The sequence below is a fragment of the Plantibacter sp. MCCC 1A11337 genome (assembly GCF_013349365.1).
Classification (GTDB): Bacteria; Actinomycetota; Actinomycetes; order Actinomycetales; family Microbacteriaceae; genus Plantibacter; species Plantibacter flavus_A.
In genome coordinates, this window is sequence record NZ_JABJWX010000004.1 from 343,275 (window position 1) to 399,691 (window position 56,417).

56 protein-coding genes (2 of these 56 cut by a window edge) are annotated in these 56,417 nt (G+C 69.4%); 46 read left to right on the top strand and 10 right to left on the bottom strand.

Annotation, left to right across the window (positions count from 1 at the left end):
- The 15 genes from HOW07_RS16265 to dapF all read left to right on the top strand — a co-directional run.
- Nucleotides 1-1,019, top strand: partial view of a ribonuclease J gene (locus HOW07_RS16265; RefSeq protein ID WP_121291751.1) — the 3' portion only. It extends 658 nt beyond the left edge of the window; 1,019 of the gene's 1,677 nt are visible here — the last part of the coding sequence; its start codon lies off the left edge, out of view; the stop codon is at nt 1,017-1,019.
- A gap of 147 nt (nt 1,020-1,166) precedes the next feature.
- Complete coding sequence (locus HOW07_RS16270) at nt 1,167-2,159, top strand: hypothetical protein (protein WP_175117827.1); 993 nt, start codon at nt 1,167-1,169, stop codon at nt 2,157-2,159.
- On the top strand, nt 2,156-2,860 hold the full coding sequence (locus HOW07_RS16275; protein WP_064294447.1) for an ABC transporter ATP-binding protein: 705 nt from the start codon (nt 2,156-2,158) through the stop codon (nt 2,858-2,860). Before HOW07_RS16270 ends, HOW07_RS16275 begins: the two co-directional genes overlap by 4 nt.
- Nucleotides 2,853-4,091: an ABC transporter permease gene (locus HOW07_RS16280; RefSeq protein WP_175117828.1), complete on the top strand. Its 1,239-nt coding sequence runs from the start codon at nt 2,853-2,855 to the stop codon at nt 4,089-4,091. Before HOW07_RS16275 ends, HOW07_RS16280 begins: the two co-directional genes overlap by 8 nt.
- A 58-nt stretch (nt 4,092-4,149) precedes the next feature.
- Nucleotides 4,150-4,641 carry a GNAT family N-acetyltransferase gene (locus tag HOW07_RS16285; RefSeq protein ID WP_175117829.1) on the top strand — a complete coding sequence of 164 codons (492 nt, stop codon included), beginning with the start codon at nt 4,150-4,152 and terminating at the stop codon, nt 4,639-4,641.
- A 77-nt stretch (nt 4,642-4,718) separates the two neighbouring features.
- The gene (locus tag HOW07_RS16290; RefSeq protein WP_175117830.1) at nt 4,719-7,613 is read left to right on the top strand and encodes a DNA translocase FtsK; all 2,895 of its coding nucleotides are present in this window, start codon (nt 4,719-4,721) and stop codon (nt 7,611-7,613) included.
- Between the two features lie 2 nt (nt 7,614-7,615).
- Complete coding sequence (pgsA, locus tag HOW07_RS16295) at nt 7,616-8,224, top strand: CDP-diacylglycerol--glycerol-3-phosphate 3-phosphatidyltransferase (RefSeq protein ID WP_064294444.1); 609 nt, start codon at nt 7,616-7,618, stop codon at nt 8,222-8,224.
- Nucleotides 8,221-8,736: a CinA family protein gene (locus HOW07_RS16300; protein WP_121291748.1), complete on the top strand. Its 516-nt coding sequence runs from the start codon at nt 8,221-8,223 to the stop codon at nt 8,734-8,736. The genes pgsA and HOW07_RS16300 overlap by 4 nt, the downstream gene beginning before the upstream one ends.
- 219 nt (nt 8,737-8,955) lie before the next feature.
- Complete coding sequence (locus HOW07_RS16305) at nt 8,956-9,264, top strand: helix-turn-helix domain-containing protein (protein WP_056012120.1); 309 nt, start codon at nt 8,956-8,958, stop codon at nt 9,262-9,264.
- Nucleotides 9,265-9,356: 92 nt separating this feature from the next.
- Nucleotides 9,357-9,581 (top strand): DUF3046 domain-containing protein, encoded by a 225-nt coding sequence (locus tag HOW07_RS16310; RefSeq protein WP_064294442.1) that lies wholly within the window; start codon nt 9,357-9,359, stop codon nt 9,579-9,581.
- A 281-nt stretch (nt 9,582-9,862) separates the two neighbouring features.
- Nucleotides 9,863-11,005 (top strand): recombinase RecA, encoded by a 1,143-nt coding sequence (recA, locus tag HOW07_RS16315; RefSeq protein WP_079002686.1) that lies wholly within the window; start codon nt 9,863-9,865, stop codon nt 11,003-11,005.
- A gap of 26 nt (nt 11,006-11,031) precedes the next feature.
- A complete protein-coding gene (locus HOW07_RS16320; RefSeq protein ID WP_175117831.1) occupies nt 11,032-11,907 on the top strand; it encodes a regulatory protein RecX in 876 nt (291 codons plus the stop codon).
- A 35-nt stretch (nt 11,908-11,942) separates the two neighbouring features.
- Nucleotides 11,943-13,544 (top strand): tRNA (N6-isopentenyl adenosine(37)-C2)-methylthiotransferase MiaB, encoded by a 1,602-nt coding sequence (gene miaB / locus HOW07_RS16325; RefSeq protein WP_175117832.1) that lies wholly within the window; start codon nt 11,943-11,945, stop codon nt 13,542-13,544.
- Nucleotides 13,541-14,455 (top strand): tRNA (adenosine(37)-N6)-dimethylallyltransferase MiaA, encoded by a 915-nt coding sequence (gene miaA / locus HOW07_RS16330; RefSeq protein ID WP_175117833.1) that lies wholly within the window; start codon nt 13,541-13,543, stop codon nt 14,453-14,455. Before miaB ends, miaA begins: the two co-directional genes overlap by 4 nt.
- 9 nt (nt 14,456-14,464) lie before the next feature.
- Nucleotides 14,465-15,346 (top strand): diaminopimelate epimerase, encoded by an 882-nt coding sequence (dapF, locus tag HOW07_RS16335; RefSeq protein WP_121291744.1) that lies wholly within the window; start codon nt 14,465-14,467, stop codon nt 15,344-15,346.
- Nucleotides 15,347-15,351: 5 nt separating this feature from the next.
- Here the strand turns inward: dapF and HOW07_RS16340 are convergent, their stop codons facing one another.
- Entirely contained in the window at nt 15,352-15,975 is a 624-nt protein-coding gene (locus HOW07_RS16340) for a class I SAM-dependent methyltransferase (protein WP_175117834.1), read from the bottom strand.
- Between the two features lie 41 nt (nt 15,976-16,016).
- Between HOW07_RS16340 and hflX the strand changes: the two genes are divergently transcribed.
- The gene (gene hflX / locus HOW07_RS16345) at nt 16,017-17,621 is read left to right on the top strand and encodes a GTPase HflX (RefSeq protein ID WP_254628426.1); all 1,605 of its coding nucleotides are present in this window, start codon (nt 16,017-16,019) and stop codon (nt 17,619-17,621) included.
- 9 nt (nt 17,622-17,630) lie between these two features.
- On the opposite strand, the gene HOW07_RS16350 is transcribed toward hflX, so the two are convergent.
- Nucleotides 17,631-18,545, bottom strand: a complete 915-nt coding sequence (locus HOW07_RS16350) for a hypothetical protein (RefSeq protein ID WP_175117835.1) — start codon at nt 18,543-18,545, stop codon at nt 17,631-17,633.
- Nucleotides 18,546-18,781: 236 nt separating this feature from the next.
- On the opposite strand from HOW07_RS16350, the gene HOW07_RS16355 reads away from it, so the two are divergent.
- A complete protein-coding gene (locus HOW07_RS16355) occupies nt 18,782-19,780 on the top strand; it encodes a methylenetetrahydrofolate reductase (RefSeq protein ID WP_254628427.1) in 999 nt (332 codons plus the stop codon).
- On the top strand, nt 19,777-22,104 hold the full coding sequence (gene metE / locus HOW07_RS16360; protein WP_175117836.1) for a 5-methyltetrahydropteroyltriglutamate--homocysteine S-methyltransferase: 2,328 nt from the start codon (nt 19,777-19,779) through the stop codon (nt 22,102-22,104). Before HOW07_RS16355 ends, metE begins: the two co-directional genes overlap by 4 nt.
- Before the next feature lie 46 nt (nt 22,105-22,150).
- Here metE and lexA read toward each other — a convergent pair whose 3' ends face one another.
- Nucleotides 22,151-22,849, bottom strand: a complete 699-nt coding sequence (gene lexA, locus HOW07_RS16365) for a transcriptional repressor LexA (RefSeq protein WP_071262299.1) — start codon at nt 22,847-22,849, stop codon at nt 22,151-22,153.
- Nucleotides 22,850-23,120: 271 nt separating this feature from the next.
- Here lexA and HOW07_RS16370 point away from each other — a divergent pair, with 271 nt between their 5' ends.
- From HOW07_RS16370 to HOW07_RS16380, 3 genes are all read left to right on the top strand, one after another.
- Nucleotides 23,121-23,513: a LysM peptidoglycan-binding domain-containing protein gene (locus HOW07_RS16370; RefSeq protein ID WP_079002676.1), complete on the top strand. Its 393-nt coding sequence runs from the start codon at nt 23,121-23,123 to the stop codon at nt 23,511-23,513.
- An 89-nt stretch (nt 23,514-23,602) separates the two neighbouring features.
- Entirely contained in the window at nt 23,603-25,063 is a 1,461-nt protein-coding gene (locus HOW07_RS16375; RefSeq protein WP_175117837.1) for an amino acid permease, read from the top strand.
- 31 nt (nt 25,064-25,094) lie between these two features.
- Nucleotides 25,095-26,174 carry a histidinol-phosphate transaminase gene (locus HOW07_RS16380; protein ID WP_121291738.1) on the top strand — a complete coding sequence of 360 codons (1,080 nt, stop codon included), beginning with the start codon at nt 25,095-25,097 and terminating at the stop codon, nt 26,172-26,174.
- A gap of 33 nt (nt 26,175-26,207) precedes the next feature.
- Here the strand turns inward: HOW07_RS16380 and sufU are convergent, their stop codons facing one another.
- The gene (sufU, locus tag HOW07_RS16385) at nt 26,208-26,645 is read right to left on the bottom strand and encodes a Fe-S cluster assembly sulfur transfer protein SufU (RefSeq protein WP_064294429.1); all 438 of its coding nucleotides are present in this window, start codon (nt 26,643-26,645) and stop codon (nt 26,208-26,210) included.
- On the bottom strand, nt 26,642-27,949 hold the full coding sequence (locus tag HOW07_RS16390; RefSeq protein WP_175117838.1) for a SufS family cysteine desulfurase: 1,308 nt from the start codon (nt 27,947-27,949) through the stop codon (nt 26,642-26,644). The genes sufU and HOW07_RS16390 overlap by 4 nt, the downstream gene beginning before the upstream one ends.
- 110 nt (nt 27,950-28,059) lie before the next feature.
- On the opposite strand from HOW07_RS16390, the gene hisB reads away from it, so the two are divergent.
- From hisB to HOW07_RS16410, 4 genes are all read left to right on the top strand, one after another.
- Complete coding sequence (gene hisB, locus HOW07_RS16395) at nt 28,060-28,668, top strand: imidazoleglycerol-phosphate dehydratase HisB (protein ID WP_175117839.1); 609 nt, start codon at nt 28,060-28,062, stop codon at nt 28,666-28,668.
- Entirely contained in the window at nt 28,665-29,300 is a 636-nt protein-coding gene (hisH, locus tag HOW07_RS16400) for an imidazole glycerol phosphate synthase subunit HisH (RefSeq protein ID WP_071262295.1), read from the top strand. The genes hisB and hisH overlap by 4 nt, the downstream gene beginning before the upstream one ends.
- 85 nt (nt 29,301-29,385) lie before the next feature.
- Nucleotides 29,386-30,132, top strand: a complete 747-nt coding sequence (priA, locus tag HOW07_RS16405) for a bifunctional 1-(5-phosphoribosyl)-5-((5-phosphoribosylamino)methylideneamino)imidazole-4-carboxamide isomerase/phosphoribosylanthranilate isomerase PriA (protein WP_064294425.1) — start codon at nt 29,386-29,388, stop codon at nt 30,130-30,132.
- A complete protein-coding gene (locus tag HOW07_RS16410; protein WP_175117840.1) occupies nt 30,116-30,943 on the top strand; it encodes an SseB family protein in 828 nt (275 codons plus the stop codon). Before priA ends, HOW07_RS16410 begins: the two co-directional genes overlap by 17 nt.
- A gap of 27 nt (nt 30,944-30,970) precedes the next feature.
- Here the strand turns inward: HOW07_RS16410 and HOW07_RS16415 are convergent, their stop codons facing one another.
- Nucleotides 30,971-31,342: a DUF1844 domain-containing protein gene (locus HOW07_RS16415; protein WP_175117841.1), complete on the bottom strand. Its 372-nt coding sequence runs from the start codon at nt 31,340-31,342 to the stop codon at nt 30,971-30,973.
- A 296-nt stretch (nt 31,343-31,638) separates the two neighbouring features.
- On the opposite strand from HOW07_RS16415, the gene infC reads away from it, so the two are divergent.
- The 10 genes from infC (at nt 31,639) to pheT (ending at nt 40,993) form a co-directional block, all read left to right on the top strand.
- Nucleotides 31,639-32,238 carry a translation initiation factor IF-3 gene (gene infC, locus HOW07_RS16420; protein ID WP_231884288.1) on the top strand — a complete coding sequence of 200 codons (600 nt, stop codon included), beginning with the start codon at nt 31,639-31,641 and terminating at the stop codon, nt 32,236-32,238.
- Nucleotides 32,239-32,253: 15 nt separating this feature from the next.
- A complete protein-coding gene (gene rpmI, locus HOW07_RS16425) occupies nt 32,254-32,448 on the top strand; it encodes a 50S ribosomal protein L35 (protein ID WP_056012069.1) in 195 nt (64 codons plus the stop codon).
- 27 nt (nt 32,449-32,475) lie between these two features.
- Nucleotides 32,476-32,862 (top strand): 50S ribosomal protein L20, encoded by a 387-nt coding sequence (gene rplT / locus HOW07_RS16430; RefSeq protein WP_175117842.1) that lies wholly within the window; start codon nt 32,476-32,478, stop codon nt 32,860-32,862.
- Between the two features lie 102 nt (nt 32,863-32,964).
- Nucleotides 32,965-33,765: an RNA methyltransferase gene (locus HOW07_RS16435; RefSeq protein ID WP_175117843.1), complete on the top strand. Its 801-nt coding sequence runs from the start codon at nt 32,965-32,967 to the stop codon at nt 33,763-33,765.
- A 221-nt stretch (nt 33,766-33,986) separates the two neighbouring features.
- Nucleotides 33,987-34,706 carry an amino acid ABC transporter ATP-binding protein gene (locus HOW07_RS16440; RefSeq protein WP_064294513.1) on the top strand — a complete coding sequence of 240 codons (720 nt, stop codon included), beginning with the start codon at nt 33,987-33,989 and terminating at the stop codon, nt 34,704-34,706.
- Between the two features lie 91 nt (nt 34,707-34,797).
- Nucleotides 34,798-35,694 (top strand): glutamate ABC transporter substrate-binding protein, encoded by an 897-nt coding sequence (locus HOW07_RS16445; RefSeq protein WP_064294420.1) that lies wholly within the window; start codon nt 34,798-34,800, stop codon nt 35,692-35,694.
- 107 nt (nt 35,695-35,801) lie between these two features.
- Nucleotides 35,802-36,449: an amino acid ABC transporter permease gene (locus HOW07_RS16450; protein ID WP_056013357.1), complete on the top strand. Its 648-nt coding sequence runs from the start codon at nt 35,802-35,804 to the stop codon at nt 36,447-36,449.
- A complete protein-coding gene (locus HOW07_RS16455) occupies nt 36,446-37,345 on the top strand; it encodes an amino acid ABC transporter permease (RefSeq protein WP_064294512.1) in 900 nt (299 codons plus the stop codon). Before HOW07_RS16450 ends, HOW07_RS16455 begins: the two co-directional genes overlap by 4 nt.
- Before the next feature lie 91 nt (nt 37,346-37,436).
- Entirely contained in the window at nt 37,437-38,477 is a 1,041-nt protein-coding gene (pheS, locus tag HOW07_RS16460) for a phenylalanine--tRNA ligase subunit alpha (protein WP_175117844.1), read from the top strand.
- Nucleotides 38,478-38,479: 2 nt separating this feature from the next.
- The gene (pheT, locus tag HOW07_RS16465; protein WP_175117845.1) at nt 38,480-40,993 is read left to right on the top strand and encodes a phenylalanine--tRNA ligase subunit beta; all 2,514 of its coding nucleotides are present in this window, start codon (nt 38,480-38,482) and stop codon (nt 40,991-40,993) included.
- Between the two features lie 73 nt (nt 40,994-41,066).
- Here the strand turns inward: pheT and HOW07_RS16470 are convergent, their stop codons facing one another.
- Both HOW07_RS16470 and HOW07_RS16475 read right to left on the bottom strand, forming a co-directional pair.
- Nucleotides 41,067-42,626 carry a UDP-N-acetylglucosamine 1-carboxyvinyltransferase gene (locus HOW07_RS16470; RefSeq protein ID WP_064294418.1) on the bottom strand — a complete coding sequence of 520 codons (1,560 nt, stop codon included), beginning with the start codon at nt 42,624-42,626 and terminating at the stop codon, nt 41,067-41,069.
- Between the two features lie 36 nt (nt 42,627-42,662).
- On the bottom strand, nt 42,663-43,310 hold the full coding sequence (locus tag HOW07_RS16475) for a hypothetical protein (protein ID WP_175117846.1): 648 nt from the start codon (nt 43,308-43,310) through the stop codon (nt 42,663-42,665).
- Between the two features lie 140 nt (nt 43,311-43,450).
- Here HOW07_RS16475 and HOW07_RS16480 point away from each other — a divergent pair, with 140 nt between their 5' ends.
- The 9 genes from HOW07_RS16480 to HOW07_RS16520 all read left to right on the top strand — a co-directional run bounded on the left by HOW07_RS16480 (nt 43,451) and on the right by HOW07_RS16520 (nt 53,030).
- Complete coding sequence (locus HOW07_RS16480; protein ID WP_175117847.1) at nt 43,451-44,734, top strand: sensor histidine kinase; 1,284 nt, start codon at nt 43,451-43,453, stop codon at nt 44,732-44,734.
- A complete protein-coding gene (locus HOW07_RS16485) occupies nt 44,731-45,420 on the top strand; it encodes a response regulator transcription factor (protein WP_175117848.1) in 690 nt (229 codons plus the stop codon). The genes HOW07_RS16480 and HOW07_RS16485 overlap by 4 nt, the downstream gene beginning before the upstream one ends.
- Before the next feature lie 201 nt (nt 45,421-45,621).
- Nucleotides 45,622-46,665, top strand: a complete 1,044-nt coding sequence (gene argC, locus HOW07_RS16490; protein ID WP_175117849.1) for an N-acetyl-gamma-glutamyl-phosphate reductase — start codon at nt 45,622-45,624, stop codon at nt 46,663-46,665.
- Nucleotides 46,662-47,831, top strand: coding sequence for a bifunctional glutamate N-acetyltransferase/amino-acid acetyltransferase ArgJ (gene argJ / locus HOW07_RS16495; protein ID WP_175117850.1), 1,170 nt, complete (start codon nt 46,662-46,664; stop codon nt 47,829-47,831). Before argC ends, argJ begins: the two co-directional genes overlap by 4 nt.
- Before the next feature lie 2 nt (nt 47,832-47,833).
- Nucleotides 47,834-48,739, top strand: a complete 906-nt coding sequence (argB, locus tag HOW07_RS16500) for an acetylglutamate kinase (protein WP_175117851.1) — start codon at nt 47,834-47,836, stop codon at nt 48,737-48,739.
- Nucleotides 48,736-49,920 carry an acetylornithine transaminase gene (locus tag HOW07_RS16505; RefSeq protein WP_175117852.1) on the top strand — a complete coding sequence of 395 codons (1,185 nt, stop codon included), beginning with the start codon at nt 48,736-48,738 and terminating at the stop codon, nt 49,918-49,920. The genes argB and HOW07_RS16505 overlap by 4 nt, the downstream gene beginning before the upstream one ends.
- Nucleotides 49,921-49,955: 35 nt before the next feature.
- Nucleotides 49,956-50,897 (top strand): ornithine carbamoyltransferase, encoded by a 942-nt coding sequence (gene argF, locus HOW07_RS16510; protein ID WP_121291728.1) that lies wholly within the window; start codon nt 49,956-49,958, stop codon nt 50,895-50,897.
- A 69-nt stretch (nt 50,898-50,966) separates the two neighbouring features.
- Complete coding sequence (gene argH, locus HOW07_RS16515) at nt 50,967-52,397, top strand: argininosuccinate lyase (RefSeq protein ID WP_175117853.1); 1,431 nt, start codon at nt 50,967-50,969, stop codon at nt 52,395-52,397.
- Between the two features lie 15 nt (nt 52,398-52,412).
- A complete protein-coding gene (locus tag HOW07_RS16520; RefSeq protein ID WP_175117854.1) occupies nt 52,413-53,030 on the top strand; it encodes a DNA-3-methyladenine glycosylase in 618 nt (205 codons plus the stop codon).
- A 9-nt stretch (nt 53,031-53,039) separates the two neighbouring features.
- Here HOW07_RS16520 and HOW07_RS16525 read toward each other — a convergent pair whose 3' ends face one another.
- Both HOW07_RS16525 and HOW07_RS16530 read right to left on the bottom strand, forming a co-directional pair.
- Nucleotides 53,040-53,639 carry a hypothetical protein gene (locus tag HOW07_RS16525; protein WP_071262286.1) on the bottom strand — a complete coding sequence of 200 codons (600 nt, stop codon included), beginning with the start codon at nt 53,637-53,639 and terminating at the stop codon, nt 53,040-53,042.
- On the bottom strand, nt 53,636-54,268 hold the full coding sequence (locus HOW07_RS16530; protein ID WP_175117855.1) for a DNA-binding protein: 633 nt from the start codon (nt 54,266-54,268) through the stop codon (nt 53,636-53,638). Before HOW07_RS16530 ends, HOW07_RS16525 begins: the two co-directional genes overlap by 4 nt.
- A gap of 168 nt (nt 54,269-54,436) precedes the next feature.
- On the opposite strand from HOW07_RS16530, the gene tyrS reads away from it, so the two are divergent.
- Entirely contained in the window at nt 54,437-55,747 is a 1,311-nt protein-coding gene (tyrS, locus tag HOW07_RS16535) for a tyrosine--tRNA ligase (protein WP_175117856.1), read from the top strand.
- A 43-nt stretch (nt 55,748-55,790) separates the two neighbouring features.
- Nucleotides 55,791-56,417, top strand: the 5' portion of a protein-coding gene (locus HOW07_RS16540; protein WP_175117857.1) for a PQQ-binding-like beta-propeller repeat protein. Its footprint extends 1,269 nt past the window's final position; only the first 627 of its 1,896 coding nucleotides appear in the window; the start codon lies at nt 55,791-55,793; the stop codon falls past the right edge of the window.

A 56,417-nucleotide genomic window follows, 5' to 3' on the forward strand; every position in this document is an offset into this window, starting at 1 on the left:
CGGTCCTCGACCAGGTCATCGCGAAGTCCGAGCGCCGCGTCATCGTCGCGAGCTTCTCGAGTCACGTGCACCGCGTCCAGCAGGTCCTCGACGCGGCTCACACCCACGGACGGCGGGTGGCGTTCCTCGGTCGTTCCATGGTGCGCAACATGGGTATCGCAGCAGACCTCGGGTACCTGAACGTCCCCGAGGGCCTGCTCATCGACTACAAGAAGGCGAAAGACCTCCCCGAGGACAAGATCGTCTACATGTCGACCGGGTCGCAGGGCGAGCCGATGGCCGTCCTCAGCCGGATGGCGAACCTCGACCACGCGATCGAACCGGGCCCGGGCGACACCGTCATCCTCGCCTCGAGCCTGATCCCTGGCAATGAGAACGCGGTCTACCGGGTCATCGACGGCCTGACGAAGCTCGGCGCCACCGTCGTCCACAAGGGCAACGCGAAGGTCCACGTCTCCGGTCACGCGGCCGCCGGTGAGCTGCTGTACTGCTACAACATCCTCCAGCCGAAGAACGTGCTCCCGGTCCACGGTGAGTACCGTCACCTCGTCGCGAACCAGAAGCTCGCGATCGACAGCGGTGTCCCGGCGCAGAACACCTTCATCGGCGAGGACGGCATCGTCATCGACTTGAAGGACGGCGTCGCGAAGGTCGTCGGGCAGCTCGACGTCGGGCTCGTCTACGTCGACGGCTCGACCGTCGGCGAGATCACCGACGCCGACCTCAAGGACCGTCGCATCCTGGCGGAGGAGGGCTTCATCTCGGTCATCGTCGTCGTCGACTCGAAGACCGGGCACATCATCTCCGGTCCCGAGGTGCACGCGAAGGGCTTCGCCGAGGACGACAAGGTCTTCGCCGACATCAAGCCGAAGGTCGCGAAGGCACTCGCCGAGGCGGCGGAGAACGGCGTCCGCGACACGCACGCGCTGTCGCAGGTGATCCGTCGGACCGTCGGCCGCTGGGTCAACACGTCCTTCCGTCGCCGCCCGATGATCGTCCCGCTCGTCATCGAGGCCTGATCACCGGACGGGTCCGCTCGGTCCCACCCGCCAGGAGGCGGTCGGACATCATCCGCGAGGGTGATGTCCGGCCGCCTTCCGCGTTGCTACCTTGGAACCTCCTATGGCCGCTCGTCACTCCGACTGCGGTGGATTCCGGAGGTCGGCGTGGGCATTGTCCGCACCTGGGTGTTCCCCATTCTGAAACTGCTCGTCTTCAGCGCGATCGCGGTGGCGCTCGTGAAGGTCGCGTTCTTCCCGGACGCACCGCAGGAGGAGGGGCCGACGCAGCCGACCGGGAGCCTCGTGGAACCACAGGTCCAGGCGGCGCTCGGCACCGTGGTCAACACCGTCTCGGTGGAGGGCCAGGTCGTCGCCGACCCGGCCAGCACGGCGAAGTCGACCGTCGCCGGCACCGTCGACGAGGTGTTCGCCGCCAAGGGGGCCGTCCTCGCGGAGGGTGATCCCATCCTCGACGTCAAGACCATCGACGAGGAGGGCAAGGAGCGGTACGTGCAGGTGACCGCGCCGGTCGCGGGCACTCTCGGCAACGTCAAGCTCATCCACGGGCAGTCGGTCCAGATCGGCGACGCGGTTGCGCAGGTGTCGCCGGCCACGTTCTCCATCACCGGGGCGTTGAGCGCCGACAAGCAGTACCGTCTGCTCACCATCCCCGGCGAGGCGACGGTCACCATCAACGGCGGCCCGGCCCCGTTCGTCTGTCCGGCCGTCCGCGTCACGACGCCGTCGAGCGGCGGCGACGAGGAGGAGCCGACGACGGGCGGTGGATCCGGGCAGACACCCGGTGGCAGCGGAACCTCCGTCACCTGCGCGGTGCCCGGTGATGTCCGGGTGTTCGCCGGACTCGCCGCGACGATCGAACTCGCGGGCGGTGTCGCCGAGAACGTCCTCGTGCTCCCGACGACCGCGGTCAAGGGTTCGGCAGGAACCGGGACCGTCTGGGTCGTCGGCGCCGACGGTGCCCAGGAGGAACGGTCGGTCACGCTGGGACTGAACGACGGGCAGCAGGTGCAGATCGTCGACGGCGTCGCCGAAGGTGACTCGGTGCTCCAGTTCGTCCCCGGAGCCGTCGCGCCCGCGCCCGAGGGATGCACGACGCTTCCGGACGGCAGCATGGCTTGCGACGGGTCGGTCGGGTGACGCTCCTCGAACTCCGCGGCGTCACCAGGGTCGTCCAGATCCCCGATGCGCCGCCGCTGACGATCCTCGACGGCGTCGACCTCGAGGTGCACGAGGGCGATCGCGTCTCCATCGTCGGCCGATCGGGTTCGGGCAAGTCGACGCTCCTGAACCTCCTCGGCCTGCTCGACAAGCCGACCTCCGGGTCGCTCGTCTTCGACGGTCGACCTGCGGAACGCCTCGGCTCCGGTGCGCGCGACCGACTGCGCGGCGCCCAGATCGGATTCGTCTTCCAACAGTTCAACCTCCTGCCCGGCCGGACCGCGCTCGAGAACGTGACGACGCCGCTCCTGTATGCCGGCGGACGCTCGTTCTGGCGCCGTCGGGAGATCGCCGCCGCGATGCTCGAACGCGTCGGACTCGGCGACCGCCTCGACGCGATGCCCACGAAACTGTCCGGCGGCGAACAGCAGCGCGTCGCCATCGCACGGTCACTGGTCCGTGGGCCACGGCTCATCCTCGCGGACGAGCCGACCGGCGCACTCGACGTCGAGACCGGCACCTCCGTCATGTCCCTGCTCGATGAGGTGGCGTCCTCCACGGGGGCCGCCCTCGTGACGATCACCCACGACCGGGCCATCGCCCGACTCGCGACGACCCACCACCGTCTCGATCACGGCGTGCTCACCCCCGATCACGAACTGGAGGCCACGGATGTCTAGGATCCTGACCTCGATCGTCGGAGCGGTCGTCGAGGCCGCCCAGGAGCTGCGGATCCATCGTGGCCGGGTCATCCTCTCGCTCATCGGCGTCGGTGTCGCGGTGTGCGCCCTCACGAGCATGGTCGGCATGTCGTCGCTCGCGGCGCAGGCCCAGACCGAGTCGCAGGAACGCTACGGCGGCCGACCCGCCACGCTCATGGCGTCGGTCTACGGCACGGGAGTGGAGCAGCCCGACCCGGAGCTGTACATCACGGCGGTGCACGACCTCGCCGAGCGGTACGGCATCGGGTACGTCTCGCAATCCGGGAGCACCCAGTTGAACGTGCAGTTCGCCGACGGGACCGTGCCGGTACCCGCGACCGTCGTCGATGTCCCCTACGGCGAGATGCACCGCATCAGACTCGACGAGGGCACCTGGTTCCAGGAGGACGACGGCGACCGCCTCGCACCCGCGATCGTCGTGAACCCGGCGTTCTGGCAGCGCCTCGGGTCGCCGCCCATCGAGACGCACCCGACGGTCACCGTCCACGGTGAACATCCGGTCACGGCCGTGGTCGTCGGGGTGTACGCCAGCAATGAGTGGGACACCGAACCGCAGCTGTCGATCCTGCCCGCGGGGACGGCGCTCATCGGTCCGGCGGCCGGCGCCGAGGAGGGCATGGGCCAGCCCGGTCAGCTGCCGCAGTTCGAGTTCTGGGTCCCGAACGCGGACGCAGAGGCCTTCATCCAGCGGATCCAGTCCGACCTGCGTGCCGAACTCGGCGACGCGTACGGCGTCGAGGTGTTCCGCAACGACTTCGGCCAGACGGGAGAGGACCCGCTCCTGTCGTTGAAGCTCGTGGTCGGTGCCGTCGCCGGACTCATCCTCCTGCTCGGAGCCCTCGGGCTGATCAACCTCTCGCTCGTCACCGTCCGCCAGCGCATCCGCGAGATCGGGATCCGACGCAGTTTCGGGGCGACCGCGCCGCGCGTGTTCTTCGCCGTGATGATGGAGAGTGTCGTCGCCACCTTCATCGCCGGGGTGATCGGTGTCATGCTCGCCGTCGCCGTCGTGAAGAGTCCGATCGTCGAGCAGTTCATCGGTCAAGGGCTCGTGACGGACTTCCCGCCGTTCCCCATCGAGGCGGCGGTCCTCGGGCTGGTCTGCGCGACGGCCGTCGGCGCGATCGCCGGGCTCCTCCCGGCGCTCGTCGCCGTCCGCGTGAAGGTGATCGACGCCATCCGGTACTGAGCGCCGGCGACCCCTCACGCGTCATCTGCTCGAAACACCGTTGGCGTACCATCCGTCCATGGCGGTCTACTCGATCCGCGAAGCCGCGGTGGCTGATGTGCGCGTCCTCACCGACATGCTGGTCGAGGCGGCGAACTGGAACGCCGTCGCGCCCCGTCCCCGGTCCGCCGTCCTCGCCGATGCGCAGCACACCCGGTACGTGCACGGGTGGCGTCGCCCCGGCGACGCCGGGGTCGTCGCCGTCGGGCAGGACGGCGCGCCGGTCGGGGCGTGCTGGTATCGACTCTTCCCGTCCGATGCACCCGGGTTCGGGTACGTGGCGGGCGGCGTCCCCGAACTCATCCTGGGGGTCAGTCCGATCCACCGCGCACAGGGCGTCGGACGGCAGTTGCTCCGCGCGACCGTGCAGCTCGCCAGAGCGGTCGGGTACCAGCGCATCAGCCTGAGCGTGGAGCGCGCGAACCACGCCGTCTCGCTGTACCGCACCGAGGGGTTCGCGACCGTGGACCGGCGGGGGAGCCGCGACACGATGGTCCTGAATCTGCGCTGACCGCCCGGCGGATCGCGGATCGTGGACACCCCGCCAGCTTGCCGGGCTGCGTCGGTGGCGACGAGTACCGTGAACGCATGGCCGCACGTTCCAACTCGACCAGCCGTTCGCGCAGCGCTTCCTCGCCGAGCGGCGCTTCGTCGCGCACCACGAGCACGAAGACGAACACCAAAGCCGGCCCCAAGGCGGGCGCGTCGACGACGAAGCAGCAGAAGACCGTCGCCTATCCGGCCGCCGAGGAGCAGCGCAGTGTGCTGACCTCGATGTGGCTCGGTCTCGCGCACGGCGTCGGTGGAGCGGTCCGCGCCCTCGGTCCCGAGCGCATCGCCAAGGAGGACCGTCGCGACGGCTTCCCCTTCCTGCTCTTCCTGCTCGCCGTCGTCGGTGCCGTCGTCGAGTGGTTCGGCGCGGCCGACCCGGTCGCCCAGATCTTCGACGCCTGGTCGTTCGGAGGCCTCTTCGGCCGACTCGCCTTCGTGCTCCCGGTCATCATGATCGTCTTCGCGGTCTGGCTGTTCCGGCACCCGGCCTCGGTCGACGACAACGGCCGCATCAGCATCGGCCTCGGTCTGCTCCTGATCAGCATCTCGGCGCTCTGCCACATCCACGGTGGCCAGCCGAACCCGAGTCAGGGCCTGCCCGCGTTGGCGCAGGCCGGCGGTCTCCTCGGGTGGATCCTCGGCGCTCCGCTCGCCGCGATCATCACCCCGATCGGCGCGACCGTCCTCATCTCGCTCCTGATCCTCCTCAGTCTCTTCATCGTGACGAAGACGCCCCCGAACCGCGTCGGTGCCCGCGTGCGGCAGTTCTCCACCTGGATGTTCGGCGAGCAGCCGGAGGCACCTGAGGGAGAGCCCGCAGAGCCGAAGCGTGCGCGGACGAAGCGACTCGACGACCTCGATGAGGAACCCGACGAGCCGGCGGCCCTGCCGTGGTGGCGTCGCAACACGAGCCGCCGCGAGGACGACCCGACGTTCGAGGACCCGCTCATGGGCGACAACATGACCGAGCTCCTCGGTCTCGAGAAGCCGTCCGGCGGATTCGACTCGCCGCTCGAACCGGTGGCCGCGCCTGCCGCGTCGCCGAAAGCCGCGCCGGTGCACGACGCCTTCGGCTCCGAGCTCCTCGGCGACCTCGAAGCGGCGGAGAGCGCCGTCAAGCGGTTCAACACGGGCGAGATCAAGCCGCAGACGGGTCTGCACGACGACAGCATCCCCGGCGCGACGGAGGTCATCGAAGACCTCGACCCCGCGCTCCTCGGTGCACCCGACCAGATCGACTTCTCGGCGCGCCCGATGGCGCAGCAGGGCCAGGACGACACGCCCTACCGTCTCCCGTCCGCAGGGACACTGGCTGCGGGGGAGCCCGCGAAGACCCACAGCGCCGCCAACGACGAAGCGGTCGCCGCGATCACGAGCGTCCTCGACCAGTTCGGCGTCGACGCGAAGGTCACCGGCTTCTCCCGCGGCCCGACCGTGACGCAGTACGAGATCGAGCTCGGCCCGGGCGTCAAGGTCGAGCGCGTGACGGCGCTCAGCAAGAACCTCTCCTACGCCGTGGCGTCCAACGAGGTCCGCATCCTCTCGCCCATCCCGGGGAAGAGCGCCATCGGTATCGAGATCCCGAACACCGACCGCGAGATCGTCACCCTCGGCGACATCCTGCGGTCGACGGCGGCCACGAACAGCAACCACCCGATGACGATCGGCGTCGGCAAGGACGTCGGCGGCGGCTACGTCGTCGCGAACCTCGCGAAGATGCCGCACCTCCTGGTCGCCGGCTCGACCGGCTCCGGGAAGTCGGTCTTCGTCAACTCGATGATCACCTCGCTGCTCATGCGCGCCAAGCCGAGTGAGGTGCGCATGGTCCTCATCGACCCCAAGCGCGTCGAGCTCGCGCCGTACGCGGGCGTCCCGCACCTCATCACGCCCATCATCACGAACCCGAAGAAGGCGGCGGAAGCGCTGCAGTGGGTCGTGAAGGAGATGGACATGCGGTACGACGACCTCGCGAGCTTCGGCTACCGGCACATCGACGACTTCAACAAGGCCGTCGTGGCAGGCGAGATCGTCCTCCCCGCGGGAAGCGAACGCGTGCTGAAGCCCTACCCGTACCTGCTGGTCGTCGTCGACGAGCTCGCCGACCTGATGATGGTCGCGCCCCGCGACGTCGAGGACTCGATCGTCCGCATCACGCAGCTGGCCCGTGCGTCCGGAATCCACCTCGTCCTCGCGACGCAGCGTCCGTCGGTCGACGTCGTCACCGGCCTCATCAAGGCGAACGTCCCCTCCCGCCTCGCCTTCGCCGTCACGAGCGTCACCGACTCGCGGGTCATCCTCGACCAGCCGGGCGCCGACAAGCTCATCGGCCAGGGTGACGCCCTGTTCCTGCCGATGGGCGCGAACAAGTCCATCCGCGTGCAGGGTGCCTGGGTCGGCGAGAACGAGATCCAGCGGGTCGTCGAGCATGTCACCAACCAGGCGCGGCCGGAGTACCGGAAGGACGTCCAGGCCGTCGCGGAGCGCAAGGAGATCGACGCGGACATCGGCGACGACCTCGAACTGCTGCTCGCCGCAGCGGAGCTCGTGGTATCGACGCAGTTCGGATCGACCTCGATGCTGCAGCGGAAGCTCCGGGTCGGTTTCGCGAAGGCCGGCCGGCTCATGGACCTCATGGAGTCCCGCGAGATCGTCGGCCCGTCCGAGGGCTCGAAGGCCCGAGACGTCCTCGTCACCGCCGAGCAGCTGCCGGGCGTCCTGGCCCGCCTGCGCGGCGAGGACGACGGCTCGGCCGCTCCGGCCCCCGCGGCGGCGGCGTCGACAGCAGCTGCGGCCGCTCCGGTCGTCGGCGCTGCCGGCGGCGTCGAGCCCGACCCCTACGGCGCGGACCCGGTCGAGGCCCAGTTCCAGGACTATCCTGAGGTCGAGGGCGGTTCTGACGAAGACGCCTGGAGTCTCACCGGTCGGGAGTAGACATGACGGCATCGAACGCGTCGGCTGCTGAGCCGCGCATCTCGAACTGGAACCTCCCGAACGCGATCACCGTGGCGAGGATCGTGCTCGCGCCCGTGTTCATGTGGATGCTGCTGGCGGACGACGGTTCCGACGGCGCACTGCGGTGGTGGGCGGCCCTGCTCTTCGTCGTCGCGATCGCGAGCGACGGCATCGACGGACACATCGCCCGCAGTCGCAACCTCGTGACGGACCTCGGCAAGATCCTCGACCCGATCGCCGACAAGGTGCTGACGGGTGGAGCGCTCGTCGCGTTGTCGATCCTCGGCGAACTGCCGTGGTGGGTCACGATCGTCGTGCTCGTGCGCGAGATCGGCATCACCGTCCATCGCTTCATCGTGATCTCCGACCATGTCGTGGCCGCCGCGTGGATGGGGAAGCTCAAGACCCTGGCCCAGGCCGTCGCGATCTCGCTCGCCCTCGCGCCGTTCTGGGTGCTCCTCGGTGACTGGGTGCTCTGGGTGAACGCGGTGTTCATGACCATCGCCGTGCTCCTGACCATCGCGAGCGGCATCGACTACGTCGTCACCGCCGTCCGCGGGTCGCGCGCCGACCGGCAGGTCAAGCGATGACGTCCGATGCCGTCGAGTCGGCCGACGCCGGTGCCGCCTCGGCGGTCCACGCCCTCATCGACGCCCGGTTGACGATCGGTGTCGCGGAGTCCCTGACCGGCGGGCTGCTGGCCGCGGCGCTCATCAGCGTCCCCGGCGCGTCCGCAACGGTCCGAGGCGGTGTGGTCGCGTACGACACCCGCCTGAAGCACTCGTTGCTCGGAGTCGACGCCGGCCTCCTCGCGCTCCACGGTGCCGTGCACCCGGAGGTGGCCCTGCAGATGGCCGACGGCGCGCGCCGTGCCCTGGCGATCGACGGGCTTCCAGCCGACGTCGGTATCGCGACGACCGGCGTCGCCGGACCGGACCCGCAGGACGGCCAGGCCGTCGGGACGGTCTTCGTGGGCATCGTGACGCGAGCGGGTGGACGGGTGGTGCCGCTCACCCTCGACGGAGGCCGTCAGGAGATCCGACACCGGACCGTCGAGCTCGCGTTGGAGGCGCTCGTTCGCGAACTCGGCGCACTCGAGTGAACGCCGACTCCGATCGGCGGAATACCGTCCGTTTCCATCGCGTTACAGATGACGTATTCACAAGAAAAGCCCAGTGATCCTGGTTACTGTTCGGCATACGGTGGTTGTAATGTTGGCCATCCACGAACGAGACGGCGATCAGCTGGGACGACGTGAATCCGCGTTGCAGAAGCAGAGCGCTGTACGACATGAGGTCGTAGAGCACAGAGGGAGGGTCACGTGGTTCTAGTCCGTCAAGAGATCGGCGACGTGCTGAGGGACTTCCGGTTGCAGAAGGGTCGCACGCTGCGCCAGGTGGCGAGTAAGGCGAGCGTCGCACTCGGATACCTGAGCGAGGTCGAACGAGGCCAGAAGGAGGCATCGAGCGAGATCCTCGCCTCGGTGGCCGACGCCCTCGACACCCCCATCTCCGTCATCATGCGAGAGGTCGGTGACCGCCTCGCGGTCATCGAGGGTCTCTCCCCGAACATCCCGGACACCGTTCCGGACGAACTGGTCAACGAGCTGGACGAACTCGTCTCCCGCTGATCGAGCGAGCACGGCAGCAGAACGCCCCGGGATCCCTCTCCCGGGGCGTTTCCGCGTCCGGACGGACGACGGAGGAAGGGACAGGAGCAGGAATGAAGCTGAGTGAGTTCAGGACGGCCGTGGCCGACGAGTTCGGTGTGGCGTACGGAGCGGTGCTCACCGGTGACCTCGGACTCACCGAGTTCGGCTCGAAGACCGCCGAGGAGGCGTTGCGCGCGGGTGTCCCGCCCCGCGACGTCTGGATCGCGCTGTGTACCGCGACCGACGTGCCGGACGAGCGACGCCACGGTGTCGGACGGCTGCAGCCGGGCGCGTGACGCGTCCCGCCTCACGGGCGAAGTGGTCTTCGACACGCCGCCCGATCGGTATCGAACATCCGTTCTAGTGGTGCTAGTGTCCTCCACAGGATCATTCGTGAGTGCGTTCTGCACGGATCGGGTCGTCCATCGGCGCATGTCGGTGGTGGCGCGTACCGTCGGAGACACCAGGAACGACCGACGCCTTGTCGCCCTCGGGCCCCGATCTTCAGCAGAAGCGGGTCCCGGAACACGCGGCGACAGCCTATAGGCACCCGACACCGAGCAGAGAGAAGCACACCATGCCAAGTCCAGCTGAACGCGAGAAGTCCCTCGAAACCGCACTCGCCCAGATCGACCGTCAGTTCGGCAAGGGCTCGGTGATGCGCCTCGGCAGCGACGAGCGTGCACCGGTCGAGGTCGTCTCCACCGGCTCGATCGCCCTCGACGTCGCGCTCGGCATCGGAGGGCTCCCGCGAGGCCGCATCGTCGAGATCTACGGGCCTGAGTCCTCGGGTAAGACGACGCTCACGCTGCACGCCATCGCGAACGCCCAGCGTGCTGGCGGCATCGCCGCCTTCATCGACGCTGAGCACGCGCTCGACCCCGAGTACGCCAAGAAGCTCGGCGTCGACATCGACTCGCTGCTCGTCTCCCAGCCCGACACGGGTGAGCAGGCGCTCGAGATCGCCGACATGCTCGTGCGCTCGGGTTCCATCGACCTCATCGTGATCGACTCCGTCGCCGCGCTCGTACCCCGCGCCGAGATCGAGGGCGACATGGGTGACTCCCACGTCGGTCTGCAGGCCCGCCTCATGTCGCAGGCACTGCGCAAGCTGACCGGTGGCCTGAACCAGACGAACACGACGATGATCTTCATCAACCAGCTGCGCGAGAAGATCGGTGTGATGTTCGGCAGCCCCGAGACGACCGCCGGTGGTAAGGCCCTGAAGTTCTACGCCTCGGTCCGCCTCGACATCCGTCGCATCGAGACGCTGAAGGACGGCACGGAGGCCGTGGGCAACCGTACGCGCGTGAAGGTCGTCAAGAACAAGATGGCTCCGCCCTTCCGGCAGGCCGAGTTCGACATCCTGTACGGCGTGGGCATCTCGCGCGAGGGCTCGTTGATCGACTTCGGTGTCGAGCACGCCATCGTCAAGAAGGCCGGCGCCTGGTACACCTACGAGGGCGATCAGCTCGGTCAGGGCAAGGAGAACGCCCGGAACTTCCTGCTGAAGAACCCGGACATCGCCGCTGAGATCGAGCGCCGGATCCTCGGCAAGCTCGGTGTCGGCGCCGAGGGTGCCGCCACCAAGAAGGCTGCGGATGCCGCCGCGGCCGAGGTCGCTGCTGCCGAGGCCGCCGCGCTCGAGGCGGCGACGGGTGGAGCCCCGCAGCTCGCAGCCGCCGGCGCATCGAAGTCCGCCGCGAAGCGCAGCGCGTAGCGCGCGCCCCGAACAGCGAGGTCACCATGGTCGTCTCCTTCCCTCCCGCCGGTCCGGCCGACGAGTCGTCGGAGCGCTTGGCCCCCGTGACCTCGCTGTTCGGTGGTCGGCGTCAGGCCCCCGATGCAACGGCAGAACCCGACGGCTGGTTCGTCGGGCAGACCGACGAGGCTCCGGTCGCGGCCGCGCCCGTCGCGCGTCCCGTCGCTCCGTTGCGCCGGACGTCCACCGAGCGCGTCGAGAGGGAGACCACCCCGCCGGGCGACGTGTCGAGCGATGCCCCGGCGGCGACCAGCCCGACGACACCACCCGAGCCCGATCCGCGGACGCTCGCCTGGACCTCGGCCGTCGAGGCGCCGGACGACGCAGACGACCGCGCCGAAGCCGATGAGGTCCAGGCTCCGGTCGATCCGGAGGTTCGGCTGGCCGAACTCGACCTGCTCGCGGTGCGACGACTCGCCCGCCGCGGGTGTTCCGAGTGGGAGATCGCGGAGCTCCTCCGCGGCCACGACGCGGCACCCGACGAGGTCGAGCACGTCCTCGCCGAACTCCGCCGACGCGGCTATCTCGACGACGCCGAACTCGCACGCCAACTCGTCGAGAGCCTGCACACCCGCAAAGGGCAGTCCCGTGCGGTGATCGGCCGCGAACTCTCCTCGCGACGCATCGACGCCACGATCGTCTCCGAGGCGCTCGAGGCCATCGACGACGACGACGAGCTTCGACGAGCGCTAGTGGTCGCCGAGAAGCGTGCCGGTCAACTGCGCTCCCTCGATCAGGCGACGGCCGAGCGACGTCTGTCGGCCTATCTCGCGAGACGCGGATACGGCTCGGCGATCATCCGTGAGGCGTGCTCACGTGCCCTGTCGGGGTCGAAGCGTTCCGGCGTGAGTTTCCGCTGACCGGAAGCCTCTCAGGCCGCGCGTAGACTGCCGGTATGAGCAGCATCGTCGAGACGCCCACGGTCATCAGCGCCTCACCCGCCGCGATCGACGAGTCAGGTCGGCAGCGGAGCTATGAGGTCCGCACCTACGGGTGCCAGATGAACGTGCACGACTCAGAGCGGCTCAGCGGGTCGCTCGAGGCCGCCGGTTACGTCAAGGCGGACGGTGAGCAGGCCGACATCGTGGTCATCAACACCTGCGCGGTCCGCGAGAACGCCGACAACAAGCTGTACGGCAACCTCGGCCACCTGGCATCGATCAAGAAGCAGCGCAGCGGGATGCAGATCGCCGTCGGCGGTTGTCTGGCGCAGAAGGACAAAGAGGTCATCCTCCAGAAGGCCCCGTGGGTGGACGTCGTCTTCGGGACGCACAACATGGGCTCACTGCCGTCGTTGCTGGAGCGGGCTCGGCACAACGACGAGGCCCAGTTGGAGATCCTCGAGTCGCTCGACACCTTCCCCTCCACCCTCCCGACCAAACGCGATTCCAGCTACAGCGGTTGGGTCTCGATCTCCGTCGGGTGCAACAACACGTGCACCTTCTGCATCGTGCCGTCGCTCCGTGGCAAGGAGAAGGACCGTCGCCCGGGCGAGATCCTCGGTGAGCTGCGCGCGCTCGTCGAGGACGGCGCCATCGAGGTGACGCTGCTCGGGCAGAACGTGAACTCCTACGGCGTCGAGTTCGGGGATCGTCAGGCGTTCGGCAAGCTCCTGCGGGCGGCGGGCACGATCGAGGGCTTGGAACGCGTCCGGTTCACCAGCCCGCACCCTGCTGCCTTCACCGACGACGTCATCGACGCGATGGCCGAGACGTCGAATGTGATGCCGCAACTGCACATGCCGCTGCAATCGGGTTCCGACCGCATCCTCAAGGCGATGCGTCGCTCGTACCGGTCCGAGCGCTTCCTCGGGATCCTCGATCGGGTCCGTGCGAGGATTCCGCACGCGGCCATCTCGACCGACATCATCGTCGGGTTCCCCGGCGAGACGGAGGAGGACTTCCAGGAGACCCTCCGCGTGGTCGAGGCCGCACGGTTCGCCAGCGCCTTCACCTTCCAGTACTCGATCCGAGCGGGTACGCCGGCGGCCACGATGCCCGATCAGATCCCGAAGGCCGTCGTGCAGGAGCGGTACGAGCGCCTCATCGCGTTGCAGGACCGCATCAGTCTCGAGGAGAACCGGCGTCAGGTGGGCCGGCAGGTCGAGTTGCTCGTCGCGGTCGGGGAGGGGCGCAAGAACGACGCCACGCATCGACTGAGCGGGCGGGCCGAGGACTCGCGTCTTGTCCACTTCGAGGTGCCGGCGGGCTCCGAGGTGCCGCGACCTGGTGACGTCGTGACCGTGACGATCACCGAGGCCGCGTCGTTCCACCTCATCGCCGACACACCCGGCGGTGAACCCCTGCGGGTCCGTCGGACGCGTGCCGGAGACGCCTGGGATCGAGCTCAGGCCGATTCCTGCGGTGTGCCGACGACGGCCGCCGCGGCGGAGCCAGGCCGCGTCTCGCTCGGCTTGCCCGGCCTGCGCATCGGGGCACCGACCGTCGGCGTGACCACCTCTCCCATCTACGACCCGAGCGACGGCGAACGCCGGTGACCGGCTTCCTCGCGGTCGTCGGAGCGACCGGGACGGGGAAGTCCGCACTGTCGCTCGAGCTGGCGACCGCTCTCCGCGAGTCGGGCCGTCCAGCCGAGATCGTCAACGCCGACGCCATGCAGTTCTATCGTGGCATGGACATCGGGACCGCGAAGCTGCCCATGGAGGAGCGGCGCGGGATCCCGCACCACCTCTTCGACGTCCTGGACGTCTCGGAGGAGGCGTCCGTCGCCTGGTACCAGCCGACGGCTCGTGCGGTGATCGACGAGCTCACCGCGCGTGGGGTGACGCCGATCCTCGTCGGCGGTTCCGGGCTGTACGTCTCGAGCGTCATCCATGACTTCCGCTTCCCGCCGAGAGACCGCGCCCTGCGCGAGCGCCTGGAACGGGAACTCGAGGAGGAAGGGCTCCCGTCGCTCATCGAGCGGCTCCGCATGGCCGATCCCGCGACCGCCGAGCGCATCGATGCGGCGAACGCCCGCCGAGTCGTGCGCGCACTCGAAGTCCACGAGTTGGCCGAGCGCGGCCACGGTGCAGCGCTTCCGGAACGCCCCGTCCCCTGGCGGCCGGTCGAGGTCATCGGGGTCTCGACGCCGCGAGAGGTCCTCGTCGAGCGCCTCGACCGGCGCGTCGAGATGATGTGGGACGCAGGACTCGTCGCGGAGACTGCCGAGCTGCTCGAGCACGGCCTCGAGCAGGGTGTCACCGCCGGCCGTGCGATCGGGTACGCCCAAGCGGTGGCGCAACTGCGGTCGGAGCTCACCGAAGCGGAGGCGATCGCCGAGACCCAGCGTCTGACGAGGCGGTACGCGCGCCGTCAGGTCAGCTGGTTCAAGCGCTATCCGGCGATCACCTGGGTGGAGGGCGGCAGCGCCGAGGCGCGTGAGCTGGCCCGCCGGGTGCGCCCGTAGACTGGTCGGATGGCGTCGACACTCTCCTTCACGAAGGGCCACGGCACGGGCAACGACTTCGTGCTCTTCTCCGATCCTGACGGCAAGGAGGCCCTCGATCCGGGCCAGATCGCGGCGCTCTGCGACAGGCATTTCGGGATCGGGGCCGACGGCGTCATCCGCGCCGTCCGGTCAGCGCACCTCGAAGCCGGGGCTGCCGTGCTCGCTGAAGACCCTGCCGCGGAGTGGTTCATGGACTACCACAACGCCGACGGTTCGGTCGCGGAGATGTGCGGCAACGGCATCCGGGTGTTCCTCCACTACCTGCTCGAGAGCGGGCTCGTGGAGCTGGCCCCCGGCGAACAGCTCGCCATCGGAACCCGCGCCGGCGTCCGGATGGTCGGCTACGACCCGCTCGGCTACGTCGTCGACCTCGGCCGATGGAGCCTCGACGAGCGGGAGACGCTCGTCCGGGTGAAGGGGCTGCCCGTGGCCCGCCCGGGGATCGGGATCGACGTCGGCAACCCGCACATCGTCGTCGCGGTCGCCGACGCCGCCGAACTCGACGGAGCGGAACTGGACTACGTCCCACAGCTCGACCCCGTACCGCCGCACGGTGCCAACGTCGAGTTGGTCGTCCCGGGTGAGCCGCTCATCGCCGACGGTGTGGCCCGGATCCGCATGCGCGTCCACGAGCGCGGGAGCGGCGAGACCCTGAGCTGTGGCACCGGGACGGCTGCCGCGGCGCTCGCGTTCCGCCACTGGGCGGGCGCGGCGGCTCCGAACGACTGGCGCGTCGAGGTGCCCGGCGGGGTGCTCGGGGTGCGCATGGTTCCCGGCGCAGACGGCGAGCACGTGGTGCTGGCCGGTCCGGCGACGCTCGTCTACTCCGGGACGATCACCCTGGCCTGAGCCGGTCAGGCCGGACGGATCTCCCGGCGCCGGGCGTGCAGGACGCGGAAGCCCTTGGCCATGGCCGCACGTCCGACGTGGAACGACGTCGGCAGCTGCTCCTGCAACCACTTCTGCAGCGAGTCCGAGCCGAGGTTCTTCTGTACGACGAGCCAGGCGTCACCGTCGTCCTCGAGCCGCGGCAACCAGTGCATCAGCATGCGGTGCAGTTCGTCCTTGCCGACGCGGATCGGCGGGTTCGACCAGATGGTCGCGAAGCGGACCGTGTCGGGGACGTCGTCTGGGAGGACGGCACGGATGTTGACGAGTCCGAGGCGCTCCGCGTTGATCCGGGTCAGGTCGAGCGCGCGTTCGTTGACGTCGACCGCCCAGACGGTCGCGTCCGGCGACGCGAGCCCGAGCGACAGGGCGATCGGGCCCCAGCCGCAGCCGATGTCGAGGAGGTCGCCCGTCGGCGGGGGAGGAGGGGTGTTCGCGAGCAGCACCTGGGTGCCCTGATCGAGGTGACCCGGACTGAAGACGCCGCCCGCTGAGACGAGCGAACGGTCGACGCCGCCCAGGCGTGCGGTGATCGGTTTGAGCTGCAACTCGCTCGCGGGTTCGGCGGTGAAGTAGTGCTCGTTCGACATACAGGAACGGTACCGGACCAGGAGGAAGTAGGGTTAACGCGATGCCTAGACCACCGATGGACGCACCCCAGGACCACGCAGACGACACCGATGTCGATGTCGAGGCGGTGGTGGACGACGCCTCGGTCACCGATCCCGGCGACGTCGTCGCACGCGTGCTCACGAGCGCCGCGTCCCGATCGAACGGGTACACCCTGTTCGGCAGCGGTGCAGCGGCCCTGCAGACCGGCGATGCCTCAGGAGGCAGTTCCGACGACGGCGAACAGTACGACCGTGAGGACCGGCAGGCCCTCCGTCGCGTCGCCGGGCTCTCGACCGAGCTCGAGGACGTCACCGAGGTCGAGTACCGGCAACTCCGGCTGGAGAACGTCGTCATCATCGGCGTCTACCCGCAGGGTGCGCTGCACGACGCGGAGAACTCCCTGCGCGAACTCGCAGCGCTCGCGGAGACCGCCGGCGCCGTCGTCCTCGACGGGCTCCTGCAGCGCAAACCGCACCCCGACCCGAGCACGTATCTCGGTCGCGGCAAGGCCCAGGAACTGAAGTCCATCGTCCAGGCGCTCGGCGCCGACACGGTCATCGCCGACACGGAACTCGCACCCAGCCAGCGTCGCGCACTCGAGGACGCGGTCGGCGTGAAGGTCATCGACCGCACGGCGGTCATCCTCGACATCTTCAGTCAGCACGCGAAGAGCCGAGAGGGCAAGGCGCAGGTCGAGCTCGCCCAACTCGAGTACCTCCTGCCCCGCCTCCGCGGCTGGGGTGAGTCGATGAGCCGTCAGGCCGGTGGTCAGGTCGGTGGTGCCGGTGCCGGTATGGGGTCGAGGGGCCCCGGTGAGACGAAGATCGAACTGGACCGGCGCCGCATCCACACCCGGATGGCGAAACTGCGCAAGTCGATCACGGCGATGAAGCCGGCGCGCGAGGCCAAGCGGGCGAACCGCCGCCGCAACACGGTGCCGTCGGTCGCGATCGCCGGTTACACGAACGCCGGCAAGTCCAGCCTGCTGAACCGCATCACGAAGGCCGGCGTCCTGGTCGAGAACTCGCTCTTCGCGACGCTCGACGCGACGGTCCGACGCAACGTGACCTCCGACGGACGCGAGTACACCGTGGCCGACACGGTCGGCTTCGTGCGCAACCTGCCGCACCAGCTGGTCGAAGCCTTCCGCTCGACGCTCGAGGAGGTCGCCGACAGCGACGTCATCGTGCACGTCGTCGACGCCGCGCACCCCGACCCTGCCGGCCAGATCGCCACCGTGCGCGACGTCATCGGTGAGGTCGGAGCTCGGCACATCCCCGAGCTGGTCGTGTTCAACAAGGCCGACCTCGTGGACGACGGCCAGCTGCTCGTGCTCCGCGGTCTCGTCCCGGACGCCGTCTTCGTGTCGGCCCGCACCGGTCTCGGGATCGACGAGCTCATGGAGCGCATCGAGACACTGATCCCGTCGCCGAGCAACGAGGTCCACGTCATCGTGCCCTTCGACCGCGGAGACCTGGTCACGCTGCTGCACGAACGCGGCAAGGTGCTGTCGACGGACTACGACGAGCGTGGCACGATCGTGCACGCCCTGGTCGGTGCCGAGCTCGCCGCCGCCCTCGCGCCGTTCGCCGAGGTCGTCCCGGCACCAGCCGTGGCCGGCTGACCCGACTCCTCACGCGCAGCGCGCGCGGACGGCATCCTTGAGCGCCTCCGCCGTGTCGGCGTCGAGCGGGAGGGTCATGACGGCCTCCGGGCCGTCGTCGATCCGCACGACGAGTGGGAAGAGGGTCCCCACCTTGTCCTCCGCCAGGGCGTGCGGGTCGCACCGGGTCGGCACGACCCGGAGTTCGATGGACTGCGGACCGCTAGCGGCGTCGACGGTCAGGCTGAGTGGCCAGTCCTGGGGTGGGTCACCGCCGTCGTCCCTCGGCGCCGGTCGCAGCAGGACCGTCGAGCGCAGCGCGACGAGCTCCAAGTGACCCGGAGCGCCGGTCGGCACGGCCGTGACCGTCAGGACGGCGACCGTCGTGGCTCCGGCACCTTCGAGGCGGATCCCGGGAGTGGCGGCCACCTCGGCGATGCGCTGCACCGCCGACACCGTGCACGTCGAGGCACGGATGCGCTGCAGCGCGTTCGTCGGATCGGACAGGCCGGATGCGGTGAGGACGGCGCCGTCGTCGAGTCTGAGCTGGAGATCGACCCGCACGTCCTCGTCGCGTGCGTCGCAGTCGACCGGTGGCAGCTCGACGGCGAGATCCGTGGTCTGTCCAGCGCGGATCGTCGAGGATCGGTCCCGGACGGTCGGCGCGGTGAACGCCGACCCCGCCAGCTCGAGTCCGACGATCGTGATGTCGTCGTCTCCGCCGTTGCCGACCCGGACGATCGCGGCGTCGCTCGCATACTGGTCGCGGTTCTGGCGGAACTCGATCACGAGCTCCTCCGCTGCGGCTGTGCGCGTCGCCCGCGGCAGGGGCGAACCGGCGGTCGTGCACCCGGACACGGCGAGCACCACCGCCACGCAGGACCCGATGACGCGCGAGCCGAGTGCTCGACGCTCGCCGCCCCGGTGCCTGGTGCCCACGGTCATGGCATCAGCGTAGGACCGGAGCGCCGCCGGGGGAATGTGTCGCAGGATGACGCTGTCGGACGGATGTCCGTCGCGCGGATCGTCGGGCGTTGCTATCGTCGTGCGCATCGTACCCGCCCTCACCGGCGGAATCGGAGCGACAGCCGAGCCCGGCACCCGCCCACGACACACCAGCGGAACCGCTGCGTGCTGCGTGGTCGCCGGCTCTCGATCCGCTGCCACCGAGACGAGACCCCATGACCATGACGGAGCCCGCCTGTCCCGGGCGTACCCCCTTCTCCTTCGAGCTGTACCCGCCCAAGACACTCGACGGCGGCGTCGCGCTCGCACGGACGGTCGAGCACCTGGCCGCCGCCGGCCCGGAGTTCATCTCGGTCACCTTCGGCGCCGGCGGTTCCTCGCGAACGGCGAGCCTGGACGTGCTGCGGAGCATCCGGACGTCGACCTCGGTGGACCCGATGGCCCACCTCACCTGCGTCGGGTCGACGCACGCCCAGGCCAGCCGACTCATCAAGGACTTCCTCGACGCCGGGGTGCACAGTTTCCTCGCGCTCCGCGGCGACCCGCCTGCCGGAGCCGTCGAGGGCGACGCCTTCCTCGGTGATCTGGGGAGTGCCGCGGAACTCGTGCAGCTCATCGGCCGGGTCAGTGCCGAGCACGAGCCCTACGCCGAGGGGTCGCTGGTCGGCCTCCCGGGCGCGGTGCAGCTCGGGCGACGCCATCGGCCGCGGATCGCGGTCGCCGCGTTCCCCAACGGACACCCGCGCTCGCGGTCGACGACGCAGGACCTCGACACCCTGTTGGCCAAGCAGGCGGCTGGGGCGACGCTCGCCATCACCCAGCTCTTCTTCCACGCCGACGATTACCTCGCCTTCGTCGAACGCACGAGACGTCACGGCGTCACCATGCCCATCCTGCCGGGCGTGATGCCCATCACGAGTCCGGCGCGGTTGCGTCGGGTGCTCGAGCTCAGCGGCGAGGCGCTCCCGAGCGACCTGGCGATCGCGCTCGAGGTCGAGCCGGACGAAGCGGGACGGATCGACATCGGCATCGACTATTCCGCGAGGCTCATCCGCGACGTCGTCGCGGGCGGCGCGCCGGGCGTCCACCTCTACGCCTTCAACCAGCATCGGACGGTGCTCGACGTGTTGCACCGTGCCGGCATCCCCGTGCCAGGCGACCGACCGGTCCGTCATCCCATCCCCGATCCACTCACCAGCAAGGACGCACGATGAACCCCACCTCCGCATTCCCCGCCGGCACCATCCTCGGCTACCCGCGCATCGGGCCGAACCGGGAGTTGAAGCGCGCCGTCGAGTCCTTCTGGGCCGGCCGGATCGACGCCGAGGCGCTCGAGCGGACGGCCGCCGAGCTGCGCGCCGCCACGCGTGCCCGCCTCGCGGGGCTCGGCCTCGACCCGACGAACGCCGCGATCCCCGAGAGCTTCTCGTTCTACGACCAGGTCCTGGACGCCGCGCTCACCGTCGGTGCCGTCCCGGAGCGCTTCTCGTCGCTCGTCGGGGCCGACGGTCGGGTCGACCTCGCCGGGGCGTTCACGATCGCTCGTGGCGCCGGCGACCTCGCGCCGCTCGAGATGACGAAGTGGTTCGACTCGAACTACCACTACCTTGTCCCGGAGATCGGCGAGTCGACGCCGTTCGCGCTCTCCGACGACCGGGTCGTCGAGCAGTTCCGCGAGGGCCTCGCCGAGGGGTACGTGACGCGGCCGGTCATCGTGGGCCCCGTGACGTTCCTGCTGCTGTCCAAGGCGGCCGAGGGGGCCTCAGCGGGATTCGCCCCGATCGATCGACTGGAGGCATTGCTGCCCGTCTACGCGGAACTCCTCCAGCGCCTCGCCGCTTCCGGCGCGCCCTGGGTGCAGCTCGACGAACCCGCACTGGTGTCGGAGACGTTCGACGTGCCGAGGTCGACGGTCCTCGCGGCGCTCGAACGATCGACGAGCGTCCTGTCCGCCGTGTCGGACCGCCCGGCGATCTTCGTCGCGGCTCCCTACGGTGCCTTGGGCGACGCCCTCCCGGTGCTCGCCGACTCGGGGGTCGAGGCCGTCGGTGTCGACCTCGTCCGAGGAGGCCTGCCGGACTCGTCACCCGGACTCGCCACGAAGACCGTCGTCGCGGGAGTGATCGACGGCCACAACGTGTGGCGCGGCGACCTGGCGGCCGCGGCCGATCTCCTGGAGCGCGCGGCGGAGCGCTTCCCGCAGCTCGCGGTGTCCACCTCGACCTCCCTCCTGCACGTCCCGCACGACGTGTCGGTGGAGACGAAGCTCGCCCATCGTCTCCGGAGCTGGCTCGCCTTCGCCGACCAGAAGGTGGATCAGATCGCGGTCCTCGCACGCGGTCTCACCCAAGGGCGCGCAGCGATCGCGACCGAGCTCACCGCAGCGTCGGCCGCGCTCGACGATCGGCTGGCCGCGCCCGGGGTCGTCGATGCCACCATCCGCGCACGGACGGCGGCGCTCGCGCCAGCGGACTTCACGCGGGACGACTACCAGGAGCGCGCAACGGCGCAGGAGCAGGCGCTCGGCCTGCCGTTCCTCCCGACGACGACGATCGGCTCCTTCCCGCAGACCGGGGACATCCGTCGCGCCCGCGCACAGCGGGTCGCAGGGTCACTCGACGAGGAGGCCTACGTCGCGACGATGCGCGCGGAGATCGGGCGCGTCGTGGCGCTGCAGGAGGATCTGGGGATCGACGTCGTCGTCCACGGCGAGCCCGAGCGCAACGACATGGTCCAGTACTTCGCCGAACACCTCGACGGCTTCGCCGTGACGGAGCACGGCTGGGTGCAGTCCTACGGTTCACGGTGCACCCGTCCGTCGATCCTATGGGGGGACGTCTCGCGACCGGCACCGATCACGGTCGAGTGGTCGGCCTACACGCAGTCGTTGACCACCAAGCCGGTGAAGGGCATGCTCACGGGCCCGGTGACGATCCTCGCGTGGTCGTTCGTGCGTGACGACCAACCGCTCGCCGAGACGGCGAACCAGGTCGCCCTCGCCCTGCGTGACGAGATCGCCGACCTGGAGCGGGCCGGCATCCGCATCATCCAGGTCGACGAACCCGCACTCCGCGAGCTGCTCCCGCTCCGGCGGGCAGACCAGGGAGGGTACCTCGACTGGTCGGTGGGCTCCTTCCGGCTGGCGACCGCGGGCGTGCGAGCCGAGACCCAGATCCACACCCACCTCTGTTACTCGGAGTTCGGGGTGGTGATCGACGCGATCCGACGACTGGACGCCGACGTGACGAGCATCGAGGCGGCTCGGTCGCGGATGGAGGTCGTGTCCGACATCCGGGCGAGTGGTTTCGACCACGGCATCGGCCCGGGCGTCTACGACATCCACTCGCCTCGGGTGCCGAGCGTCGCGGAGGTGACCGCGTTGCTCGAGATCGCGCTGGAGGGGATCCCGCAGCGCCAGGTCTGGGTGAACCCTGACTGCGGGCTCAAGACGCGAGGCTACGAGGAGACGGTCGCCTCCCTCACCAACATCGTCGAGGCCACGCGCGTCGTCCGCGCACGAGTCGGTGCGACCGGCTGACGTCGTCGGTCCGGCCCACATGGATGTGGCGGAGTGGTCCGGTCGGTCAGACCGTCCGGAGTACGGCGACGACCTTGCCGAGGACCTCGGCGTGGTCGCCGAGGATCGGTTCGAAGGCCGAGTTCCGAGGGAGCAGCCAGGTGTGGCCGTCGCGCTGGCGGAACACCTTCACGGTCGCCTCCTCGTCGAGCATGGCCGCGACGATCTCGCCGTTCTCAGCGGTCTTCTGCTCGCGGATGACGACCCAGTCGCCGTCACAGATCGCGGCGTCGACCATCGAGTCGCCGACGACCTTCAGCATGAACAGACTGCCCTTGCCGACCAGCTGGCGGGGCAGGGGGAAGATCTCCTCGACCTGCTGCTCGGCCGTGATCGGGATGCCGGCGGCGATGCGACCGACGAGCGGGACCATGGCGGCGTCACCGACCGGGGGAGCGGAGTCGGGATCGCTGCCCTCGACGGCGCTCGGCAGGTCGATGAGCACCTCGATGGCGCGGGGACGGTTGGGATCGCGTCGGAGGTATCCGCTGAGTTCGAGCTGTCCGAGTTGGTGCGTGACACTCGACAAGGAGGCGAGCCCGACGGCGTCGCCGATCTCGCGCATGCTCGGCGGATAGCCGCGCTGCGAGACCGAGCGCTGGATGACGTCGAGGATCGCCAGCTGCTTGTCGCTCAGGCTCTTCCGTCGCCGGGTGCCGCCGATCTGGCGCTCCCGGGCTCCGTCGCCCGCCGTGTTCGCTGCCATCTTCGCTCCTGCCCTGATCGGCTGTCGGTGACCGATGTCGGTGGGTGGTGGTGTACTGCTTCCAACACTCGAAACTGTATCCGCACCGGCTCGTCCAGACAAACATCTGTTCGAGCGTGTCGCCGATCCCGCGCGTCTCAGGTACGAAGACAGGGTTGAGTATTCGAACAATCGAAGATATATTCGGAACACAGGTTCGTATCCGGCACTCCTGGCCGAGTGTCGGATACGAGTCCTCATCACACGATGAGCACACTCTTGGAGGGTTGACATGAGCGCAGCACTGATCGGGTCCCACCGGGCGCTTCCCGCACGGACGGCGCAGGTACCGACGTCAGACGCACCGTCTACACGCCGACTCCGCCTGACGAAGCGCGGTCGTGTCGTCTTCACCACGCTCGCCGCCATCCCGCTGGTCATCGGCGTCGCGGTCGTCGGACTCTCCGCAGGCGGTGCCGCGGCCAACACGGCGGCGGCTGGAGCCACGTTCACGTACATCACGGTCGACCCGGGCGAGTCGCTCTGGCAGCTGGCCGAGTCCATCGCACCCGACGCCGACCCGCGCGACGTCATCGCCGAGATCATGAACCTCAACCAGCTCAGCACCGCCGGTGTCGAGCCGGGGCAGCGCCTGGCGATCCCGCAGCGGTACGCGGCCGAGTAGGCCGACAATCGGCGGGTCCCTCCGCGCTGGTTCTCAGCTATCGTCGATGGCGCGGTGCAACGACGCCCGCAGCATCGTCGGAGGCAAGCATGAGTACAGACGATCGGAGCCGCTCGCTGCTCCGGAAGAAGCCGATCGCGGAGATCGAGGATGAGACCTCCGGTTCGAAGCTGTTCAAAAGTCTCGGGCTCTGGCAACTCACGGCCATCGGGGTCGGTGGCATCATCGGGGTGGGGATCTTCTCACTCGCCGGACTCGTCGCTCACGGGAGCGATACCTCGCCCGCTGTCGGGCCGGCGGTCCTCTTCTCGTTCCTGATCGCGGGGCTCGCCTCCGCGGCCGCGGCGTTGTCGTACGCGGAGTTCGCCGGCATGATCCCGAGAGCCGGGTCCGCCTACACCTACGGGTATGTGGCGCTCGGCGAGATCATCGGCTGGTTCATCGGCTGGGACCTGTTGCTCGAGTACATCGCGATCGTCGCGGTGGTCGCGATCGGGATCTCCGGCTACTTCGACGCCTTCCTGTCCGGCGTCGGGATCCACATGCCGGACTGGATGACCTCGACCGCCGACGAGGGGAAGGGCGGCCTCGTCAACCTCCCCGCCATCTTCGTCTGTCTCCTCGTGACCTTCATCCTGAGCCGAGGGACGAAGGCCTTCGGTCGATTCGAGCTCGTCGCGGTCGGGATCAAGGTCCTGCTCATCCTGTTCATCATCGGCCTCGGTGTCTTCTACATCGACGGACAGAACTACGATCCGTTCCTCCCGAGCGGTTTCGGGCCGGTGTTCGCCGGTGCCGCGACGGTCTTCTTCGCGGTCTTCGGATACGACGCGATGAGCACGGCCGCCGAGGAGGCGAAGGACGGCAAGAAGCACATGCCGAAGGCGATCATCCTCTCCCTCATCATCGCGATGCTCCTGTACGTCGCGGCCACGCTCGTCCTGACCGGCATGCAGAACTACACCGACATCGACCCCACGGCCGGGTTCGCATCGGCGTTCCAGAGCGTCGGTCTGCCCGTGGTCGCGACGATCATCTCCGTCTTCGCGGTCCTGTCGATCCTCACCGTGATGCTGACGTTCCTGTTGGGCGTCACCCGCGTGTGGTTCTCGATGAGTCGCGACGGTCTCCTGCCGCGATGGTTCTCGCGCACGGACCGGCGAGGCGTGCCGCAGCGGGTGACCTGGATCGCCGGCGGCGCGGCAGCCGTCTTCGCCGGTGTGTTCCCGATCAAGCAGGTCGCCGACCTCACGAACATCGGCATCCTGGCCGCCTTCATCGTGGTCTGCGTGTCGGTGATCGTGTTCCGGTACACGAAGCCGGATGAGCCCCGTTCCTTCCGGTTGCCGTTGATGCCGTTCGTCCCGGCGTTCGGCGTCCTGGCGTCCGGCTTCCTGATCCTGCAGCTGCACTGGGAGACCTGGCTACGGTTCGGGGTCTGGCTCGTGATCGGTCTCATCGTCTACTTCGCCTACGGGCGACGCCACTCGCTGTTGAACCCGGCGAGCCCCCGCCACGAGGTCCTTCGTCGGGAGCGCCAGGCGGAGTGAGCGCGCCGGTCGGAGTGGCTAGCATTGTGGGGTGACCGCTCTCGACGATCTCCCCATCCGCGACGACCTCCGAGGACAGCGCCCGTACGGCGCTCCCCAGGCCCTGGTGCCGGTGGCGCTCAACGTCAACGAGAACACGCACCCCATCCCTGAAGCGGTCGCGCACGACATCGTCGCCTCGCTCGCGTCGGCGGTCCTCACGGTGAACCGGTACCCCGATCGCGAGTTCACGGAACTCCGGGAGGCGCTGGCGGGATACCTGGGCCACGGGGTGACCCCGGAGCAGATCTGGGCGGGGAACGGCTCGAACGAAGTGCTGCAGCACATCCTGCAGGCCTTCGGTGGTCCCGGGCGATCGCTCCTCGGGTTCACGCCGACGTACTCGATGTATCCGCTCCTGGCCGCCGGCGTCGGCACCAGGTGGATCCCCGCGACTCGCGACGCCGAGTTCGAGCTCTCGCCCGAGACCGCCGCGCGTCAGGTGGCCGAGGCGGATCCCGACCTCGTGTTCCTCTGCTCGCCGAACAACCCCACCGGGACACCGTTGTCGCTCGAGACCGTCACCGCGGTGTACGAGGCGTCGCGGGGCATGGTGATCGTCGACGAAGCGTATGCGGAGTTCGCACCCGACGACGAGGCGAGCGCGCTCACCCTGCTGGAGGGGCGTCCGCGCCTGATCGTCTCCAGGACGATGAGCAAGGCCTTCGCCTTCGCCGGGGTCCGCCTCGGGTACCTCGCCGCCGACCCCGCGGTCGTCGACGCGCTGAGACTCGTCCGGCTCCCGTATCACCTGAGCGCCCTGACGCAGGCGGCCGCGACCGCCGCACTTCGGCACGCCGACGAGATGCTGGCGATGGTCGACGACATCCGGACCCAGCGCGATCGTCTCGTCATCGAGCTCGCGCGTCTCGGCTACGACCCAAGGCGGAGCGGATCCAACTTCGTCCTGTTCGGCGGCGTCGCCGATCCGCACGCGGCGTTCGAGGCGCTCTTCGCGCGGGGGATCCTCATCCGCGACGTCGGTATCCCGAACCACCTGCGGGTCACCGCGGGCACCGAAGCGGAGACGACCGCGTTCCTCGAAGCCCTGGCGGCGATCAGCCCCGCCTGACCAGGCCATCGGCGGGCGGAGGTGGCGCGCCGCTCAGGGCAGGCGGGAGATGGCCTCCTCGGCCGCGACCCATGGGAGCATGGCGCACTTGACGCGCGCGATGTAGCGCGAGACGCCACTGAACGCCGCAGCGTCTCCGAACCGTTCCTCGTCGAACTCGAGCGTGCCCCGCGAGCGGATCACCGTGCGGAACTCGTCGATCAGAGCCTCGAGCTCGGCCGGGGTGAGGCCTGCCGCGAGGTCGCTCAGGCAGGAGCTCGACGCCTGCGAGATCGAGCAGCCGTGCCCCTCCCAGGCGATCGGTGCGAGACGACCGTCGGGCCCGGGATGGAGCTGCAGGGTGACCTCGTCGCCGCAGGTGGGGTTGAGCTGATGCGACTCGGCGGCGGGCGCCTCCCGCAAGCCGAAGCCGTGGCGCTGGCGGGCGTGGTCGAGGATGAGCTCCTGGTAGAGGCTCTCCAGGCCGCTCACCGGGACACCCCGAAGAACGGACCGACGAGCGTGGCAGCCTCGAGGAAGGCGTCGATCTCGGCCTCCGTCGTGTAGAGGTAGCTGCTGGCGCGGGTGGAGGCGGTGAGCCCCAATCGGCGGTGGAGTGGTTGTGCGCAGTGGTGACCGACGCGGACCGCGATGCCGCGATCGTCGAAGAACTGACCGACGTCGTGAGCGTGCACGCCGGCGAGGTCGAAGCTCGCGAGCCCGGCGCGAGGTGTCCCGGGCGGCGGGCCGATGAGCGTGACGCCGGGAGTGGCGGCGAGTCCGGCCGCGAGACGCTGTCCGTAGGCCGCCTCGGTGGCGTGGACACGGTCCATGCCGACCGCTTGCAGGAACCGGACGGCGCTCGCGAGGGCGATCGCCTGCGACACCGGCTGGGTCCCCGCCTCGAACCGCTGCGGCGCGGGAAGGAACTCCGCGCCCTCGAGTGTGACGGTCGTGATCATCGACCCGCCGGTGAGGAAGGGCGGAAGGGCGTCGAGCAGCTGACGGCGACCCCAGAGCGCACCGATCCCGTTGGGACCGAGCATCTTGTGGCCGGAGAACACGAGGAAGTCGACGCCGAGGGACGCGACGTCGACGGGCAGGTGCGGCACGGACTGGCAGGCGTCGAGCACGGTCAGCGCGCCGACGCGTTCGGCGAGGCCGACGAGCTCGGAGACCGGCGCGATCGCCCCGGTGACGTTGGACACGTGCGCGAAGGCGATGATGCGCGTGCGTTCGCCGATGATGTCGTCCACGGCGTCCAAGCGCAGCACGCCGTGGTCGTCGACCGGGAGGTGACGGAGGGTCGCACCGGTGCGTGCTGCGAGTTGCTGCCAGGGGATGAGGTTCGCGTGGTGTTCGAGTTCCGTGACGACGATCTCGTCGCCTGGACCGAGTCGGAACCGCTCGGCGGCAGCACCGCCGAGACCGGCGCTCGCGTTCCCGATGGCCCCGGCGATGAGGTTGAGGGCCGCGGTCGCGCCGGAGGTCCAGACGAGTTCCCGCTCATCGGCACCGATGAACGCGGCGACGGTCGCGCGAGCGTCCTCGAAGAGCTCCGTCGCCTCGGCGGCCAGGAGGTGGGCTCCACGGTGGACGGCGGCGTTCCGGTGCGTCGCGTAGTCGCGCTCCGCGTCGATGACCTCGATCGGACGTTGCGAGGTGGCGCCGGAGTCCAGATAGACGAGCGGGTGTCCGTTCATCTCCCGGGCGAGGATCGGGAACCGTTCACGGAGAGCGGCGATCTCCGCCTGGTCGAGTGGGACGGCCGGGGCGATGCTGGGTGTGGAAGTCATGACCTCTCAACGATAGGCGTCGGCAGAGCCTGGTGCAGCCGGATGACGCGACGATCCACACCCGTCGACACACGGCGTGCAGCTTCGGTGCGCTCGATACACTGGATCCCATGACCACCCAGCAGCGCACGGCCCGGATCCAGCGCGCGACGAGCGAGTCCAGCATCGAGCTGGAACTGGACCTCGACGGCACCGGCACGAGCAGCATCGAGACCTCCGTCCCGTTCTACGACCACCTGCTCACGGCCTTCGCCAAGCACTCGCTGACCGACCTGACCGTCCGGGCGACGGGCGATGTCGACATCGACGTCCACCACACGGTCGAGGACGTCGGGATCGTCCTGGGCCAGGCGATCCGTCAGGCGCTCGGCGACAAGGCCGGCATCTCCCGGTACGGCGACGCACTGGTCCCGCTCGACGAGGCCCTCGCGCAGGCCGTCGTCGACATCTCCGGTCGTCCGTACCTCGTGCACGGCGGGGAACCGGCCGGATTCGAGTTCCACCTGATCGGTGGGCACTTCACGGGTTCGATGGTGCGTCACGTCTTCGAAGCGATCACCTTCAACGCGGGCCTCACCGTGCACGTGAACGTCCTCGGCGGACGCGATCCGCACCACATCGCCGAAGCGGAGTTCAAGGCGTTCGCGCGGGCCTTCCGGCAAGCGAAGGCGTTCGACCCGCTGGTCCAGGGCATCCCGTCGACGAAGGGCGCGTTGTGAGTGCACGCCCGTCGGTGGTCGTCCTCGACTACGGCTCCGGCAACGTGCACTCCGCCGTCAAGGCCCTCGAGCTCGCCGGCGCAGACGTCGTGCTGACGGGCGACCGTCAGGCGGCCCAGGCCGCCGACGGTCTCGTCGTGCCAGGTGTCGGTGCCTTCGACGCGGTGATCGGCGCACTCCGTTCGTCCCACGGCGACGAGGTCATCGACCGCCGTCTCGCGGGAGGGCGTCCGGTCCTCGGCATCTGCGTGGGGATGCAGGTCATGTTCGAGCGTGGCGTGGAGCGCGGGTCCGAGGCCGACGGCCTGGGGGAGTGGCCCGGTGCGGTCACGGAACTCGAAGCGCCCGTCCTGCCGCACATGGGCTGGAACACGGTGTCGCCGGACGCGGGGTCCGTGCTCTTCGACGGCCTCGCCGACGAGCGCTTCTACTTCGTCCACTCCTATGCCGCACAGCAGTGGACCCTCGAGGTCATGCCGCCGTTCCCCGAGCCGCGCCTCACCTGGGCGACCCACGGCGTGCCGTTCCTCGCAGCCGTCGAGAACGGTCCGCTGTCGGCGACGCAGTTCCACCCGGAGAAGTCGGGCGACGCCGGTATCCGCCTGCTGTCCAACTGGCTCGGCACCCTGTAGCCGACTAGGATCAGGTGCTTGTGCCGCGAGGCATGCTGTGCGCCGGGAACCGAGGGGCTCGCAGCTCCCGAAGAGACGGTGGATCATGAACGAGTTCAACACGACGGCCGGACTGACGCTGCTCCCCGCGATCGACATCGTGGACGGCAAGGCCGTCCGGTTGACGCGCGGCGAGGCCGGTTCGGAGACGAACTACGGTGAGCCCGTCGACGCAGCCCTGGACTGGGCCCGTCAGGGGGCGGAGTGGATCCACCTCGTCGACCTCGACGCCGCGTTCGGTCGTGGTGACAACCGGTCGATCATCCGCAAGGTCATCTCGAAGGCGCGCGGCGTCAACATCGAGCTGTCGGGCGGCATCCGCGACGACGCCTCCCTCGAGCAGGCGCTCGAGACGGGCGTCGCGCGCGTCAACCTCGGGACCGCGGCGCTCGAGAACCCCGAGTGGGCCGCGAGCGTCATCGCCCAGTACGGCGAGGCGATCGCGGTCGGCCTCGACGTCCGTGGCACGACGCTCGCCGCTCGCGGCTGGACGCAGGACGCCGGCGACCTGTGGACGGTCCTCGACCGCCTCGAGGAGGCGGGCTGTGCACGCTACGTCGTGACGGACGTCACGAAGGACGGCACGATGCAGGGACCGAACATCGACCTGCTCCGACAGGTGCTCGAGCGCACGGAGCGACCGGTGGTGGCCTCCGGCGGCATCTCGAGCCTCGACGACCTGGTCGCGCTGCGCGAGTTGGTCCCACTGGGGCTCGAGGGCGCCATCATCGGGAAGGCGCTCTACAACGGCGCATTCACCCTGGCCGAGGCGCTGGATGTCTCGGGCCGCTGACGAATCCTCCGCGCCCGACCGGCACGGTCCCTCAGGCGGGCATGCCCACCCGGTGGCAGGTGGTGCCGACTCGGCCGGCCAGCCCTGGGCGGGTCGGAGCTTCCAGCCGAACGCGAGTTCCGGTGACGACGGCAGTGCGCCGGAGCGGCTGATCGAGTCCCTGCGACGCTTCCGGGCCGGCGAGGTCGGCGAGGCCGAGGTCGTCGACGCGTTCCGGGACTCCCGCCTGCTCATCCCGCTCGTGGCCCACCTCGGTGAGGCCGGCGAGAACGATCAGGGTCAGCTGGTCGACAAGTCGCAGGAGCTGTCCATCGTGACCGTGACGGGTCCGGACGGCCGCACCGTGCTCCCGGTCTTCAGCTCGGTGCAGGCGATGTCCGCGTGGAACCGGACGGCGAGGCCGATCCCGGCCGACGGCGTCCGGGTCGCCCTGGCGGCCGCGAGCGAGCAGACGGACGTCGTGGTCCTCGATCCGACGTCGAGCACCGAGTTCGCCGTACGCCGACCCGCGCTGTGGGCGATCGCGCAGTCGCAGCCGTGGACGCCCAGCTTCGCGGACGCGCTGGTGCGCGACGCGTTCGAGCGGTCGATCGAGCAGGAGCTCGCCGTCGTGAGTGTGCGCCTGCGAGCCGGAGACCCGGAGGCGAAGCTCGCCGGGTCCGAGCTCGTGGTCGAGCTCGGCCTGCTGCAGGGGCTGACCCAGCAGGAGCTCGACGCGGTCCTGGCGCGGCTCGCTCAGCGCTGGGCCGCGGACGAGGTCATCGCGACGCGCGTCGACTCGCTCGCGGTGTCGCTCCGCCCCGCCGACTGATCGGCGAGGCGGAGCGCCGCGCTGCGATCAGGTGACCGGGCCGGTCCACTTCTCGCCGGGACCCTTGCCGATGGGATCCTGGATGGTGGACGCCTCCCGGAAGGCGAGCTGCAGGGATCGCAGGCCGTCGCGCAGCGAGCGGGCGTGCATGTCGCTGATCTCCGGGGCTCCCGCGGTGATGAGCCCGGCGAGGGCGTTGATGAGCTTGCGGGCCTCGTCGAGGTCGGTCTGGGTGTCGGGCGCGTCCGCGAGGCCGCACTTGACCGCTGCAGCGCTCATGAGGTGCACGGCGGCGGTGGTGATGACCTCGACGGCGGGGACATCGGCGATGTCCCGGGTGGCCTGATCGGCCCCTCCCGACTCGTCGTCGTGGTCGTACGGGCTGGTGGTGTTGTTCACGTGGATCCTCTGTTAGACTCGTGCGGTGCTCCGAGACATGTCTCGGTACGAAAGAGGAGATTCTCCCACCCGCGCTTGACCGCTTCACAAGGTTACCGGGTTGTCACGCTCCGCCTGTCGCTTCACCGCTTCGGGTAGCAGGGCGTGGTGCCTTCCGACAGGTGTTCTGAACACCGACGGAGGGTACGGGTGTGTGGTGAACCGATTTCGTCGCGTCGCAGGTATCGGACCTGGTCGCGTGGCATCCCACCCAGTCAGAGGAGCTCCGCATCAGCGATCCCCGTACCAATGACCGTATCCGCGTCCCGGAGGTCCGACTCGTCGGTCCCGGCGGAGAACAGGTCGGCGTCGTCAAAATCGAGGTCGCCCTTCGCCTCGCGCAGGAAGCGGATCTCGACCTCGTCGAGGTCGCACCCAACTCCAAGCCGCCCGTCGCGAAGATCATGGACTACGGCAAGTTCAAGTACGAGGCTGCGCAGAAGGCCAAAGAGGCCCGGCGCAACCAGGCGAACACGATCCTCAAAGAGGTCCGGTTCCGCCTCAAGATCGACCAGCACGACTATGAGACCAAGCGCAAGCGCGCCGAGGGCTTCCTCAAGGCCGGTGACAAGGTGAAAGCCATGATCCAGTTCCGCGGCCGCGAGCAGTCCCGCCCAGAGCAGGGCGTCCGCCTGCTCCAGAAGTTCGCCGAGGACGTGTCCGAGTGGGGCACCGTCGAGTCCACCCCCATGGTCGACGGTCGCAACATGGTGATGGTCGTCGGTCCGCTCAAGAACAAGTCCGAGGCGAAAGCCGAAGCCAACGCACAACGTGCGGCATCCAAGGCACGTCCGGCTGAAGCCGACGAAGCCGACGAGGCTGCTCCGGTGGAGTCATCCACCGACGAGAACCGATAAGAAACGAGGAATCCCATGCCGAAGCAGAAGACCCACTCCGGGGCCAAGAAGCGATTCAAGGTCACCGGCAGCGGCAAGCTGATGAAGCAGCAGGCCGGTATGCGACACAACCTGGAGAGCAAGTCCAGCCGTCGCACCCGTCGCCTGAACCAGGACCAGGTGCTGGCGCCCGCCGACGCCAAGGTCATGAAGAAGCTGCTCGGTCGCTAGACCGTTTACCCGTAAGGAACTAGGAACATGGCAAGAGTCAAAAGGGCGGTCAACGCTCACAAGAAGCGTCGCGTCATCCTCGAGCGCGCCGCCGGTTACCGCGGTCAGCGTTCGCGTCTGTACCGCAAGGCCAAGGAGCAGGTCACTCACTCCCTCGTCTACTCGTACCGCGACCGTCGTGCGCGCAAGGGTGACTTCCGTCGCCTCTGGATCCAGCGCATCAACGCGGCTTCGCGTGCCAACGGCATGACGTACAACCGCTTCATCCAGGGTCTCGGCCTCGCCGGGATCGAGGTCGACCGCCGTATCCTCGCGGACCTCGCGGTGCACGAGCACGCCACCTTCGCGGCCCTCGTCGCGTCGGCCAAGGCCGCGCTGCCCGCCGACACCTCGGCGCCCAAGGTCTCCGCGTAGTCGGAAGCCCTGCGTCCGACCGGACGACGTGTTCGAACGGCCCGATCCCACCAGGGATCGGGCCGTTTCGTCTGTCCGGAGTGCGACCCATAGGATGGGTGCGTGCTTGACAATCCGCGGTCACCGCGCGTCCGTTCCGTCGCCAAACTCGCCAAGCGTCCGGCGAGACAGGAGACCGGCCTGTTCCTCCTCGAAGGACCACAGGCGGTGTCGGAGGCCCTGCAGTTCCGGCCCGACCTGATCCTCGAGCTGTACGCGACGCCGACGGCTCTCGAGCGCTACACCGACATCGGGGCCGCGGCCACCGATGCGGGACTCGAGGTCGAGTTCGTCACCGAGCAGGTGCTCGAGTCGATGGCCGACACCGTCACCCCGCAGGGGTTCATCGCGGTCGCGCAGCAGTTCCCGACCTCCATCAAGGACATCTTCGCCGGGGAGCCGCAGCTCGTCGTCATCCTGGAGGAGGTCCGTGATCCGGGCAACCTCGGGACGATCATCCGAGCCGCCGACGCCGCCGGAGCGGATGCCGTCGTCTTGAGCGGACGGACCGTGGACCTCTACAACCCGAAGGTCGTGCGCTCCACGACCGGCTCGCTCTTCCACCTGCCCGTCGCGGTCGGTGTCGAGCTGCCCGCCGTGCTGGAACGGGCCCGTGCGGCGGGACTGCAGACGCTCGCGGCCGACATCAAGGGCGGGGACCTCCTCGTGGCCCGGTCGGAAGGCGTGCTCGCGCGGCCGACGGCATGGGTGTTCGGCAACGAGGCCAGGGGACTCACCGACGAGCACCTCGAGCTCGTGGACCGTGCGGTTACGGTACCGATCTACGGCCGTGCCGAGAGCATGAACCTGGCCACCGCGGCGTCGGTGTGCGTCTTCGAGAGCGCGTTCGCGCAGCACGCCTGAGCGTCTGAGGCGACGGCCGTCGAGGTTACGAAACGGTAACCGTAGCGCTTCCGTCATGCGCACGAAACACAGGGTCACCTAGTTTGGGTTACATGGAGCCAACAGTGTCCCCGAACTCCGGCCCGACGGAACCCGATGCAGCAGCCTCGCATGGTGCCGCCGGCGCATACGAGACCACGAGCAACCCGATCCAGGCAGGGCGCGGCGAGCCCCTCGTCGTGATGGAGAACGTCGAGAAGCACTACGGCGAGTTCCACGCCCTGAAGGACATCAACCTCACCGTCAACAAGGGCGAGGTCGTCGTCGTGATCGGACCGTCCGGGTCCGGCAAGTCGACCCTCTGCCGGACGATCAACCGGCTCGAGACGATCAGCTCGGGGGAGATCCGGATCGACGGCAAGAAGCTGCCGGAGGAGGGCAAGCAGCTCGCCGAGCTGCGCGCCGACGTCGGCATGGTGTTCCAGTCGTTCAACCTGTTCGCGCACAAGACGATCCGCGAGAACGTCACCCTCGGCCCGATCAAGGTGCGCAAGCAGAAGAAGCGCGACGCCGACGATGCGGCGAAGGTGCTGCTCGAGCGCGTCGGCATCGGCGTGCAGGCCGACAAGCTGCCGGCACAGTTGTCCGGCGGGCAGCAGCAGCGCGTGGCGATCGCCCGCGCCCTCGCGATGAAGCCGAAGGTCATGCTGTTCGACGAACCGACCTCGGCCCTCGACCCCGAGATGATCAACGAGGTCCTCGACGTCATGGTGCAGCTCGCCGGTGAGGGCATGACCATGATCGTCGTCACCCACGAGATGGGCTTCGCCAGGAAGGCCGCCGATCGCGTCGTCTTCATGGCCGATGGCGAGATCCTCGAGGACACCGACCCCGAGTCGTTCTTCACGAACCCGCAGTCCGAGCGGGCGAAGGACTTCCTGTCGAAGCTCCTGACCCACTGACCCATCCGACTCCGGATCGCGCGACCCGCGCGGCGACCCGGAACTGACCAACCGATCGGCCCGTCCCGGGCACCAAGGAAGGAAGGACAACATGCGCAAGAGGCTCATGTTCATCACCGCGGGAGTCGCTGCAGCAGCGCTCGCGCTCAGCGGGTGCAGCGGCGGCGACGCCGGCACCGGATCGACCGACGGCGCGTCCGACGGCGGCGCACTCTTCGAGGTCGCCACCGACGTCCAGCTCGAGGGCAGCCCCACGTACGACGCGATGGTGAAGGCCGACAAGGTCCGCATCGGCGTCAAGGAGGACCAGCCCGGTCTCGGTTACCTCGACGCCGCCACCGGCGAGCGTTCCGGCTTCGACGTCGAGATGGCCACCTGGATCGCCGCGTCGCTCGGCTTCGACGCCGACAAGATCGAGTTCAAGGCGATCCCGAGCGCCAACCGCGAGTCTGCCATCGTGAACGGTGACATCGACTACTACGTCGGCACCTACTCGATCACCGACAAGCGCAAGGAGCAGATCGACTTCGCCGGACCGTACTTCGAGACCGGCCAGGGCCTGCTCGTCGCCGCGGACAACGACGACATCAAGGGCGAGGACGACCTCGCCGGCAAGACCGTGTGTTCGGCGACGGGCTCGACGCCCATCCAGAACATCAAGGACAACTTCCCCGACACCAAGACGGAGGAGTTCGACACCTACTCGCAGTGTGTCGAGGCCCTGAACGACGGCAAGGTCGACGCGGTCACGACCGACCAGGCGATCCTGATCGGGTATGCGGCGCAGTTCCCCGACGAGCTCAAGGTCGTGGGCGAGCCGTTCAGCACCGAGCTGTACGGCATCGGTCTGCCGAAGGGTGACGACGCCCTCCGCCACTTCATCAACACGATGTTCACCGATGGCGGCGACACCTGGACCAAGATCTACGACGCCACCCTCGGCGCCTCCGGCACCAAGGTGACCCAGCCGGCGGTCGACGACTACTAAGCAGCGCCCCGGGCGGCCGCCGACCAGCGGCCGTCCGGGGGAGCTGTCCCGTCGACCCCGCCCAGGCGCCCGCCACGGGCGTCCCCCTCCCGAAAGGCGTGCGCGACATGAACGTCCTGCTCGACAACCTCGACCTCTTCGTCACGGGCTTCCGCAACACCCTGCTGCTCTTCGTGGTGTCGGGGTTCTTCGCGCTCGTCCTCGGCACGATCGTCGGTGCCATGCGGGTCTCGCCGGTCCCGGCGATGCGCCTCTTCGGCACCGTGTACGTCAACACGGTGCGCAACACCCCGCTGACCCTCATCCTCTTCTTCTTCGCGTTCGGCTACCCGAAGCTCGGGCTCCCCGAAGTGAGCTACACGACGCTCGCGATCATCGGGCTGAGCCTCTACACCGCCACCTACGTCGCGGAGGTCCTGCGGTCCGGCGTCAACACGGTGCCGATCGGGCAGGCCGAGGCCGCACGCGCGATCGGGCTGCCGTTCGGACAGACCATGACGCTCGTCATCCTGCCCCAGGCGTTCCGTGCCGTCCTGCCACCGCTGTTCAGCGTGCTGATCGCCCTGCTCAAGAACACGACGGTCGCCGCCGGCTTCTCCGTCGCCGAAGCGGGCGCGATCCGCGCGAACCTGTCCGAGCGCGGCGAGCCGCTCCTCATCGGACTGCTGTGGGTGGCCCTCATCTTCGTGGCCCTCGTGTCGCTCCTGTCCCTCGCCCAACGGGCCTTCGAGAAGAAGTGGAGGATCGCGCGATGAGCTCCGTCCTGTTCGACACCCCCGGCCCGAAGGCCATCGTCCGCTATCGCTGGATCGGTGCGGCGACGGTGCTCGTCGTCGCCGGCATCCTCGCCTTCGTCGTCTTCCGCTTCATCGAGACCGGACAGTTCACCGCCTCGAAGTGGAAGCTCTTCACCTTCCCGCGCGTCTGGGAGCAGATCCTCCAGGCGACGGGCGCGACCCTGTCCGCGTTCGCGGTCGCCGCCGTCTGCAGCGTCGTCCTCGGACTGGTGCTGGCGATCGGCCGACTGTCCGACCACAAGGTCATCAACGTCCCCTTCACGATCTTCATCGAGTTCTTCCGGGCGGTCCCGGTCCTCATCCTGATGATGCTCATGTACTACGGGCTGCCGCCCCTCGGCTTCACCTTCGTGACGCCGTTCGTCGCCGTCGCCGTCGCGCTGACGCTGTACAACGGCGCGGTGTTCTCCGAGATCTTCCGAGCGGGCATCGAGTCGCTGCCGAAGGGACAGGGCGAGGCCGCCTACGCCATCGGCCTGCGCAAGTCCGCGGTCCTGCGCCTCATCCTGTTCCCGCAGGCGATCCGCGCGATGCTGCCGGTGATCATCGCCCAGCTCGTCGTCGCGCTCAAGGACACGGCGCTCGGCTTCCTGATCACCTATCAGGAGCTCCTCTACCTCGCGAAGCAGTTCGGGTCGCAGGCGCTCTACGGTAGCCCGATCATCCCCTCGATCATCGTGATGGGTTCGATCTACATCGTGCTCTGCCTGATCCTCTCGGGCGTCGCGAAGATCGTCGAGGTGCGCACCCGACGGTCGCCGCGGACGCCGAAGGAACAGGCCGTGACCGAGGACACGACGACGAAGATCCTCGGCATCCAGGCGGGGAACCAGTCGTCCGGCGCGAGCATCTGACGTCGTCCCGACGGTGACCGGTCGACCGGCTCGCCGTCGGGGCGAGGACGGTCGCCCATGCGGGCCGACCGCCTGGGTAGACTTGGCTCTCGTGTCCGACGCATCCCCAATCTCCGAACCAGCGGTGAACGCCGCGGTCGACGCCGCTCTCGAAGCGATCGCCGCAGCCACCGACTCGGCCGCCCTGAAAGCGGTCCGATCAGCCCACGCCGGCGAAGCGTCACCGCTCGCCGCCCTCAACGGATCGCTCCGCAGCGTGCCGAACGGCCAGAAGGCCGCGCTCGGCAAGCTGGTCGGTCAGGCTCGCGGGCGCGTCTCGAAGGCGTTGAGCGAGCGCGAGGGCGAGATCGTCGCCGCCGAGACGGAGGCACGCCTCGCCGCCGAGGCGATCGACGTCACCGCCGTTCCGCTGCGTCGCGTGCCCGGTGCCCGGCACCCGCTCACGCTGCTCCAGGACCGCGTGTCCGACATCTTCGTCGGCATGGGGTGGGAGATCGCCGAGGGCCCCGAGGTCGAGAGCGAGTGGTTCAACTTCGACGCCCTGAACTTCGACGCCGACCACCCGGCCCGTGCGATGCAGGACACCTTCTTCGTCGAGCCGTTGGAGTCGCACCTCGTCCTGCGGACGCACACCTCGCCGGTCCAGGTGCGCTCGCTGCTCGAGCGCGAGCTCCCCGTGTACGTGCTCGCCCCCGGGCGCGTGTACCGCACCGACGAGCTCGACGCGACGCACACGCCCGTCTTCATGCAGTTCGAGGGTCTCGCCGTCGACAAGGGCCTGACGATGGCGCACCTGCGCGGAACGCTCGACCACTTCGTGAAGAGCGTCTTCGGCGACGACGCGAAGGTCCGCCTGCGTCCCAGCTACTTCCCCTTCACCGAGCCGAGCGCCGAGCTCGACTTCTGGCACCCGACCTTCAAGGACGGACCGCGTTGGATCGAGTGGGGTGGGTGCGGCATGATCAACCCGAACGTGCTCCGGTCCGCCGGTATCGACCCCGAGGTCTACTCGGGCTTCGCCTTCGGGATGGGTGTCGAGCGCGGCCTGATGCTGCGCGACGGCGTGCAGGACATGCGAGAGATGGTGGAGGGCGACGTCCGCTTCTCCCAGCAGTTCGGGATGGTGGTGTAGTCGTGCGTGTTCCATTGAGCTGGCTCGGGGAGTTCGTCGAACTCGCCCCGGGGACCACCCCTGAGGACGTCCATGCCGCGCTCGTGCGCGTCGGACTCGAGGAGGAGGACGTCCACCGCTTCGAGCTGACGGGTCCCATCGTGGTCGGCGAGGTCCTCGAGTTCGTCGAGGAGCCGCAGTCCAACGGCAAGACCATCCGCTGGTGCCAGGTCCGCGTCGCCGAGGGTGACGCCGAGGGGGCCGTGCGCGGCATCGTCTGCGGTGCCGGCAACTTCTTCGTCGGCGACCAGGTGGTCGTCACGCTGCCCGGCGCCGTGCTGCCCGGTCCGTTCCCGATCGCCGCTCGCAAGACCTACGGCCACGTGTCCGACGGCATGATCGCCTCGGCTCGCGAACTCGGTCTCGGTGAGGACCACGACGGGATCCTGCGCCTCTCGACGATCGGGGTCGAGGCGCCTGTCGGCACCGATGCGATCAGCCTGCTCGGTCTCGACGACGCTGCAGTCGAGCTCAACGTGACGCCCGATCGCGGCTACGCGTTCTCGATCCGAGGGGTCGCACGCGAGTACTCCCACGCGACCGGTGCGGTCTTCCGCGACCCGGCCGGGAGCGTCCCCGAGGCGTTCACCGGGCCACTCGACGGCTTCCCCGTCACGATCGAGGATGCAGCGCCGATCCGCGGTCGCGTCGGGTCGAGCGTCTTCGTCACCCGCGTCGTGCGCGACGTCGACCCGACGAAGCCCACCCCGCCGTGGATGGTGGCCCGGTTGAAGCTCGCGGGCATCCGCTCGCTGTCGCTCGTCGTGGACATCACGAACTACGTCATGCTCGAGCTCGGGCAGCCGATCCACGGGTACGACCTCGACAAGCTCACGGGCGGCATCGTCGTGCGGCGCGCGCAGTCCGGCGAGACCTTCGTCACGCTCGACGGCCAGGAGCGGAAGCTCCACGACGAGGACCTGCTGATCACCGACGACTCGGGCCCGATCGGGCTCGCCGGCGTGATGGGTGGCCTCGACACCGAGATCACCGATGCCACGCGCAACGTCCTCATCGAGGCCGCGAACTTCGACCAGGTGTCCATCGCTCGGAGCGCACGTCGCCACAAGCTGCCGAGCGAGGCGTCCAAGCGGTTCGAGCGCGGTGTCGATCCACAGATCGCCGTTGCGGCCGCCGGTCGCGTCGCGCAGTTGCTCGTCGACCTGGCCGGTGGCCGGACGGACGACCTCGGCTCCACCGTCACCACGGCGCCCGATCGCGAGCCGATCCTGCTCCCCGACGACTACATCAACGGTCTCATCGGCGTCACGTTCGGAGCGGACGAGACACGATCCGCGCTCGCCGAGATCGGCGCGGCCGTCGAGGCGACCGATGGCGGCCTGCTCGTGACGCCGCCGAGCTGGCGCCACGACATCACCGGCAAGGAGGACCTCGCCGAGGAGGTGGCGCGGATCCTCGGATACGACCGCATCCCGTCGGTGCTCCCCGTCGCGCCTCCGGGACGCGGGCTCTCGCGTTCGCAGCGGCTGCGCCGCGGGGTCTCCGATGCGCTCGCCTACGGCGGCGCCACCGAGGTGTTGGCCTACCCGTTCGTCTCCGCCGAGGAGAACGCGCGGTTCGGCGCACCGCAACCAGGTGAGTTCCCGGCCGTGAAGCTCGCGAACCCGCTCGACGCGAAGGCCCCCTTCCTCCGCGCGTCGATCCTGCCCGGTCTCCTCGCGGTGGCCCACCGGAACGTCTCGCGTGGTCTGACCGACCTCTCGATCTTCGAGGTCGGCGCGGTGTTCCGCCCGTCCCGTCACGGTGCGTTCGGCCAGGCCGAACTCCCGCAGGCGGCGGTCCGTCCGAGCGAGGCCCAGCTCGAGGAGCTCGAGGCGGGCGTCCCGGCTCAACCGCGTCATCTCGGCTTCATCGCGGTCGGCAACGCCGTCCCGAAGCAGCCGGGCCAGCCCGCGGTCGCGGCCGGTATCGCCGACGCGCTCGAGGCCGTCCAGGCCGTCGCGGTGGCGACCGGCGTCGACATCACCGTCTCGCAGGGCAGCCACCAGGCACTGCACCCCGGACGGACCGCGACCTTGCACGTCGGCGACGTCCTTGTGGGGTATGCGGGGGAGGTGCACCCGGCCGTCGCTGAAGAGGCGAACCTGCCGCGCGTCGTGGCGGTCGCGGAACTCGACCTGGATCGCATCATCGCGCTCGGCGACGCACTGCCCGAGGCCGTCGGCATCGGCACCCTGCCTGCGGCGACGCAGGACCTCTCGCTGCTCGTCCCCGCGACGGTCGCAGCGGGTGAGGTCCTCGACGCCGTCCGCGTCGGCGCCGGTCCGCTGCTCGAGCACATCCGCCTCGTCGACGACTACCGCGGCTCGGGTGTCCCCGAGGGCGGCAAGAGCCTGACCTTCGCCCTGCGGTTCCGGGCGCCGGACCGCACGCTCACCGCGGCGGAGGCGAGCGACGCGAAGCTCGCCGGCGCGGCAGTGGCGGCCGAGCGTTTCGGCGCGAGCATCCGGGACTGAGCCGGTCGTACCGGACGACAGCGGCCCCGCGGATCGACGATCTGCGGGGCCGCGTCCGTCTGGCGGGACGGACTCAGTCGCGGAAGGTCTCGATCGACGCACCCAGGGTGATGAGCCGCTCCTGCAGCTGCTCGTACCCGCGAGCGATGATGTCGACGTTGCGGAGCACGCTCGTACCCTTCGCGGCGAGCATGGCGAGCAGGATGACGACGGCCGGTCGCAGCGCGGGAGGGCAGCTCACCTCGGCGCCGGACCAGTGCGTCGGCCCGGAGACGTCGATGCGGTGCGGGTCGCGCAGACGGACGTTGGCGCCGAGCCGCGTCAGATCGGTGAGGTGGATCGCCCTGCCCTCGTACACCCAGTCGTGGATGAGCGTGTCGCCCTCGGCGCAGGCCGCGATGACCGCGAAGAACGGGAGGTTGTCGATGTTCAGCCCCGGGAACGGCATGGGGTGGATCTTGTCGATCGGGGCGTGCAGCTTCGAAGGGTGCACGGTGACGTCGACGAGTCGGGTCCGACCGTTCGCCGCCGCGTACTCGGGGGAGCGGGTGTAGCGCAGTCCCATCTCGCCGAGCGTCGCGAGCTCGATCTCCATGAACTCGATCGGCACGCGAGTGACGGTGATCTCCGAGTCGGTGACGATCCCCGCGGTGAGCAGACTCATCGCCTCCACCGGGTCCTCACTCGGCCAGTAGTCCACGTCCTCGTTGATGACGCTGCGACCGGTGATCCGGAGCGTCGTGCTCCCGATGCCCTCGATGGTGATGCCGAGGAGCTCCAGGTAGAAGCACAGGTCCTGCACCATGTAGTTCGGGCTGGCGTTGCGGATGATCGTCACGCCGTCGCGCACCGCGGCGGCCATGATGGCGTTCTCGGTCACGGTGTCGCCCCGCTCGGTGAGCACGACGCTCAGCTCCTCGGGCACGTCGGGGGCGACGGTGGCCTGGTACCAGCCGGCGGTCGCCTCGATGGACAGGCCGAACGGCCGGAGCGCGATGAGGTGCGGTTCGACGGTGCGGGTCCCGAGGTCGCAACCACCGGCGTAGGGGAGGGCGAAGGTGTCGTAGCGGCCGAGCAGCGGACCGAGGAACATCAGCACACTACGGGTCCGGCGACCGGCGTCCTCGTCGATGCTCTCGAGCGAGAGGTCGTCCGGGACGTGGATCTCGACGTCCTGGCCGTCGGGCGACCAGACCACCGAGACGCCCAGGCTGCGCAGGACGTCGATGATGCGGTCGACCTCGACGATCCGGGCGATGCCGTGCAGCGTGGTGCGGCCGCGGTTCATGAGTGCGGCGCACAGGAGCGCGACCGAGGCGTTCTTGCTCGAACGCACCGCGATCGTCCCGTGCAGCTGTCGGCCGCCCTGGACGCGGAGGTGCGAGTTCTTCTTCTGTTCGCCGAAACTGACGATCTCGCTCTCGAGCGCGGTGCTGATCCGGCTCAGGAGGTCGATGCTGATGTTCTGACTACCCTGCTCGATCCGGTTGATCGCGCTCTGGCTCGTGCCGACGCGTTCCGCCAGCTGGGCCTGGGTGAGTTTGCGTCCCTGTCGGGCGCCGCGGATGAGTGCTCCGACCTGCCGGAGCGGTGCCGCAGGGTCCGTTCGTTCAAACGTTGCCGTGTCTTCCATGTCGTCACTCTATCTCAGATATGAGATAGAACGCCGTTAGGGGCGCCCCTGAGATGACTCGGCTGCATTCGAAACCCGCTCCGTGGTGTCAGGCGCTGGCGCGGAGCTCCGGAAGACGGCGGCGTAGACCGGGCCTGCGACGAACCAGATGGCCGTGATCGCGACGAGCTTGATGATCATGCCCCAGATGACGTCCTCGTTCGCGAGGGCGAAGGACGCGGGGACCCTCCAGCCGATCATGGCCTGCATCGCGAGGAGCCCGGTGATCGCGATCACGACGGCGAGGACCACCCGACGCCACTCCGACCAGGCGGCACGGACGTACGCGGGACCGGACTTCGGCTTGGGCCGGGGTGCTGGACCGCCCGCGAACCGGTGTGCGAACCAGACGTCCGCCTTCGTGATGAGCGCGTGCCCGAACGCCACCGTGAAGCCCAGGTAGATGGTCGCGAGGAGGTGCGTGACGTTCGGCTCCTCGCCGGACGCGAGGTCGATCGCGGTCAGGACGAGGAGGACGAGGTCCACGATCGGTACACCGATCAACATGATCGCGCTAAGCCGCCGCCGCCGGAGGAGGTAGCGGACCGCGAGCCCGCCGAAGAGGAGGACCCAGAACGCGGCCTCCGCGCCGAGGATGGCCCAGATGAGCGGGCTCGTGCCGAAGAGTTCAGTGAAGCTGTCCATGTTCCGATGGTGTCGCGGGATGATGCCGTGCCACATCGACCGTGCTGCTGATCCTCCGGCGACGGGGTCAGCGGAACTGCGTAGGCGGGTTCGTCCCTCCGACGCTCGCGCCGCGCGGCTCGAGCTGATGTGATGGAGGCATGGCTGCTCTCGAAGGACCGCGCGCATGGGTGGATCGACACCGCGAGCCGGTCATCACCACGGTGTGCGCAGCCATGGGACTCCTGTTCGCCCTCCTCGGGATCCATGTCCCCTGGGGGACGACCGTGTCGGAACCGCCGCTCCTCCTGACGCTCGTCTTCCTCACGGCCATCCTGGCGGTGCACCTGCTCCGCCGCCGACGCCCGTTGACCACGCTGGCCGTCGGCATCCTGATCGCCCTCGCCGAGGCGCTCACCACCGGAGGCAGCGGCCTCGGGATGCTCATCGTCGTGTCCGACCTCGCCTACGCGGCGGCGCTCTACTCGCGGTCCCGGGTCATCGACGTCGCCGCGTTCGCCTGCACCGCGCTCGCCGTCGTGTCGGTCGGTGTCTTCGCGGTGATCTGGTTCACCGACGACGTCGAGGCCATCGCCCGGCTCGGTCGCGGAGTGGTCCTCGGCTCGCTCATCATCGTCCCGGTCATCCTGGCGAGTTCGATCTGGTACGGCAGGATGGTCCGGTACCCCCGCCTCGAGGCCGAACGCCAGCGCGAGCGCGCGGACACGATCGCCCAGGCAGCGGCTGCGCTCCGGCAGGACGCCGTGACCCGTGAACGGCTCGAGCTCAGCCGGGAGCTGCACGACGTCATCGCCGGTCACCTCTCGGCGATCGCGATGCAGTCGGCGGCGGCACTGGAACGACGCGACGGCACCGACCCGGTGGCGCTGCGGCGCAGCCTGGCACTCGTCCGGACCAGCAGTCTCGACGCGCTCGCCGACATGCGCACGATGATCGACGTGCTCCGTGGTGACCAGTCGACCGACGACCTGGCCCAGGCACCAGACCGACTCACGGCCGAGTCGGTGCGCCGCGCGGTCGAGGTCGCCCGTGCCAACGGACTGGAGGTGGAGGTGCGGGCGCCGGACGACGCGGCGCTCGCCGAGGTCCCCGCGCAGACCTCGATCGTCGGCCTCCGCACGCTCGTCGAAGGCCTGACGAACACCGCGAAGCACGCTCCGGGTGCCTCCGTGCGGGTGGAGGTCTCGCTCCCGCCCGGTGCCCTGTCGGTCACGCTCAGCAACCCGCTGCCGACGGCGACCGTGTCTTCGGTGCTCGCCGGGTCCGGTGGGGTCGGCCTCGTCGGCCTGGCCGAGCGGGCACGCCTGGTCGGAGGCGACCTCGCCGCGGGGCCGGACGGTCCCGACTGGCGGACGGCGCTCACCGTGCCGACCCTGGCGTCGCCGGCCACCCCCGCGGTCGTCACCGCAGGAGGGGCGTCATGACCATCACGGTCCTCATCGCGGACGACCACGCGGCCGTCAGAGCGGGTCTGGGGGCGCTGCTCGACGAGCCGGACGACATCCAGGTCATCGCCGAGGCGGCGGACGGGGAGGCCGTCGTCGCGCAAGCCGTGCGACACCGACCGGACGTCGTGCTGCTCGACGTCCAGATGCCGCGTGCCTCCGGGATCGACGCGATCCCGGCCATCCTCGCCGCGGCCACCCCACCGCCGAGCATCATCATGCTCACGACCTTCGCGCTCGACCGGTACGTCGACGAGGCGCTGGCGGCCGGGGCGAACGCCTTCCTGGTGAAGACGGTCTCCGCTGCCGGCCTCGTCGATGCGATCCGACGAGTGCACGCGGGCGAGGCGGTGCTCGCGCCGGAGGTGACCCGCCGAGTCATCGAACGTCTCGCCGCGGCCAGACCTCCGGTCGTGCCGGCACCGGCTCCGGAGCACCCCGGTCTGGCCACGCTGACACCGCGGGAGCGTGAGGTCCTCGAGCGACTGCGCGAGGGCCTGAGCAACGCGGGGATCGCGACCGTGCTCGGGCTGTCGGAGGCGACGGCCCGGACGCACGTGTCCCGGATCCTCGTGAAGCTCGACGCGCGGTCGCGGGTGCAGGCGGCGCTCATCGCGGAGCGGGCTGCGCCGGGCGCGGATTCGTCGGCATCCTCGTCGTCGTAGTACGCTCTCGACATGGCACGTTTCCAGGCACAGGGTTCTTCGCGGGCGATCACGCTCCGCGCCCTCCGCCGTCCCGTGTCCGCGCGCGCTACCGCAGAGCGACGATAGGCGACCCCGGTGCTCGCACGGTCCAGGTGATCGTGCCGTCGTCCAGGAGTCGCCGCCTCCGCCCCTCGAGCGTCCACTCAATAAGGTAGAGCCATGTCCTTCTCTGTAGCGGTGGCCGGAGCATCCGGCTACGCAGGAGGCGAGCTGCTTCGGCTGCTCGCCGACCACCCCGACTTCGACGTCAGGACGGTGACTGCGCACGCGAACGCCGGTCAACCGCTCGGCGACCACCAGCCACACCTCCGCTCGCTCCGGCACCTCGTCCTCGAGGCGACGACGCCGGAGGTGCTGGCGGGACACGACGTCGTCTTTCTCGCCCTGCCGCACGGCAAGTCGGGTGAGGTGACGGCATCGCTTCCACCGGAGACCCTCGTCGTCGACTGCGGAGCCGACCACCGGCTCGTCGACGAAGCCGACTGGGACGCGTTCTACGGCGGCGACTACTTCGGCGCCTGGGCCTACGGCGTGCCGGAGCTCCAGACGTCCACCGGTCGGGGGCGCGACGCTCTCGCCGGCGCCAAGCGGATCGCCGCTCCCGGATGCAACGCCAGCACGGTCGCCCTATCCCTCGCGCCCGGCATCGCCGCGGGGGTGATCGAGCCGCTCGACCTCGTCTCCGTGCTCGCGGTCGGGCCGTCCGGTGCGGGGAAGAGCCTGAAGGTCAACCTGCTCGCGAGCGAGGTGCTCGGCACGGCCAACCCCTACGCCGTCGGCGGTACCCACCGGCACATCCCCGAGATCACGCAGAGCCTCCGGGCGGCCGGTGCCGATCGCGCCTCCATCTCGTTCACCCCGGTCATCGTCCCGATGTCGCGCGGCATCCTGGCCACCTCGACGGCACGCATCGTCCCGGGCACCACGGCGGCAGCCGTCCGCGAAGCCTGGGAGACGGCCTACGCCGACGAACCGTTCGTCCAGGTGCTGCCGGAGGGCTCGTTCCCACGGACGGCCGACGTCCTCGGCGCCAACACCGCGTTGATCGGACTCGCCGTCGACGAGACGGTGGGACGGGTCGTCGTCGTGACCGCCGTCGACAACCTCGTGAAGGGGACCGCCGGCGCGGCGATCCAATCGGCGAACATCGCGCTCGGGCTCCCCGAGACGACCGGCTTGAGTGTGAATGGAGTGGCACCGTGAGTGTGACAGCAGCAGCAGGATTCCTCGCGGCGGGCGTCGCCTGCGGCCTCAAGACCTCCGGGGGCCTCGACCTCGCGGTGGTCCACAACGTCGGTCCGCTGCAGCACGCGGCGACGGTGTTCACGAGCAACCGGTGCAAGGCCAACCCGATCCTCTGGAGCGAGCAGGTCATGCAGGACGGCATCGTCTCGGCGATCGTCCTGAACTCCGGCGGCGCGAACTGCTACACGGGGACGCGCGGTTTCCAGACGACGCACGCGACCGCGGAGGCCGTCGCCGAGCGACTCGCGGTCTCGGCCGGCGACGTCCTCGTCTGCTCCACGGGGCTCATCGGCGAACAGCTCGACCTCGACAAGTTGACCGCAGGCGTGTGGGACGCCACCCGCGCGGTCGCCGGCCAGGACGGTGCGAGCGAAGCGGCCGGGCTCGCCGCGGCGACCGCCATCATGACGACCGACACGAAGCCGAAACAGGCCGTGCGGAGCGCGGACGGATGGACCGTCGGTGGCATGGCGAAGGGCGCGGGCATGCTCGCCCCCGGGCTCGCGACGATGCTCGTCGTCATCACGACCGACGCCGTGCTCGAGCCGTCCCAGCTCGATCAGGCGCTCCGCAGCGCGACCCGCGTCACCTTCGACCGCCTCGACTCCGACGGCTGCATGTCCACGAACGACACGGTGTCGCTCCTCGCCTCCGGGTCGAGCGGCGTCACCCCGGAGCTGTCCGCCTTCACCGAGGCGCTGACGGAGGTCTGTCGCGACCTCACCCTGCAGTTGCAGGCCGATGCCGAGGGCGCGGCCCACGACGTCGCGATCGAGGTCGTCGGCGCGGTGTCCGAGGACGACGCGGTCGAGGTCGCCCGCGCGGTCTCCCGCAGCAACCTCTTCAAGGCGGCCATCTTCGGCAACGACCCGAACTGGGGCCGGGTGCTCGCGGCCGTCGGGACCACGGGCGCAGAGTTCGACCCGTACGGGATCGACGTGGCCATGAACGGCGTCCAGGTGTGCACGGCCGGCGAGCCGGATCAGTCGCGCGACCTCGTCGACCTCTCACCGCGCGCAGTGCACGTGCTCATCGACCTCCATGCCGGTGACACGGGAGCCACCATCTGGACGAACGACCTCACGCACGACTACGTGCACGAGAACAGCGCCTACGCGAGCTGATGATGACCCAGTACCGAGACAATTCTCCCGAGGAGGCGGCGATCAAGGCCGCCACCCTCATCGAGTCCCTTCCCTGGTTGAAGACCTTCCGCGACCAGACGATCGTCGTGAAGTTCGGTGGCAACGCGATGGTGAGCGACGAGCTCGCGCAGGCGTTCGCCGAGGACATGGTCTACCTGCGTTACGCGGGGCTGAAGCCCGTCGTCGTGCACGGTGGTGGCCCGCAGATCTCCGCGATGCTCGACCGGCTCGACATCCACAGCGAGTTCCGCGCCGGGTACCGGGTCACGACGCCCGAGGCCATGGAGGTCGTCCGCATGGTCCTCACTGGCCAGGTCAACCCCGAGCTCGTGGGGCGGATCAACGAACACGGCCCGCTCGCCGCAGGACTGTCCGGCGAGGACGCGGGCCTGTTCGGCGGACGTCGTCGCTCGATCGTCGTCGACGGCGAGACCGTGGACATCGGGCTCGTCGGCGACGTCGTCAGCGTCGACCCCACCTCGGTGCAGGCCTACCTCGACGCCGGCAACATCCCGGTGGTCTCCTCGATCGCCCCCGACCTCGACCAGCCCGGCCAGACGCTCAACGTGAACGCCGATGCGGCCGCCGCGGCGCTCGCCGTCGCACTCGGTGCCGCCAAGCTCGTCATCCTGACCGATGTCGCCGGGCTGTACAGCGACTGGCCCGACCGCGACTCGCTCGTCTCGCAGATCACGACGAGTGAACTCCAAGCCATGCTGCCCTCGCTCGAATCGGGCATGATCCCGAAGATGACCGCCTGCCTCGACGCCGTCGACGGCGGGGTCGCCAAGGCTGCCATCATCGACGGCCGCGTACCCCACTCCATCCTGCTCGAGGTGTTCACCCAGAACGGCTCAGGCACCGAGGTCGTCCCGGAGGACTCATGAGCGACTGGAAGAGCCGCGTCGACCGCGACATGATGCGCACGTTCAACACGCCGATCGCCATGCTGACGCGCGGTGAGGGATGCCATGTCTGGGACGCCGAGGGCAACCGCTACCTCGACTTCCTCGCGGGCATCGCGGTGAACGCACTGGGACATGCGCATCCGGCGTTCGTCGGTGCGATCACGCGACAGGCGGGCACGCTCGCGCACGTCTCCAACTACTTCTCGAGTCCGCCGCAGCTCGAGCTCGCGGCCCGACTCAAGCGTCTCGCCGGAGCGGACGAGGGCGGTCGGGTGTACTTCGCGAACTCCGGTGCCGAGGCGAACGAGGCGGCGTTCAAGCTCGCCCGACTCAACCACGGCGACGGATCGCGGACCCGCGTGCTCACCCTGGAGAACTCCTTCCACGGGCGGACCTTCGGCGCGCTGGCCCTAACCGGAAAGCCCGCGCTGCAGGAGGGGTTCCATCCGCTCCCGGGCGGCGTCGAGCACATCCCGACCACGATCGAGGCACTCGAGGCGGCGATCGACGACCGGGTCGCCGCGCTGATCATCGAACCGATCAAGGGCGAAGCCGGCGTCATCGACCTGCCGGAGGGCTACCTCGCCCGTGCCAGGGCACTCACCGAGGCACACGGCGTGCTGCTCATCATCGACGAGATCCAGACCGGGGCCGGTCGGACGGGGGAGTGGTTCGCGTTCCAGCGGGACGGCATCGTCCCGGACGCGATCACCGTCGCCAAGGGGATCGGCGGTGGCATGCCGATCGGCGCCCTGGTCACCTTCGGCGCCGCCTCCGAGCTGTTCGGACCCGGCCAGCACGGCAGCACGTTCGGCGGCAACCCGCTCGCGACCGCGACGGCGAACGCGGTGCTCGAGGAGATCGAGCGCGCCGGTCTCGTGCAGAACGCCGCCGCGCGTGGTGAGCAGTTGCGGGGCGTCATCACCGCCATCGGTTCCCCGCTCGTCGAGGAGGTCCGCGGACACGGGCTGCTCATCGGCATCGGCTTGAGCGCCCCGGTGGCGGCCGAGCTGTCTGCTGCTGCGTTCGACCGTGGGCTCATCATCAACGCCCCGAACGCGACGAGCATCCGGATCGCGCCGCCGCTCATCATCGGCGACGCAGAGATCGACGAGTTCACCTCCCTCTTCCGCGCGGCGCTCGACGCCGTCCAGGCCTGACCGGCCATCGACCCACACGAACAGGACCACCAGCCATGACCCGTCACTTCCTCCGCGACGACGACCTCAGCCCGGCCGAGCAGGCCGAGATCCTCGATCTCGCCACCGAGCTGAAGCGTGACCGCTGGTCTCGCAAGCCACTCGAAGGCCCTCAGACCGTCGCGGTCATCTTCGACAAGTCCTCGACGCGAACACGCGTCTCCTTCGCCGTGGGGATCGCCGACCTCGGCGGATCACCGCTCATCATCTCGACGGCCAACAGCCAGCTCGGCGGCAAGGAGACGGCCGCCGACACCGCCCGCGTCCTCGAACGTCAGGTCGCGGCGATCGTCTGGCGGACCTACGCCCAGTCCGGTCTCGAGGAGATCTCGGCCGGGACGACCGTGCCCGTCGTCAACGCGCTCTCCGACGACTTCCACCCGTGCCAGCTCCTCGCCGACCTCCTCACGATCCGCGAACACAAGGGCCGGCTCGCCGGTCTGACGATGTCGTTCTTCGGCGACGGAGCGAGCAACATGGCCCACTCCTACCTGTTGGCCGGCGCGACGGCGGGGATGCACGTCCGTATCGCCGCCCCGGCCGAGTTCGCCCCGGCTGCGGACGTCGTCGCCGACGCGGAGCGCATCGCCGCGACGACGGGCGGCTCCGTGCTCGTGACCACCGACCCCGACACTGCGGCGACGGATGCCGACGTGATGATCACCGACACCTGGGTGTCGATGGGCAAGGAGGACGAGAAGGCGCAACGCGTCGCCATCTTCGGCGGCTACCGGGTCGACCGCAGGCTCATGGGGCTCGCAGCGTCCGACGCCGTCTTCATGCACTGCCTGCCCGCCGACCGCGGCTTCGAGGTCGAGGCCGAGGTCATCGACGGGGCGCAGAGCATCATCTGGGACGAGGCGGAGAACCGCCTCCACGCGCAGAAGGCCCTGCTCGTGTGGCTGCTCGAGCAGCAGCACGCCGGTTCTGCGGCCTGACCCTTCCCCGGCTGCGGCCGACCGACCAGTCCGGAGCACTCCGGACGCCAGCAGTACAGGAGGCCCATCGTGGCAGATCAGCAGAATCGAGCAGGCGAATCCGGGGCCCTCTGGGGTGGACGCTTCGCGAGCGGCCCGTCACCGGAACTCGCCCGTCTGAGCAGGTCCACGCAGTTCGACTGGGTCCTCGCCGCATACGACATCGCGGGTTCCCGTGCCCATGCCAAAGCGCTCGCGTCGGCGGGGTACCTCGACGAGGACGAGCTCGGTGGGATGCTCGCCGCCCTCGACGTCCTGGACGCCGACGTGGCCGACGGGACGTTCGTCGCGGCGGAGAGCGATGAGGACGTCCACTCGGCGCTGGAACGCGGGCTCGTCGAACGGGCCGGCAAGGAACTCGGTGGGAAGCTGCGTGCCGGTCGGAGCCGGAACGACCAGATCGCGACGCTCGTGCGCCTCTACCTCATCGATCACGGACGGGTGATCGCCCGCGACGTCATCCACCTGATCGACGCCATCGTCTCCCAGGCCGAAGCACACCCGGACGCGGTGATGCCCGGCCGCACGCACCTGCAGCACGCCCAGCCGGTGCTGCTCGCCCACCAGCTGCTCGCGCACGCCTGGCCGCTCACCCGCGACCTGGAACGGCTCCGCGACTGGCTCGCCCGGGCGAGCGCATCGCCCTACGGTTCCGGAGCGCTCGCCGGGAGCTCCCTCGGGCTCGACCCGGTGCTCGTCGCGCACGAACTCGGGCTCGACCGGCCGACGGAGAACTCGATCGACGCCACCGCCAGCCGCGACGTGGTCGCCGAGTTCGCGTTCATCACCTCGCTCATCGGGATCAACCTGTCCCGGTTCGCCGAGGAGATCATCGTCTGGAACACCCGCGAGTTCGGGTTCGTGACCCTCGACGACGCCTACTCGACCGGCTCGAGCATCATGCCGCAGAAGAAGAACCCCGACATCGCCGAACTCGCCCGCGGCAAGTCCGGGCGACTCATCGGGAACCTGACCGGGTTGCTGGCGACGCTGAAGGCGCTGCCGCTCGCGTACAACCGCGACCTGCAGGAGGACAAGGAGCCGGTGTTCGACTCCGTGAACCAGCTCGAGGTGTTGCTCCCGGCGTTCACCGGGATGGTGGCGACGCTCCGCTTCGACACGGCACGGCTGCGCGAGCTCGCACCGGAGGGGTTCTCCCTCGCGACGGACGTCGCGGAGTGGCTCGTCAAGCAGGGTGTCGCCTTCCGCGACGCGCACGAGATCAGCGGCGAGCTCGTGCGGTACTGCGAGGAGCGCGGCCTTGCACTCGACGAACCGGACGACGCCGCACTGGCTGGTGTCTCGGAACATCTCACCCCGGCCGTGCGGAGCGTCCTGACCGTCGACGGCTCGATCGGCAGCCGACTCGGCGCCGGTGGGACTGCGCCGGAGCGGGTCCAGGACCAGCTCGTGACACTCGTCGGGCGGGTTGGCGCGCTGTCACAGGCCCTCTCGCTCTAGACGGGGCGGGGTCCGATGACGACGGCCGGTCCGCTGCGGGCGCTGACCTCGGGATCGGCCCTCGAGGTCGCGCCCGCGCTGCTCGGAGCGGTGCTGTCCCACACGACGCCCGAGGGCACCGTGTCGGTCCGTCTCACCGAGGTCGAGGCCTATCTCGGGGTCGGCGAGGATCCCGGATCCCATGCGCACCGTGGTCCGACCCCGCGCACGAGTCCGATGTTCGGTCCGCCCGGGCATCTGTACGCCTACTTCAGCTACGGCATGCACGTGTGCGTCAACGTCGTGTGCTCACCCGTCGGCACGGCGTCGGCCGTCCTCCTGCGTGCCGGCGAGGTCGTCGCGGGCCTGGAGCTCGCGCGGCTGCGACGCGGTGAACGGGTGCCGGATCGCGACCTGGCCAGAGGACCGGCGCGGCTCACCGTGGCGCTCGGGATCGCGCTCGACCAGTCGGGTGACGACCTCGCCGAGCCGCCCTTCGATCTGCTGCTGCCCGAGCGCCCGCTCGCCTCGGCGGCCGGTCCGCGGACGGGCGTCAGCGGGGTCGGTGGGGGAGCCGCCTACCCGTGGCGGTTCGTGCTGCCGGGGGAGACGACCGTCTCGCCCTACCGCCGCTCGCCCAGGGCCGTGGACTGATCCGCCGACTCAGCCTCGCGCGAGCAGCAGGATCGACGCCACCCCGGCAGCCCAGAGGAGGCTGGCGAGCGAGCCGATGATGAACCGCTCGCGCGCCTCGGCCGAGTCGAGTTCGGTGAGGCGTCCGACACCCTTCACCGCGACGATGACCGCGATCGCCTCCGGATAGCCGGAGAACAACGCGGCGACGAGGGCAAGCCGTTCGAGGATCCCGATCGCGGTCCCGCCGCGCAGCACTTCGATCGGACGTCCGACGACCTGCGAGGCGCTCGGGTTCCGGCGCTCCACGAGGATGCCGCCGTGGATTCCGGGGGCGACGCTGCCCTTCGTCGCGAGGGTGAGGACGAAGGAGGCGACCGGACCACCGCCGGCGACCGCGACGGCCAGGACGAAGACGCCGAGGAGCACGAGTGCAGGACCGGTCGGCGGGACCGAGGGGACGAGCGCGATCAGGATGGCCCCGACCACCATGAGGGCCGCCGCCACGACCATGAGACGATCCGCGAGACGCGCGCTCAGCATCCGGGCCAGCAGGAGGAAGACGAGCGCGCTTCCCAGGAGGCCGATGACGGTCGGCCAGGTGATGGGCGTGAGCGTGACGAGGTTCATCGCTCGTCCTTTCGGTCGTCGGGGTGGTGCACGGAGGCGTCCTGGTCGAGCTTCGCCAGGAGGCGGACGAGCGCGGTGGTCGCCGCGGCTTCGGCTCGGACGCCGGCGGCCGCGACCCGGCGACTGACCGAACTCTCGGTGATGCCGAGTCGTAACGCTGCCTCGGACTGGGTCGCGCCGGCCGCGAGCAGGTCGGCGACCTCCCATCCGCCGTCGGTCCTCCGGTCGCGGAGGTGGAGGAGGAGCACGATGAGCGCTTCGACATCGGCGCCGCCCTGCTGGTCGGCCGCCTCGAGCGCGAACCGGAAGGGCGCCCGCTTGGCCCGCGTGACAGCCTCCCTCGCAGCGTAGAAGGCCTGACCGGTCGCGGCTCGGGTCGACTCGGGGAGCGGACGCCGGACGTCGCCTTGTCCGATGCCCACGCTCCAGCCGCGATCCCGGAGGAGGTCGAAGGCGATGGCGAGCGCGATCCCGGCATCATCGGTGGCGAGCTGGAACTCGTCGCCCGCCGTGCGTTCGGCCTGCAGGAGCAGGTGGTCCGGGAACCGGTCGTTGATCGACTCGATGACACCGGCGGCGCGATCGGGGCCGGTCCGGCTCGCGATCTGATCGACGGTCAGGACGTACACGGCTCTCCTCTCGGCGGTGGGTCGGCTCGATCACCCTAGTCGCAACGTGCAGGTATTTCCACAACTCCGAGGAATGAGAGGAATTCCTGCACATCACGATCGCCGCGATCGCGCCGGTGCCGATGCACCCGATCCAGCCGCCGATCCTGCGCTGATAGCCTTGCAAGCGTGTCGAACCTCGCTCTTCCTGACCAGCGCAACGATCCGACCTTCGAGGACGTCTGGGACGAACTCGTCTGGCGCGGACTCGTCCATGTGTCGACGGATCAGCAGGAGCTGAAGCGCCTGCTCGGTGGAGCGCCGATCACCTACTACTGCGGGTTCGACCCGACTGCTGCGAGCCTCCACCTGGGCAATCTGGTCCAGCTGCTCGTCATGCGTCGGCTGCAGCTGGCCGGACACCGCCCGCTCGGGCTCGTCGGCGGTTCGACCGGCCTTATCGGCGACCCACGTCCGACCGCCGAGCGCACACTGAACACGCCGGACACCGTCGCCGAGTGGGTGCAGTCCCTCCGCGCGCAGATCGAACGCTTCCTCAGCTTCGAGGGCGACAACGCCGCGCGCATGGTCAACAACCTCGATTGGACCGCACCGCTCTCGGCGATCGACTTCCTGCGGGAGATCGGCAAGCACTACCGCGTCGGCACGATGCTGAAGAAGGACGCGGTCAGTGCCCGCCTCAACTCTGAGGCGGGGATCAGCTACACCGAGTTCAGTTACCAGATCCTCCAGGGGATGGACTACCTCGAGCTGTACCGCGAATACGGCTGCGTCCTGCAGACCGGCGGGAGCGACCAGTGGGGCAACCTCACGAGCGGCACCGACCTCATCCACCGGGTCGAGCGGGCGACCGTCCACGCGATCGGGACCCCGCTGATCACGAACTCGGACGGCACGAAGTTCGGGAAGAGCGAAGGCAACGCGGTCTGGCTCGACCCGAGCATGACGAGCCCGTACGCGTTCTACCAGTTCTGGGTCAACACCGACGATGCGGACGTCATCGCCCGGCTGAAGGTGTTCACGTTCCTCGATCGGGTGGAGATCGAGCGACTGGCGGCCGCGACCGAGTCGGAACCGTTCAAGCGGGAGGCGCAGAAGACCCTCGCCTACGCCGTCACCGCGCTCGTCCACGGGGTCGCCGCGACGGATGCGGCCATCGCCGCGTCGGCCGCGCTCTTCGGTCAGGGCGATCTGGACGCACTCGACGCGGACACGCTGCGGTCGGCCGTCACCGAGTTGCCGAACGCGCGGGTGGCCGAGGACACGCTCGTCATCCAGGCGCTCGTCGACACGGAGCTGTGTTCGAGCCTCGGTGAGGCTCGACGCGCGGTCGCCCAGGGAGGCGTCTCGGTGAACAACCGCAAGATCGACGACGTCGACGCGACCCTGGACGACCGGTTCCTGACGGGCGGGGTGGCCGTGCTGCGCCGCGGCAAGCGCACCCTCGCCGGGCTGTTCCTCGACGGAGCGCCCGCCTGATCCGCCGACGACGGCATCGTCGTCGTCATCGAACCTGAAGGGGATGCTCCGAGTGCAGCTCTGCGAGGCGTGCGGGACCGAGATCGTCGACCGTCGCGACGGTGTGTGCCCGAGTTGTGGGGCCATGCTGCCGCTGCGCACGGGCGAGCTGTCGACCGTGCAGACGCCGGCCGAGGCCGAGGCGGCGGCCGAGCCGGAGCCGGAGGACGAATCCGAGTCGGAGTCGACGGACGACCGGCCCACGCCGACCGATGACGGCGACCTCGTCGAGACCGATGCACCCCACGTCGAGACCGGTGCCCCAGCAGCGGAAGCCGATCGACCGCCATCGCCGGACGTCGACACGGTCGAGCCCACGAACCCCGGTACCGCGACGTCGATCGCGCCGAGCGCGGTGCCGACACCGGTCCCGGATCCCGAATCCACCAACCCGGCGCCGACGCAGGCGTCGACTCCGCACCCGGCGACAGCCGCTGCGGACGAGCCGGCTTCGGCAAGCTCCGCAGGGGAGGCACCTGGGGAACCGGCCGCGCCCCGTGCTCTCTGGCACCCCGATTCGCTGCCCAGCACGGTCAAGCGGACCCCCTCTCGACGCCGATGGTTCATCCTCGGCGGATTCGCACTCGCCGTGGTCGCTGCGATCGTCGCGGTCGTGCTCATCGTGGTCGCG

Bases quoted from the DNA above. Each gene is read 5' to 3' on its own strand.
- pgsA (WP_064294444.1), top strand. From the start codon at position 7,616: ATGACGGCATCGAACGCGTCGGCTGCTGAGCCGCGCATCTCGAACTGG.
- hisB (WP_175117839.1), top strand. From the start codon at position 28,060: ATGACCACCCAGCAGCGCACGGCCCGGATCCAGCGCGCGACGAGCGAG.
- HOW07_RS16410 (WP_175117840.1), top strand. From the start codon at position 30,116: ATGTCTCGGGCCGCTGACGAATCCTCCGCGCCCGACCGGCACGGTCCC.
- HOW07_RS16525 (WP_071262286.1), bottom strand. From the start codon at position 53,639: ATGAACCTCGTCACGCTCACGCCCATCACCTGGCCGACCGTCATCGGC.
- HOW07_RS16440 (WP_064294513.1), top strand. From the start codon at position 33,987: ATGGAGAACGTCGAGAAGCACTACGGCGAGTTCCACGCCCTGAAGGAC.
- rpmI (WP_056012069.1), top strand. From the start codon at position 32,254: ATGCCGAAGCAGAAGACCCACTCCGGGGCCAAGAAGCGATTCAAGGTC.
- HOW07_RS16370 (WP_079002676.1), top strand. From the start codon at position 23,121: ATGAGCGCAGCACTGATCGGGTCCCACCGGGCGCTTCCCGCACGGACG.
- HOW07_RS16350 (WP_175117835.1), bottom strand. From the start codon at position 18,545: ATGACCGTGGGCACCAGGCACCGGGGCGGCGAGCGTCGAGCACTCGGC.
- HOW07_RS16390 (WP_175117838.1), bottom strand. From the start codon at position 27,949: ATGACTTCCACACCCAGCATCGCCCCGGCCGTCCCACTCGACCAGGCG.
- HOW07_RS16290 (WP_175117830.1), top strand. From the start codon at position 4,719: ATGGCCGCACGTTCCAACTCGACCAGCCGTTCGCGCAGCGCTTCCTCG.
- HOW07_RS16480 (WP_175117847.1), top strand. From the start codon at position 43,451: ATGGCTGCTCTCGAAGGACCGCGCGCATGGGTGGATCGACACCGCGAG.
- HOW07_RS16375 (WP_175117837.1), top strand. From the start codon at position 23,603: ATGAGTACAGACGATCGGAGCCGCTCGCTGCTCCGGAAGAAGCCGATC.
- rplT (WP_175117842.1), top strand. From the start codon at position 32,476: ATGGCAAGAGTCAAAAGGGCGGTCAACGCTCACAAGAAGCGTCGCGTC.
- HOW07_RS16520 (WP_175117854.1), top strand. From the start codon at position 52,413: ATGACGACGGCCGGTCCGCTGCGGGCGCTGACCTCGGGATCGGCCCTC.
- HOW07_RS16445 (WP_064294420.1), top strand. From the start codon at position 34,798: ATGCGCAAGAGGCTCATGTTCATCACCGCGGGAGTCGCTGCAGCAGCG.
- priA (WP_064294425.1), top strand. From the start codon at position 29,386: ATGAACGAGTTCAACACGACGGCCGGACTGACGCTGCTCCCCGCGATC.
- miaB (WP_175117832.1), top strand. From the start codon at position 11,943: ATGAGCAGCATCGTCGAGACGCCCACGGTCATCAGCGCCTCACCCGCC.
- argC (WP_175117849.1), top strand. From the start codon at position 45,622: ATGTCCTTCTCTGTAGCGGTGGCCGGAGCATCCGGCTACGCAGGAGGC.
- HOW07_RS16355 (WP_254628427.1), top strand. From the start codon at position 18,782: ATGACCATGACGGAGCCCGCCTGTCCCGGGCGTACCCCCTTCTCCTTC.
- HOW07_RS16450 (WP_056013357.1), top strand. From the start codon at position 35,802: ATGAACGTCCTGCTCGACAACCTCGACCTCTTCGTCACGGGCTTCCGC.
- recA (WP_079002686.1), top strand. From the start codon at position 9,863: ATGCCAAGTCCAGCTGAACGCGAGAAGTCCCTCGAAACCGCACTCGCC.
- HOW07_RS16470 (WP_064294418.1), bottom strand. From the start codon at position 42,626: ATGGAAGACACGGCAACGTTTGAACGAACGGACCCTGCGGCACCGCTC.
- HOW07_RS16455 (WP_064294512.1), top strand. From the start codon at position 36,446: ATGAGCTCCGTCCTGTTCGACACCCCCGGCCCGAAGGCCATCGTCCGC.
- HOW07_RS16320 (WP_175117831.1), top strand. From the start codon at position 11,032: ATGGTCGTCTCCTTCCCTCCCGCCGGTCCGGCCGACGAGTCGTCGGAG.
- hflX (WP_254628426.1), top strand. From the start codon at position 16,017: ATGCCTAGACCACCGATGGACGCACCCCAGGACCACGCAGACGACACC.
- HOW07_RS16505 (WP_175117852.1), top strand. From the start codon at position 48,736: ATGAGCGACTGGAAGAGCCGCGTCGACCGCGACATGATGCGCACGTTC.
- HOW07_RS16280 (WP_175117828.1), top strand. From the start codon at position 2,853: ATGTCTAGGATCCTGACCTCGATCGTCGGAGCGGTCGTCGAGGCCGCC.
- argF (WP_121291728.1), top strand. From the start codon at position 49,956: ATGACCCGTCACTTCCTCCGCGACGACGACCTCAGCCCGGCCGAGCAG.
- HOW07_RS16310 (WP_064294442.1), top strand. From the start codon at position 9,357: ATGAAGCTGAGTGAGTTCAGGACGGCCGTGGCCGACGAGTTCGGTGTG.
- lexA (WP_071262299.1), bottom strand. From the start codon at position 22,849: ATGGCAGCGAACACGGCGGGCGACGGAGCCCGGGAGCGCCAGATCGGC.
- metE (WP_175117836.1), top strand. From the start codon at position 19,777: ATGAACCCCACCTCCGCATTCCCCGCCGGCACCATCCTCGGCTACCCG.
- HOW07_RS16285 (WP_175117829.1), top strand. From the start codon at position 4,150: ATGGCGGTCTACTCGATCCGCGAAGCCGCGGTGGCTGATGTGCGCGTC.
- HOW07_RS16340 (WP_175117834.1), bottom strand. From the start codon at position 15,975: ATGTCGAACGAGCACTACTTCACCGCCGAACCCGCGAGCGAGTTGCAG.
- argB (WP_175117851.1), top strand. From the start codon at position 47,834: ATGACCCAGTACCGAGACAATTCTCCCGAGGAGGCGGCGATCAAGGCC.
- HOW07_RS16485 (WP_175117848.1), top strand. From the start codon at position 44,731: ATGACCATCACGGTCCTCATCGCGGACGACCACGCGGCCGTCAGAGCG.
- HOW07_RS16300 (WP_121291748.1), top strand. From the start codon at position 8,221: ATGACGTCCGATGCCGTCGAGTCGGCCGACGCCGGTGCCGCCTCGGCG.
- dapF (WP_121291744.1), top strand. From the start codon at position 14,465: ATGGCGTCGACACTCTCCTTCACGAAGGGCCACGGCACGGGCAACGAC.
- HOW07_RS16475 (WP_175117846.1), bottom strand. From the start codon at position 43,310: ATGGACAGCTTCACTGAACTCTTCGGCACGAGCCCGCTCATCTGGGCC.